53 protein-coding genes and 2 tRNA genes (1 of these 55 only partly in view) are annotated in these 55,299 nt (G+C 66.4%); 30 read left to right on the top strand and 25 right to left on the bottom strand.

The features are described 5' to 3' along the window. A protein-coding gene (locus E3T41_RS05535; protein ID WP_092448163.1) for an ABC transporter permease crosses the window boundary here: on the top strand, positions 1–195 show its final stretch. It extends 813 nt beyond the left edge of the window; 195 of the gene's 1,008 nt are visible here — the last part of the coding sequence; its start codon lies off the left edge, out of view; it ends in the stop codon at positions 193–195. A gap of 58 nt (positions 196–253) precedes the next feature. After that, positions 254–1,750, top strand: a complete 1,497-nt coding sequence (pepD, locus tag E3T41_RS05530) for a beta-Ala-His dipeptidase (protein ID WP_092448164.1) — start codon at positions 254–256, stop codon at positions 1,748–1,750. A gap of 30 nt (positions 1,751–1,780) precedes the next feature. Here the strand turns inward: pepD and E3T41_RS05525 are convergent, their stop codons facing one another. The 3 genes from E3T41_RS05525 to E3T41_RS05515 form a co-directional block, all read right to left on the bottom strand. Then, the gene (locus E3T41_RS05525) at positions 1,781–2,617 is read right to left on the bottom strand and encodes an ABC transporter permease (RefSeq protein ID WP_134477655.1); all 837 of its coding nucleotides are present in this window, start codon (positions 2,615–2,617) and stop codon (positions 1,781–1,783) included. Then, entirely contained in the window at positions 2,614–3,516 is a 903-nt protein-coding gene (locus E3T41_RS05520; protein WP_134477653.1) for an ATP-binding cassette domain-containing protein, read from the bottom strand. Before E3T41_RS05520 ends, E3T41_RS05525 begins: the two co-directional genes overlap by 4 nt. Positions 3,517–3,597: 81 nt before the next feature. Continuing rightward, a complete protein-coding gene (locus E3T41_RS05515) occupies positions 3,598–4,503 on the bottom strand; it encodes a rhodanese-related sulfurtransferase (protein ID WP_092448167.1) in 906 nt (301 codons plus the stop codon). A gap of 119 nt (positions 4,504–4,622) precedes the next feature. Here E3T41_RS05515 and E3T41_RS05510 point away from each other — a divergent pair, with 119 nt between their 5' ends. Together E3T41_RS05510 and E3T41_RS05505 are read left to right on the top strand one after the other, a co-directional pair. Continuing rightward, entirely contained in the window at positions 4,623–5,084 is a 462-nt protein-coding gene (locus E3T41_RS05510; RefSeq protein WP_092448208.1) for a YbhB/YbcL family Raf kinase inhibitor-like protein, read from the top strand. Positions 5,085–5,158: 74 nt separating this feature from the next. After that, positions 5,159–6,271 (top strand): alpha/beta hydrolase, encoded by a 1,113-nt coding sequence (locus tag E3T41_RS05505; protein ID WP_241991044.1) that lies wholly within the window; start codon positions 5,159–5,161, stop codon positions 6,269–6,271. Here E3T41_RS05505 and E3T41_RS05500 read toward each other — a convergent pair. Then, positions 6,268–6,906: a LysE family translocator gene (locus tag E3T41_RS05500; RefSeq protein WP_134477651.1), complete on the bottom strand. Its 639-nt coding sequence runs from the start codon at positions 6,904–6,906 to the stop codon at positions 6,268–6,270. The genes E3T41_RS05505 and E3T41_RS05500 overlap by 4 nt on opposite strands. On the opposite strand from E3T41_RS05500, the gene E3T41_RS05495 reads away from it, so the two are divergent. Then, entirely contained in the window at positions 6,905–7,573 is a 669-nt protein-coding gene (locus E3T41_RS05495) for a thioesterase family protein (RefSeq protein WP_174775282.1), read from the top strand. The genes E3T41_RS05500 and E3T41_RS05495 overlap by 2 nt on opposite strands. A gap of 583 nt (positions 7,574–8,156) precedes the next feature. On the opposite strand, the gene E3T41_RS05490 is transcribed toward E3T41_RS05495, so the two are convergent. The 4 genes from E3T41_RS05490 to E3T41_RS05475 form a co-directional block, all read right to left on the bottom strand. Further along, complete coding sequence (locus tag E3T41_RS05490; RefSeq protein WP_241991043.1) at positions 8,157–9,173, bottom strand: MetQ/NlpA family ABC transporter substrate-binding protein; 1,017 nt, start codon at positions 9,171–9,173, stop codon at positions 8,157–8,159. A 37-nt stretch (positions 9,174–9,210) separates the two neighbouring features. Further along, the gene (locus tag E3T41_RS05485; RefSeq protein ID WP_092448170.1) at positions 9,211–9,978 is read right to left on the bottom strand and encodes a methionine ABC transporter permease; all 768 of its coding nucleotides are present in this window, start codon (positions 9,976–9,978) and stop codon (positions 9,211–9,213) included. Further along, on the bottom strand, positions 9,975–11,123 hold the full coding sequence (locus E3T41_RS05480; protein WP_104131857.1) for a methionine ABC transporter ATP-binding protein: 1,149 nt from the start codon (positions 11,121–11,123) through the stop codon (positions 9,975–9,977). The genes E3T41_RS05485 and E3T41_RS05480 overlap by 4 nt, the downstream gene beginning before the upstream one ends. A gap of 318 nt (positions 11,124–11,441) precedes the next feature. After that, on the bottom strand, positions 11,442–12,332 hold the full coding sequence (locus tag E3T41_RS05475; RefSeq protein WP_166791496.1) for an HNH endonuclease signature motif containing protein: 891 nt from the start codon (positions 12,330–12,332) through the stop codon (positions 11,442–11,444). 290 nt (positions 12,333–12,622) lie between these two features. Here E3T41_RS05475 and E3T41_RS05470 point away from each other — a divergent pair, with 290 nt between their 5' ends. Then, positions 12,623–13,174: a GNAT family N-acetyltransferase gene (locus E3T41_RS05470; protein ID WP_134477647.1), complete on the top strand. Its 552-nt coding sequence runs from the start codon at positions 12,623–12,625 to the stop codon at positions 13,172–13,174. A gap of 101 nt (positions 13,175–13,275) precedes the next feature. Here the strand turns inward: E3T41_RS05470 and E3T41_RS05465 are convergent, their stop codons facing one another. The 3 genes from E3T41_RS05465 to E3T41_RS05455 form a co-directional block, all read right to left on the bottom strand. Continuing rightward, positions 13,276–13,782: an SRPBCC domain-containing protein gene (locus E3T41_RS05465; RefSeq protein ID WP_092452531.1), complete on the bottom strand. Its 507-nt coding sequence runs from the start codon at positions 13,780–13,782 to the stop codon at positions 13,276–13,278. A gap of 85 nt (positions 13,783–13,867) precedes the next feature. After that, positions 13,868–15,469 (bottom strand): NAD(P)/FAD-dependent oxidoreductase, encoded by a 1,602-nt coding sequence (locus E3T41_RS05460; protein WP_134477646.1) that lies wholly within the window; start codon positions 15,467–15,469, stop codon positions 13,868–13,870. Positions 15,470–15,610: 141 nt separating this feature from the next. Beyond that, positions 15,611–16,576, bottom strand: coding sequence for a LysR family transcriptional regulator (locus E3T41_RS05455; RefSeq protein WP_092452395.1), 966 nt, complete (start codon positions 16,574–16,576; stop codon positions 15,611–15,613). A 156-nt stretch (positions 16,577–16,732) separates the two neighbouring features. On the opposite strand from E3T41_RS05455, the gene E3T41_RS05450 reads away from it, so the two are divergent. The 4 genes from E3T41_RS05450 to E3T41_RS05435 all read left to right on the top strand — a co-directional run bounded on the left by E3T41_RS05450 (position 16,733) and on the right by E3T41_RS05435 (position 25,723). Beyond that, positions 16,733–20,314 (top strand): bifunctional proline dehydrogenase/L-glutamate gamma-semialdehyde dehydrogenase, encoded by a 3,582-nt coding sequence (locus E3T41_RS05450; protein WP_092452534.1) that lies wholly within the window; start codon positions 16,733–16,735, stop codon positions 20,312–20,314. Positions 20,315–20,436: 122 nt separating this feature from the next. Then, positions 20,437–21,459 (top strand): 3-oxoacyl-ACP synthase III, encoded by a 1,023-nt coding sequence (locus tag E3T41_RS05445; RefSeq protein WP_092452398.1) that lies wholly within the window; start codon positions 20,437–20,439, stop codon positions 21,457–21,459. Positions 21,460–21,684: 225 nt separating this feature from the next. Next, positions 21,685–24,723 (top strand): alpha/beta fold hydrolase, encoded by a 3,039-nt coding sequence (locus E3T41_RS05440; RefSeq protein WP_241991042.1) that lies wholly within the window; start codon positions 21,685–21,687, stop codon positions 24,721–24,723. 10 nt (positions 24,724–24,733) lie between these two features. Beyond that, positions 24,734–25,723, top strand: coding sequence for an NAD(P)-dependent oxidoreductase (locus tag E3T41_RS05435; protein ID WP_134477644.1), 990 nt, complete (start codon positions 24,734–24,736; stop codon positions 25,721–25,723). Between the two features lie 63 nt (positions 25,724–25,786). Here the strand turns inward: E3T41_RS05435 and E3T41_RS05430 are convergent, their stop codons facing one another. The 3 genes from E3T41_RS05430 to E3T41_RS05420 form a co-directional block, all read right to left on the bottom strand. Then, positions 25,787–26,149 (bottom strand): GntR family transcriptional regulator, encoded by a 363-nt coding sequence (locus E3T41_RS05430; RefSeq protein ID WP_369828635.1) that lies wholly within the window; start codon positions 26,147–26,149, stop codon positions 25,787–25,789. Next, positions 26,146–27,138 carry a hypothetical protein gene (locus E3T41_RS05425; protein WP_092452405.1) on the bottom strand — a complete coding sequence of 331 codons (993 nt, stop codon included), beginning with the start codon at positions 27,136–27,138 and terminating at the stop codon, positions 26,146–26,148. The genes E3T41_RS05430 and E3T41_RS05425 overlap by 4 nt, the downstream gene beginning before the upstream one ends. A gap of 141 nt (positions 27,139–27,279) precedes the next feature. Further along, positions 27,280–27,654, bottom strand: coding sequence for a GntR family transcriptional regulator (locus tag E3T41_RS05420; RefSeq protein ID WP_092452408.1), 375 nt, complete (start codon positions 27,652–27,654; stop codon positions 27,280–27,282). A gap of 169 nt (positions 27,655–27,823) precedes the next feature. On the opposite strand from E3T41_RS05420, the gene E3T41_RS05415 reads away from it, so the two are divergent. After that, a complete protein-coding gene (locus E3T41_RS05415) occupies positions 27,824–28,594 on the top strand; it encodes an ABC transporter permease (RefSeq protein WP_092452411.1) in 771 nt (256 codons plus the stop codon). 9 nt (positions 28,595–28,603) lie between these two features. On the opposite strand, the gene E3T41_RS05410 is transcribed toward E3T41_RS05415, so the two are convergent. Further along, positions 28,604–29,041 carry an Lrp/AsnC family transcriptional regulator gene (locus E3T41_RS05410; protein WP_092452413.1) on the bottom strand — a complete coding sequence of 146 codons (438 nt, stop codon included), beginning with the start codon at positions 29,039–29,041 and terminating at the stop codon, positions 28,604–28,606. A 226-nt stretch (positions 29,042–29,267) separates the two neighbouring features. On the opposite strand from E3T41_RS05410, the gene ddaH reads away from it, so the two are divergent. The 5 genes from ddaH (at position 29,268) to E3T41_RS05385 (ending at position 33,146) form a co-directional block, all read left to right on the top strand. Then, on the top strand, positions 29,268–30,122 hold the full coding sequence (gene ddaH, locus E3T41_RS05405) for a dimethylargininase (protein WP_092452416.1): 855 nt from the start codon (positions 29,268–29,270) through the stop codon (positions 30,120–30,122). Between the two features lie 26 nt (positions 30,123–30,148). Beyond that, positions 30,149–31,411 carry an ornithine--oxo-acid transaminase gene (rocD, locus tag E3T41_RS05400; protein ID WP_092452543.1) on the top strand — a complete coding sequence of 421 codons (1,263 nt, stop codon included), beginning with the start codon at positions 30,149–30,151 and terminating at the stop codon, positions 31,409–31,411. 152 nt (positions 31,412–31,563) lie between these two features. Then, a complete protein-coding gene (locus E3T41_RS05395) occupies positions 31,564–32,526 on the top strand; it encodes an acetylxylan esterase (RefSeq protein ID WP_092452419.1) in 963 nt (320 codons plus the stop codon). Positions 32,527–32,571: 45 nt separating this feature from the next. Then, a complete protein-coding gene (locus tag E3T41_RS05390; protein WP_170851596.1) occupies positions 32,572–32,778 on the top strand; it encodes a ribbon-helix-helix protein, CopG family in 207 nt (68 codons plus the stop codon). After that, a complete protein-coding gene (locus E3T41_RS05385) occupies positions 32,775–33,146 on the top strand; it encodes a type II toxin-antitoxin system death-on-curing family toxin (RefSeq protein ID WP_134477642.1) in 372 nt (123 codons plus the stop codon). The genes E3T41_RS05390 and E3T41_RS05385 overlap by 4 nt, the downstream gene beginning before the upstream one ends. Before the next feature lie 37 nt (positions 33,147–33,183). Here the strand turns inward: E3T41_RS05385 and E3T41_RS05380 are convergent, their stop codons facing one another. From E3T41_RS05380 to E3T41_RS05365, 4 genes are all read right to left on the bottom strand, one after another. Further along, positions 33,184–34,578, bottom strand: coding sequence for an alpha-hydroxy acid oxidase (locus E3T41_RS05380; protein WP_092452425.1), 1,395 nt, complete (start codon positions 34,576–34,578; stop codon positions 33,184–33,186). A gap of 12 nt (positions 34,579–34,590) precedes the next feature. Then, the gene (locus tag E3T41_RS05375) at positions 34,591–35,292 is read right to left on the bottom strand and encodes a FadR/GntR family transcriptional regulator (RefSeq protein WP_134477640.1); all 702 of its coding nucleotides are present in this window, start codon (positions 35,290–35,292) and stop codon (positions 34,591–34,593) included. Between the two features lie 245 nt (positions 35,293–35,537). Further along, on the bottom strand, positions 35,538–35,867 hold the full coding sequence (locus E3T41_RS05370; protein WP_092452431.1) for a metal-sulfur cluster assembly factor: 330 nt from the start codon (positions 35,865–35,867) through the stop codon (positions 35,538–35,540). 40 nt (positions 35,868–35,907) lie between these two features. Then, the gene (locus E3T41_RS05365; protein ID WP_134477638.1) at positions 35,908–36,834 is read right to left on the bottom strand and encodes a 2-hydroxyacid dehydrogenase; all 927 of its coding nucleotides are present in this window, start codon (positions 36,832–36,834) and stop codon (positions 35,908–35,910) included. A 166-nt stretch (positions 36,835–37,000) separates the two neighbouring features. Here E3T41_RS05365 and E3T41_RS05360 point away from each other — a divergent pair, with 166 nt between their 5' ends. Continuing rightward, entirely contained in the window at positions 37,001–38,281 is a 1,281-nt protein-coding gene (locus tag E3T41_RS05360) for a peptide MFS transporter (protein WP_134477636.1), read from the top strand. Between the two features lie 83 nt (positions 38,282–38,364). Here the strand turns inward: E3T41_RS05360 and E3T41_RS05355 are convergent, their stop codons facing one another. Continuing rightward, positions 38,365–39,774 (bottom strand): MFS transporter, encoded by a 1,410-nt coding sequence (locus tag E3T41_RS05355; protein ID WP_134477708.1) that lies wholly within the window; start codon positions 39,772–39,774, stop codon positions 38,365–38,367. Between the two features lie 5 nt (positions 39,775–39,779). Then, positions 39,780–40,271, bottom strand: a complete 492-nt coding sequence (locus E3T41_RS05350; RefSeq protein ID WP_104131843.1) for a MarR family winged helix-turn-helix transcriptional regulator — start codon at positions 40,269–40,271, stop codon at positions 39,780–39,782. Between the two features lie 84 nt (positions 40,272–40,355). Here E3T41_RS05350 and E3T41_RS05345 point away from each other — a divergent pair, with 84 nt between their 5' ends. Then, positions 40,356–41,198, top strand: coding sequence for an alpha/beta fold hydrolase (locus E3T41_RS05345; protein WP_134477634.1), 843 nt, complete (start codon positions 40,356–40,358; stop codon positions 41,196–41,198). 9 nt (positions 41,199–41,207) lie between these two features. Next, positions 41,208–42,260: a biotin/lipoate A/B protein ligase family protein gene (locus E3T41_RS05340; RefSeq protein ID WP_134477632.1), complete on the top strand. Its 1,053-nt coding sequence runs from the start codon at positions 41,208–41,210 to the stop codon at positions 42,258–42,260. A gap of 85 nt (positions 42,261–42,345) precedes the next feature. On the opposite strand, the gene E3T41_RS05335 is transcribed toward E3T41_RS05340, so the two are convergent. Beyond that, positions 42,346–42,684: a GNAT family N-acetyltransferase gene (locus E3T41_RS05335; protein WP_092452452.1), complete on the bottom strand. Its 339-nt coding sequence runs from the start codon at positions 42,682–42,684 to the stop codon at positions 42,346–42,348. A 49-nt stretch (positions 42,685–42,733) separates the two neighbouring features. On the opposite strand from E3T41_RS05335, the gene E3T41_RS05330 reads away from it, so the two are divergent. Both E3T41_RS05330 and E3T41_RS05325 read left to right on the top strand, forming a co-directional pair. After that, positions 42,734–43,630: a site-specific DNA-methyltransferase gene (locus tag E3T41_RS05330; protein ID WP_092452455.1), complete on the top strand. Its 897-nt coding sequence runs from the start codon at positions 42,734–42,736 to the stop codon at positions 43,628–43,630. Beyond that, entirely contained in the window at positions 43,627–44,550 is a 924-nt protein-coding gene (locus E3T41_RS05325; RefSeq protein WP_134477630.1) for an LLM class F420-dependent oxidoreductase, read from the top strand. The genes E3T41_RS05330 and E3T41_RS05325 overlap by 4 nt, the downstream gene beginning before the upstream one ends. 123 nt (positions 44,551–44,673) lie before the next feature. Here E3T41_RS05325 and E3T41_RS05320 read toward each other — a convergent pair whose 3' ends face one another. After that, positions 44,674–46,089: a GH1 family beta-glucosidase gene (locus tag E3T41_RS05320; protein WP_134477628.1), complete on the bottom strand. Its 1,416-nt coding sequence runs from the start codon at positions 46,087–46,089 to the stop codon at positions 44,674–44,676. Between the two features lie 180 nt (positions 46,090–46,269). Between E3T41_RS05320 and E3T41_RS17795 the strand changes: the two genes are divergently transcribed. Both E3T41_RS17795 and E3T41_RS05315 read left to right on the top strand, forming a co-directional pair. Further along, positions 46,270–46,407, top strand: a complete 138-nt coding sequence (locus tag E3T41_RS17795; RefSeq protein ID WP_158251572.1) for a hypothetical protein — start codon at positions 46,270–46,272, stop codon at positions 46,405–46,407. A gap of 27 nt (positions 46,408–46,434) precedes the next feature. Continuing rightward, positions 46,435–47,139: an amidase domain-containing protein gene (locus tag E3T41_RS05315; RefSeq protein WP_166791494.1), complete on the top strand. Its 705-nt coding sequence runs from the start codon at positions 46,435–46,437 to the stop codon at positions 47,137–47,139. Here the strand turns inward: E3T41_RS05315 and pgm are convergent. Continuing rightward, a complete protein-coding gene (pgm, locus tag E3T41_RS05310) occupies positions 47,136–48,752 on the bottom strand; it encodes a phosphoglucomutase (alpha-D-glucose-1,6-bisphosphate-dependent) (RefSeq protein WP_092452467.1) in 1,617 nt (538 codons plus the stop codon). The two genes, E3T41_RS05315 and pgm, sit on opposite strands and share 4 nt — an antisense overlap. A gap of 35 nt (positions 48,753–48,787) precedes the next feature. On the opposite strand from pgm, the gene pheA reads away from it, so the two are divergent. Both pheA and E3T41_RS05300 read left to right on the top strand, forming a co-directional pair. Then, the gene (pheA, locus tag E3T41_RS05305; RefSeq protein WP_104131837.1) at positions 48,788–49,744 is read left to right on the top strand and encodes a prephenate dehydratase; all 957 of its coding nucleotides are present in this window, start codon (positions 48,788–48,790) and stop codon (positions 49,742–49,744) included. Further along, the gene (locus E3T41_RS05300) at positions 49,741–50,232 is read left to right on the top strand and encodes a hypothetical protein (RefSeq protein ID WP_134477624.1); all 492 of its coding nucleotides are present in this window, start codon (positions 49,741–49,743) and stop codon (positions 50,230–50,232) included. The genes pheA and E3T41_RS05300 overlap by 4 nt, the downstream gene beginning before the upstream one ends. A gap of 32 nt (positions 50,233–50,264) precedes the next feature. Here the strand turns inward: E3T41_RS05300 and E3T41_RS05295 are convergent, their stop codons facing one another. After that, the gene (locus E3T41_RS05295; protein WP_134477622.1) at positions 50,265–51,248 is read right to left on the bottom strand and encodes a diacylglycerol kinase family protein; all 984 of its coding nucleotides are present in this window, start codon (positions 51,246–51,248) and stop codon (positions 50,265–50,267) included. A 63-nt stretch (positions 51,249–51,311) separates the two neighbouring features. On the opposite strand from E3T41_RS05295, the gene serS reads away from it, so the two are divergent. The 5 genes from serS (at position 51,312) to E3T41_RS05270 (ending at position 55,193) form a co-directional block, all read left to right on the top strand. Continuing rightward, positions 51,312–52,592 carry a serine--tRNA ligase gene (gene serS, locus E3T41_RS05290; RefSeq protein WP_092452479.1) on the top strand — a complete coding sequence of 427 codons (1,281 nt, stop codon included), beginning with the start codon at positions 51,312–51,314 and terminating at the stop codon, positions 52,590–52,592. Next, on the top strand, positions 52,589–53,404 hold the full coding sequence (locus tag E3T41_RS05285) for an HAD family hydrolase (RefSeq protein ID WP_092452482.1): 816 nt from the start codon (positions 52,589–52,591) through the stop codon (positions 53,402–53,404). The genes serS and E3T41_RS05285 overlap by 4 nt, the downstream gene beginning before the upstream one ends. 122 nt (positions 53,405–53,526) lie before the next feature. After that, a tRNA-Ser gene (locus tag E3T41_RS05280) sits at positions 53,527–53,611 on the top strand. Positions 53,612–53,697: 86 nt separating this feature from the next. After that, a complete protein-coding gene (locus E3T41_RS05275; RefSeq protein ID WP_092452485.1) occupies positions 53,698–55,002 on the top strand; it encodes an LCP family protein in 1,305 nt (434 codons plus the stop codon). 102 nt (positions 55,003–55,104) lie between these two features. Next, positions 55,105–55,193 (top strand) — tRNA-Ser (locus E3T41_RS05270). Positions 55,194–55,299: the final 106 nt, after the last annotated feature.

The raw sequence follows: 55,299 nt of genomic DNA, 5'->3' as shown, positions 1-55,299 counted from the left end.
GGAGGAACGTCGATCTCCGGAGGTGTAGTTAATCCGCTCACAGTGATTTTCGGAGCGCTGACCATTGCCCTTGTTCCCATCGCGACGACCGCGGTCGGCATCGAGGCCCAAGCGCAGAGCCTGGTCTACGGCGCGGTCATCATCGCGGTGGTTGCCCTCACCATGTCGCGCAACAAATCAAGCATTGTTAAGTAATTAACGTAACGAACAAACGCAAGTAACAAACGCAAGTAACAAACGAGAGGGAACACACATGCCCACTGTGGACATCATGGAAGCGACCAACTCTGGCGTGCTTAAAGACCTCGAGCCCCGCGAGGTTTTCCGATTCTTCGAGGTGCTCACGAGCATCCCGCGAGGCTCGGGTAACGAAGAGCAGGTCGCCAACTGGGTTGTGGATTTCGCGCGCTCGTGTGGACTCGAGGCGACGAAGGATGACCTGCACTGCGTACTCGTGCGCAAGCCCGGTCAGGGCGGCCTTGAGAATGCAGCACCGCTAATCCTGCACGGCCACTTGGATATGGTCTGCGAAAAGGCAGAGGGGGTCGAGTTCGACTTCGTGAAACAACCGCTGAGCCTCCTCGTCGACGGCGAGTACATCTCGGCGGCTGGAACCTCTCTGGGCGCGGACAACGGAATCGGAGTGTCCTACATACTTGCGTTGCTTGAATCAAAGGACATCCCTCATCCGCCGCTGGAGGCAGTCCTCACCGCCATGGAGGAAAAGGGCAAGGTGGGGGCCGGACAATTCAACGTCGGGCAACTTGTTGGGCGCCGCATGATCGATTTTAACTGGATCACGGACGAGGAGATCCTCGCGGGGTGCAGCGGCGACGTGACGTTCACCGTTGATGTCCCCGGTGAGTTTGAGCCAGTGCCTGTTGACTTGACCAGTGCGCGCTCGCTTGAGGTGCGCGGGCTCAACGGCGGTCACTGCGAATTCGACATTCAGCTGGAGCGGGCGAACGCTCTGCAGGTGCTGGCTCGTGCGGTCCACAAATTGGCGGGTGCGCACGAATTGCGCATTAGCAACCCGTTCGGAGGTGCCCAGAACAGTGCGATCCCGGCCGACGCATCCGCTGTCATCGTCTTCGGAGACGCAGACACTGATTCGATCGAGGCGCTCATTGCCCAGCTAGACGGCGAGCTCAAGAGAGAGTACGAGCTTTCTGACCCTGCTATTCGCGTCGAGCTCAAGAGTGCAATACGCCCCGATAGTGCATTTTCACGCGGCGCAGGGCTGCGGCTCATGTCCATTTTGCGCCTCATTCCTCATGGGGTGATCAGTTGGAACCTTCACGTTCCCGGTCGCGTAGAGACGTCGAACAACCTCGGAACGGTGCGGCCGACTCCTGAAGGTGCGCGCGTGATGTCGACGGTCACGTCTGCCCTCACCTCCCGGAAGCACGAGTTGGTCGAGCGAATACAGGCGCTCGTCGCGCTCGCCGCCGGTGGGGTCGTGTTCGAACTCTACGGCCTCGACGCTGCAGAGTTCCCGTATCGTCCTGACTCGGAGCTGCTCGCAGCGGCATCCGAGGCCTATCGTGACGTGCTCGGCAAAGAACCCAACATTGAGGTGTCACAGTGCTCACTCGAGCTGGGCATGTTCAGCAAGCGGGTGCCGGTAGCCGACATCATCTCGATCGGCACTGAGCTTCAAGCCCTGCATTCGTCAGCGGAGCGGGTGAACCACAAGTCCGTGGAGCGCGTCTGGCCGTTGATTAAGAGTGTCGTGTCGCGACTGGGATAGGCACGCGCCGGTAGCGCCGTGGGGCTGCAGCTAGCTGACGTCCTTCTTCCAGCTCACGGCGTACCCGATGACGGTGGCCACGAGCGCGTAGCCGAGCAGCACGAGGCCGCCCTGCCACCAGTCCAGGGGGGCTGCGCCGGCCGGGTTCATAACCGTGAAGATGCTCGCGCCGACCAGGGCGTCGGAGGCGGCACCGGGTAGAAAGTTGCCGATCTTCGCGGTGACCTCGAGAAAAGAGGCCGCGAGCCGCAGCAGAGGTTCGACGAACTGGGTGAAGGCGAGCACGATCACGATCGAGGCGACCTGATTGGGCACGAGCACGCCGAGACCGACGCCGATCGCGGCCCACAGGGCCATGGCGAGCACCGAACGAGCTACCAGGAGCCAGGTCTCCGAATCGAGTAGCAGCGCATCCACACCGAAAGCACTCATGACGCCGCCGCCGATACCAACGGATGCCGCCAGCGCGATGAGACCGAATGCCGCGCCGACCAAGAGGAGTGTGACCGTCTTGGCGCCGAGCACGACCCCGCGGCGTGGTGTCGCCAGAAACGTCGGGGTCAGCGTCTGGTGGCGAAACTCGCCGGTCGTCGCGAGGGCACCGATCAGCACCGGAAAGACGTAGCCGACCGACGATGCGAAGCTATAGATGATGGGTGGGAGACTCCCGAAACCGCTCAGCGCGCCGCCGCCGGTATTTACAGTATCGGGGCTGATCACACCGGACTGAAGCCCGGAGAACAGAGCGGCGAGGCCGCCGGCCAGCAGCCCGATGTAGCCAAACAGTACGAGGGCGAGTATCCACCAGAGGCGAGTGGTGAAAATCTTGGCGAATTCGGCCGCAATGGACCGCAGGAACGAAGTCATAGTGAGTGGCCTCCGCCGACGAGGGCGAGAAACGAGTCTTCCAGGCCGGCTTTCTGCCGATGCAGCACGCTCAGTTCGACCCCGGCTTCGAAGGCGAGGTGGCCGAGCAGGGCCGGGTCGCTGGTTGCCGCGATGAGTCCGGTGCGGCCGGTCGTGAAGGTGATGCCGGCCGCCGTGAGTGCGGTGGCGAGGTTCTCGCGGTCGGGAGAATCCACGATCGTCTGGGCCGCGGCATCCGTGTCGAGGCTCGACAAGGGCCCGAGGTGCACGAGCTCGCCGCGGGCGATGATGACGACATCGTCGACGCTCTGCTGCACCTCGGAGAGCAGGTGCGAACTGACCAGAACGGTGCGTCCTTCGGCGGCCATGTCGCGCAAAAACCCCCGAATCCAGCGGATGCCCTCCGGGTCGAGCCCGTTGATCGGCTCGTCGAGAACCAGTACGCCCGGGTCGCCGAGCAGGGCATAGGCGAGGCCGAGGCGCTGACGCATGCCGAGCGAGTAACCGCCGACGCGTTGGGCGGCATGGGCGGCGAGGCCCACCTGGGTGAGCACCTCCAGCACCCGGGTGCGCGGCAGTCCGGCGGCGATGGCGTAGACGCCGAGGTGGTCGCGAGCAGAACGACCCGGGTGAAAACTCGCCGCTTCGAGGGCGGCCCCGACCGTTTTAAGCGGATGCGGCAGGTCGCGATAGCGCACGCCGCCGAAGGTGGCCGTTCCGCTGCTCGCGGCGACCAGCCCGAGCAGAATACGCAGGGAAGTGGTCTTTCCGGCGCCGTTCGGTCCGAGAAAGCCGGTGACCCGGCCGGGTTCGACTGTGAAGGACAGATCGTTGACCGCGGTGACACCGCCAAAGCGTTTGCTGATGTTCGTGAACTCGATGAGCGCGCCGGTAGGCATCCGACTCCCCTCTGTGCTGCTTCAAGAAATAGTGCTCCCAGCCTATTCCCCGTTTGGGTGTTTTCGGCTGCCGACCGGGGATTATTTGGTGAGGGCATGCTGTTCGCAGGTCGGAGCAGCCAGCGCAACGCACTCGGGGCAGACCACGAGTTGCTCCCGGCAGGAGGCGTCCCGGCAGTTGCGCATGTTCGTGGTCGGTGCCGCGCAGACCTGGCAGCTGCCGAGTACGGCAGCCTCTGGGGCGAAGTCGATGGACATCCGCTGGTCGAAGACGTAGAGCGAACCCGACCACAGGCCTTCGTTGCCGAAGGTCTCGCCGTAGCGCACGATGCCACCGTCGAGCTGGTACACCTCGCCGAATCCGCGCGATTTCATGAGGCCGCTCAGCACCTCACAACGGATGCCGCCGGTGCAGTAGGTCACGACCGGCTTGCCCTTGAGATGGTCGTATTTACCGCTGTCGAGCTCGGCCACGAACTCGCGGGTATTGGCCACATCCGGCACGACCGCGTCCCGAAAATGGCCGATCTCGGCCTCGAACTTATTGCGCCCGTCGAAGAAGACGACTTCATCGCCCCGCTCGGCGACGAGCATATTGAGCTCGGCCGGTTGCAGCTTGGTTCCGCCGCCGATGACGCCGTTCGCGTCGACGCGCAGTTCGCCGGGGGCTCCGAAGCTCACGATTTCGTCGCGCACCTTGACCACAAGCTTGGGAAAGTCGAGGCTGTGGCCGTGCGAGTCGAGCCCGGTGCCCTCGCTGAACTTGAAATCGATGTTCTTGAACGCCGGGTAGTCGCGGGTCCTGCGAATGTACTTCTTGATCGCCGGCAGGTCGCCGCCGACCGTGCCGTTCAGGCCGTCCTTGGAGATCAGGATGCGCCCGCGCAGGCCGAGCCCGGCGCACAGGTCGCGTTGCCAGAGCCGCACAGCGTCTGGATCGGCCAGGGGAGTGAAGATGTAATAGAGCAGAATCTTCGGAATGGCCATGAGCCCATTTTATTAGGGGCGCGTAGGCTGGCCGCACAACAAATAGGAGGCCCCTCGTGACCGTAGATCCGCTCGCCCGCTTCGGCGAAGTGCCCCAGTTCTCTCTCACGAGCGCCGACATGACCGACGGCGGCCCCCTCGCCGCGCCCCAATACGGTGCCGGTGCCGGGGGAGCGGATGTCTCCCCCCAGCTGGCCTGGACAGGCTTCCCGCCCGAGACCCGGAGTTTCGCCCTGACTGTGTACGACCCCGATGCCCCGACCGGCTCCGGGTTTTGGCACTGGGCGGTAGCGAACCTGCCGGTATCGGTGACCGAGCTGCCCGCCGGAGTCGATGCCCTGCCGTCCGGCTCGCTCGTGTTGCCGAACGAGCAGCGCCTGACCTCCTTCTCCGGTGCCGGACCGCCGCCGGGAACAGGCACCCACCGCTACCAATTCATCGTGCACGCCGTCGACGTTCCCATGCTTGATCTCGACGCGCAGTCGACGCCGGCCGTTCTCGGCTTCAACCTGCACTTTCACACGCTCGCGCGTGCGGTGCTGGAGGCGACCGGGGTCGCGGGCGGGGCATCCGCTGCCTGAGTTGAAACCGGGAGTTCACCCCATATGGGGTAGCTCTCAGCGGGGATTCGGGGGATTCGACATAACCTCAGGTAATGAGTTACACCAGTACCGCGTTCGACATCGTTCGTCCCACTCCCTTCGCAGCACACCCCTCGACTTCGGCGGGCACCGCCCGCGCTGACCGCCGCGCACCGGCCTGGCTGCACGGTATCCGTTTGCACGCGGACGGTGTCACCGTTGATCGGTCTACGCATCGGGAGACGGGCATCCGTCGGTTGCCGGTCTGGGCTTGGCGCGCACTCATGTTGCGCCCCGCGACACCCGTGCACAAGTTCAATCTGCACCCGATCGACTCCGTGGAGTACGACCTCGATATCGACTACATCGGCGACGGGCAGCAGATTCACCGGCTCGACGTCCTCGTGCCCAAGCGCACGGATGCCGTAGCGGCGCCCCTGCCGGTCTACGTGTACTTTCACGGTGGCGGCTGGACCTCGGGCGACAAGGATCCGCTGACCAAATATTGCGCGAGCCAGGCCGCTGAGGGCATGATCGTCATCAACGCCAACTACCGCATGGCGACGCGGTTTCAGCTGGGCCACATGATGCAGGACGGCAACGCGGTTCTCGACTGGGTCGCCCGCAATGTCGCGGCCTATGGCGGCGACCCGACGCGCATCGTGCTCGGTGGCGATTCCGCGGGCGGCCATATCGCCGCGCTGCTCACGGCCGCCGCCTATGCGCCCGAACTCGCCGAGCACTACGGCATTCGTCCCCCGGTCACTGCCCGCCATCTGCGCGGTCTGGTGCAGCACTGCAGCATTGCCGACTTTTCGGTGCTGTTCGACCGCGGATTCGTCCTGAGCCTCAATTTCGTGCGGATGCTGCTGCCCGAGCGGGGCCGCGGGCTGCACCTGCGCACGGCTGCCCGGTTCATGTCGCCGATCGAGTGGCTCGACCGGGGCTTTCCGCCGGTGTTCGTCACGACCTCGGAGCGGGACTATTTCTATCGTGCCAACCTCAACTTCATCGAGGCGCTGCGGGCGCGCAAGATCTGGGTGGACACCCTGATTTACGGACGTCGCAGCGTCAACACCAAGCACACCTGGCAGCAGGACGACTCGCATCCGGAATCCCAGGAGGTCTACCGCCGCCTCGGCGCCTTCGTGCGTGCGGTCGCGCCGCGCCCGGTGGTCGCTGTTTAGGACCGTGCGCCGGTCGCGGCGAGCACCCCGCCGAGCCCGATCATGATCACGCCGCCGGCCGAGGAGAGATGCTCGACGCGTTTCGGTGATTTCGCGAACCAGGTCCGCGCCGTGCCGGCCGCGAGAGCCCAGGTGCTGTCGCCGAGCAGGGCAAGCACCACGAAGACCAGCCCAAGCACTGCCAGCTGCAGCGGCACATCGCCAGCCCGATAGTTCACGAACTGCGGCAGTACCGCGATGAAGAACACGAGCGACTTCGGATTGCTGAGCCCCACCACGAACCCCTCGAACACGAGCCGCCACTTGGTTTTACGCGCCACGCGGGCCTCGCTCATCCGGGCCGCCTTGTGCCGGTTTCGAATAGCCTGCACCCCGAGATAGATGATGTACGCGGCACCGGCGAACTTCACGATCGTGAACAGCAGCACGGACTGGGTCACGATTGCGCCGAGTCCGAGCGAAACCGCGATGATCACCGGAATCAGACCGAGAGCGTTGCCGAGAACGCTGAGAAAGCCACCGAGGCGTCCGAGAGCGAGCGAACGCCCGATCACAAACAGCACGGTCGGGCCCGGAATGACGATGAGCGCGATCGACGCGAGGGCGAACGTCAGCAGGGTGGGCAGGGAAACCATGTTTGAGCATATCGTGCAGGCAAGCTGGTCTGGAGAGACGGATGCTGGCGCTCACCCACAACGGATTGCTCGCCGCAGCCGCGGCCTCGCTAGCATCGGGGTCGTGCATATGTTCTTCAGAACCCTCCTCCATGCCCTGCTGTCGCAGTTCGGCCCCCGGCTCGGTCACTTCGACGTGGCGCGCACCAACTTCGTGACGCTGCCCACCGACCAGGACATTTTGCGGCACATGAACAACGGCGTCTACCTGTCGATCATGGACGTGGCCCGCTTCGACATGCTGCACCGCACCGGCGTCTGGGCGATCTTCAAACGGCAAGGCTGGTATCCGGTCGTCGTGTCGGAAACGATCAGTTTTCGCAAGTCGCTCAAGCTCGGCCAGAAGTTCACGGTCGAGTCGCGCATCATCGGGTTCGATGAGAAAGCCGTGTACGTCGAGCAGCGCTTCGTACGACCGGATGCCGATGGCACGCCCGAAATCTACGCCCACGGTCACATTCGTGGTCGCTTTCTCAAGCGCACCGGTGGAATCGTCACGATCGACGAACTGCTCGAGGCCATCGGCGTCGCCCCCGACAACGTGAGCGTGCCCGACTGGCTGCTGGAGTGGGCAGCCACCGCGGCGGTCCCGCCCACGCGCGCTCCCGCCCCCAGCATTTGGAACTAACCGCGCGGATACGGTGACGTCGGGGGAATCCATGCTCGCAACGCTAGGGCGACTTGACTGCGGGGCGCTTGGTCTTTCCATGAAAATCGACCTCTTCGGCTCACGTGCGCCAGGGTGGTTCCGGGCTGGGCGTATTGGCCCGGTGGGTTTGGGCTGGTCGCCAGGTCTGAGACGGGTCCCACAGGACGGGGCCGAGTAGTTGGGGTCGGCCGTGGATCATGCGGATTGTCCAGCCGCTGATATCGATCATGTGGTGGTGGTACCAGCACAATAGGATCCCGTTGTCGATACGTTGCTTATTCAAGCGCAGGCGGGCTTTCTGAGCAAATGTGATCCCTTTTCGCTCGCCCATAGCGAACGCTCTTTGTCATTATTCAGGAGGTGGCGAAACGGGTGGCCATCATCATTCAGGATTTGGTGTGGCCCACGAGGCGGATGTTGCTGGTGGGACAGCGCCCCGGCCCTCGAAGGTCATGCTGGCCAGATACTCCTAAATTCTGACGGTCGCACCGCCCAGGAACTCCCGAATGGTGAAAGGGAAAGGGGCCGGGATGCTGGCGGCATCCGATCCCCGCCAGTCGCGCTACTGCTTGTTGAGTGGCAGCAGGATTCCCTTCACCGACGGATCGGTCGCGAGGAACTTCTGCACGGCCGGGTCCTGGAAGGCCGCGACGAGCTTCTTGATGTTGTCGGTGTCGGCGTAGTCGCTGCCGATCGTGAGCTGGCCGGCGAAGTCGTCCGGTGCGGCGGGGGCGAAGATTTGCTGCTCGAGCGGGATCTTTGCGGCGAGGTAGTACTCGGTGTACCCGGCGGCGGCATCGATGTCGGGCAGCGCGCGCGACTGGGCGGCGAAGTCGAGCAGCACGAACTTCAGGTTCTTCGGATTCGACGCGATGTCGTCCTGGGTCGCGGTGCCGGCGGTTGCGCCGTCTTTGAGGGTGATGAGCCCGGCGTTCTCGAGCAGCCATAGCCCCTGTGCCTCGTTGGCGGGGTCGGAGTAGAGCGAGATAGTGGCGCCATCCGGGATATCCTCGACGCTGCCCCACTTCTCGGACCATAGCCCGAAGCCCCACCGGAAGACCGGTGTCGCCGCCGTCTCCCGGAAGTCGGGGTTGGCCTCGAGCACCTGGCTCAGCCAGAGCTTGTGCTGGTAGATCGTGCCAGCGACCTCGCCCTCGCTCACCGCACGGTTGATCGTGTTGCTGTCGGAGAGTCCCCTGAAGGCGACCGTGATCCCATAGTCGGCGGCCACGTTCTTGGCGACGAACTCGACGAGGGCCTGCTCGGCCGCGTTGCCCTCCGCCGTCGCGATGACGAGCGTGGCGCCCGCGACCTCGTTCGGCGAGACGCTCGGATTGAGCAGCGGGATGCCGATCGCGGCGGCGACCGCGACGACGGCCACCGAGGCGCCGGCGATCCAGGGCCAGCGGCGGCGCGTCTTGAGCTCGAAGCCGTGCGGCTCGTCGGGGTCCTGCGAGGTGGGTTTGGTGATCGTGCCTTGGGACATGGTGTTTCCTTTCGAGGTGCTGGAGTCGTGGTGACGCAGTGGCGTGAACGGGCGGGTGGCAGGGTCGAGCGGATGCCGGGTGGGGAGGCTCATGCCAGGCAAGGGTGGTTCGACGGAAGCGTCCCCGCGCTCAGCGTGGGACGGGCATCGACTTCGCGCGCCTCGGCTGGCGCTCGCGGGCGTGCGGCGTCGCCAGTCGCACGAGCCGGTCTCCGAGCAGCTGCACCGTGGCGACCGTCGCGACGAGGATGATGATCGTCGCGAGCATGACGGTGTTGTCGAAGCGCTGGTAGCCGTAGGTCACCGCCACGTATCCGATGCCGCCGGCGCCGATCGTGCCGGCGATCGCCGAGTACTCGATCATCGCGATCGTGTTGATCGTGAGCCCGCCAATGATCGCGGGCAGCGCCTCGCTCAACTGCGCGGTGCGGACGATCTGCAGAGGCGACGCACCGGACGCCCTCGCGACCCGCACGAGCGTGGGCGGTACGCCACGCAGCGAGTTCTCGACAATGCGGGTGAAGAACGCGATCCCGGCGATCGCCATCGGCACGACGGCCGCGGCGATGCCGATGTTGGTTCCGGTGATGAAGCGCGTGAACGGAACGATCGACGCCATCAGGATGAGGAACGGCAGCGACCGGCCGATGCTGACGATCCAGCTGATCGACTGGTGTAGCGCGGGGTTCTCGACTAGGCCGCCAGGCGCGAGGTTGTGCACGAGCGCGCCAAGCGGCACCCCGACCAGCACGACGATGACCATGACGATGCCGACCATGATGAGGGTGTCGATCAGCGCCGGGAACACGAGCGCCGGGATCTCGGCGATCGGCACGTTGTTGTTCGTCGGAAGGGCCGTGCGGATGCCGGTGGCGAGCACGCTCAGGGCAGCGCTCATGCAACACGCTCCAGTGCGGGCACTGTGGACGAGATCGAGGCCGCCGGGGTTGTGTCGCCTGCCGCAGCCGGGGCGGACGCATCCGCGGACGTCGAACGCCCGCCATCCGAGGACCTCGAAGACTCCTCCGCCGACCGGTCGGCCAGAGCCGCAGCCTCCGGATCCTCGGGCACGGGCCGGGCATCCAGCCCCAGGCGGCGGGCAGTCTCAACAAGCAGGGCCGGTTCGACCGCGCGCACGCCGATGTTCGCGTGCCCGACCGTCTGGCCGGCGACGGTCTCGATCGACGCGCCGAGCACGGAGACCGGGGCGTCGAGCTCGCTGGCCAGCCGTAGCACCCAGTCGGCCGGCACCGCGCCGGAGGTGTAGCTCACGAACCAGTGCGTCTCGCCCAGCTGCGGTGTGGCGTGCGGGCGGGCCGGGCGGAGGGCGCGGCCGAGGGCGGATGCCGGGTCGCGCAGCAAGTCGACGATGCGCCCGGACTCGACGATGTGGCCGTGGTCGAGACGGGCGACGGCGTCCGCAACTTGGAGCACGGTGTCCATCTCGTGGGTGATGAACAGGATGGAGAGGTCGAGGTCGTCACGAAGCTCCTTGAGCAGGGAGACGATGGATGCCGTCGACTCGGGGTCGAGGCCGGATGTCGCCTCGTCGGAGAGCAGCACCTGCGGGCGCAACGCGAGCGCGCGGGCGATACCGACGCGCTGGCGCTGGCCGCCGGAGAGCTGGTGCGGGTAGTGTCCGGCGCGGTCGGAGAGCCCGACGCGGTCGAGCAATTCGGCGACGCGGCGCTTCGCCTCGGCGGTGGTGACGCCGAGGTATTCGAGCGGTAACGCGACATTCTGGGCGGCCGTGCGACGGCTGTAGAGGCCGTCGGACTGGAAGATCGTTCCGATGCGGCGGCGGGCCGCGCGCAGCTGGCGCTCGCCGAGCTGGGAGAGGTTTTCGCCGTTGACAAGCACCGAACCGGACGTGGGCCGCTCGAGCAGGTTGACGCACTGCGCGAGGGTCGACTTGCCGGCGCCGCTCGGTCCGACGACGGCGAAGATCTCGGCGGCGTCGACGCGGAAGTCGAGCCGGTCGAGGACGACCGTCGCTTTGGCGCCGTGACCGTAGACCTTGGTCAGTTGTTCGATGCTGATCATGGCCGTGAGCCTATTGTCGGCGCGGCGCGGCGCCTAACCGCGGCGAAACAATGTTGCGTCGCGTGACGATGTGTGACGCGAACGACTTCCGCTGGTTGAGCAGGTCTCGGAGCGATCGTCTCGAAATCAGAAGATGCGGCGGGGTTTCGACTCGTGCCAGAGCGCGTTGCTCAACCAGCAGAAAACAGCCCGGGGGTCGTGGTGGTCTCGGTACGAAAAGTTTCCAGCGGCGCTTGGGTTTGCGGCTGGGGTCGATGCTCGCTGGTGGGGCGAACCAGCGCACGTTGTCGACGACCTGCACCCTTCAGCCTCTATGGATCACGTGGTGGTGGCTGGGGCCGGGCAGCGCACGTTGTCGATGTTGGTTAGTCCTCCTTCGTGCCAGGGGAGGACGTGGTGGACTTCGGTCCAGCGGGCGGGGATGGTGCAGCCGGGGATGATGCAGCCGCCGTCGCGGGCGGCGATCGCGGCGCGTTGTTTGGCGGTGAAGCAGCGGATTTTGTCGCCGAGGTAGAGCACGTCGCCGTTCTCGCCGAAGAGGGCTTGCTGGTAGCCGCCTGCGCAGATGAGTTCTTGCACCCGGCGAAACGACACGGGTGCTTCGATGCCGTCGATCCAGCCGACGCCGCGGCCCTGGTCGAGGTCGACGGCGTTGATGTGCACCATGACGGTGGGGGCGGCTCCGCCCATGGTTGGGGTTTTCGGGTCTCGTGCGGCCGCTTCGAGGATGGCGCGGAGGATGTCGGCGCGTTTCTCACCGGCGGTGCGGCGGTCGCCGTCGAATCGGGGGTCGCCGGTGAATGGGTCGGCGCTGAATGGTTCCGTGCCGAAAGTGGCCGAGCCGGGGATGCTCTCCACCCCGTCGATACCGTCGATGCCGTCCAGCTCGGGCTTATTGCGGCTCTCGAGCAGTTCGGTGGGTAGGAAGATGGGGGTGCGGGATCGCGCCGACAGGTAGGTGTCGAAGAGGGTGTCCATAACACCGCGGAGTTCGGGGGTGACGTCGGCGCGCAGCGGGTAGAGCCCGTTGCGGAGCACGCCAAACGTCAGTGTGCTCTTTGCCTCCACGACATCGTCGCCCGGGGCGGCGCCGTCGGGGTCGAGCCGCCCCTGCCATTCCATCGCTTGCGCCCGCAGGTAGTCGGGTGCGAAGCGGATGCCCGCTCCCGGCAGTCCCGCGGTCTCCGGAGTGATCGCGCCGGCACCCATAATTATAGCTGAAAGAGCACCTGAAGACGATATATCCTCAGTAATGTGTTGAAGATTTTTCAGAGTTGTATACGATATTCGGGAGCGGGGTGCCTCCTCGCGGTGAGTGCCAGCCCGCTCGGCGTCGGGGGCGTGGGCAGTTGGGGCTAGGTCTGCATAAACCTGACATCGCCAGTACCATCCGTTGGCCATAAGTGGGCAATCTCCGTGGCCAACAGCGCGCCGTTCTCCTGTCCGCCCGCGCCCACTTCGAACTGGCCGGTAGCCTGGCTGGCTGCAATAGTCGGGAGATGATCCAATGCACCCTCCAGACCAGCCGGTTGGTTCTCATTCCACTGGCACACGAGCATCTCGAATACGAGGTCACCCTTGACGCAAGCCCCGGCGTCATGCGTTATCTGGGGGCCGGCTCACCTCGGGATCGTTCGGTAGTGGAAAAGCACCATCAAGAACGGCTCGACGTAGCGCGAGACGGTCTTGGCTTCTGGGCTGGTTTTCTTGAAGCAGAGTTCGTTGGCTGGTGGCTCCTTGCGCCGGCGGACGACGATGCGCGAGGGCAAGCAGAACTGGGGTATCGCCTGAAGCCAGACTTCTGGCGCCAGGGATTGGCGGCTGAAGGTGCCGCCGCCCTGCTCGCTTACGGCTTCGACGACGTGGGGCTGACCCAAATCTTCGCCGAAACGATGACCGTCAATGCAGGATCTCGTGCAGTGATGAGTCGCCTCGGCCTGACCTATCTAGGCACTCGCGACGAAGGGATCGCCGGTCCTATCCCCGGCTCCGACCAAGGCAATGTCGATTATGCAATCACGAGAGACCACTGGGCTGCGGGCGCGCGCTGAGGAAGCCGCCGAGCCAGCAGTGCCAGGCACCGGACGTCGTCGCAACCCCGGGTCTGCGCCGTGAGGCCGCAGACCCAGAGCAATTCGCCGAACGTTAGCGTTCAGGCGGTGCGAGCAGGAACGATCAGGTCCTTGTAGAACTGGGCGTGCGCGGGGTAGTAGTGCTCCCACTGCGGTAGCGGCAGACCGGCGCGCGAGGCCACCAGGCGATCGAGGTAGTAGTCCCATCCGGGGCCAACCGTGGAAGCTTCCGACGGGCTCCGCAGGCGCTGCCCGAAGGTCAGGTTGGTCATGCCGTCGCCCTCGACCAGGTGGAACATGGCCCGCCAGGAATCCTCACCCTTGCCGAAATCACCGTTGAACCGGTGCGGAGCCTGGCATTCGCGAACGCTCACGTACTCCCACTTAGCATCGGGTTCGGCGGTCATCTTGAACTTGACCGCTCCGGTGGCCGGCGAACCGGTAAAGGTGCCGATCCACTTCTCCAGCTCGGCCGGGCGGGTCAGGCTCGCCCAGACTTGTTCGATCGGCGCATTGAAGAGCCGATTGAGCATGAGGTACAGGCCGTCCTCGCGGTGAACGAGACGACCGGTGGGCTTGGCTGACATGGTGACCTCCACTTTGAGTGAAACGCGAGTCTTCTCTCAGGCTAGGCCACTTTCAACCCGTCGGCTACAAGCGTTGATCCGTCTACTACGCACCCTCGAGCACGGCCATCGCGGCGTTGTGGCCGCCGAGCCCGCTGACCCCGCCGCCGCGCCTCGCACCGGCCCCGCAGATCAATATGCGCGGATGCGAGGTGGCTACTCCCCAGCGCTCGGCTGGCGTGCCGCGCGGCTCGTCATCCTCGAGGAACGGCCAGGACAGCCCGCCGTGAAAAATATTGCCGCCGGGCAGATTCAGCGCCTGCTCGAGGTCGAGCGTGGTCTTGGTTTCGATGCAGGGACGACCGGCAGCATCCGTCATTAAGAGGGGTTCGATCGGCTCGGCCAGCACCGAATTGAGCGAACGCAGCACTGCGGCCTGCAACTGCGCCCGCATCTCGTCGTTGTTGGTCTCGGTGAGCGCGCGATGGGGCGTGTGCAGGGCGAAAACGGTGAGCGTGTGCGCCCCGGCCTGGGCGAGTTCGGGCGAAAGAATGCTCGGATCGGTCAGCGAATGACAGTAGATCTCGCACGGCAAAACGGAGGGAATCTCTCCGGCCAGCGCCTGCTCATACGCGGCCTGCAATTGCTCGTACGACTCGTTGATATGAAAAGTGCCGCCGAACGCGGCCTCGGGCGCGACGCTCGCGTCCAACAGTTGCGGCAACCGGGTCAGCAGCAGGTTGACCTTCACCTGCGCGCCCTCCGGCTTTTCTATTACAGCGGATGCCGTTTCTCCAGCGCCCAGTAGCTCCCGCAGCGACCAGGGCGCGACGTTCGCCAAAATCACCCCGCCGTGCGCCCTCTTGACGCGACCCTCTTGGAAGTACTCCACGGCTCCATCGGCGCTGACCGATGTGACTTCAGCCCCGACTTCAAGTCGCGCGCCGGCAGCGCGGGCCGCCCGCTCGAGCGCCCCGGTCACGGCGCCCATGCCGCCGATCGGCACGTCCCAGTCCCCGGTTCCATTGCCGATCACGTGGAACAGGAAGCAGCGGTTCGCGTCGAGACTGTGGTCGGCGAGGCTCGTGAACGTTCCGATCAGCCCGTCGGTGGCCACGACGCCGCGCACGAGGTCGTTCTCGAAGCGGTCGCTGATGGTCAGGCCGAGCGGCTGCTCGATCAGCGCGGTCCAGAGCTCGTCGTCGTCGACCAGCCGCTTGGCCTCCGAGCGGGTGAGCAGCGGTTCGCAGACCGTGGGGAACACGGCGCGCGCCAGTCGAGCGGTGTCCTCGTAGAACGCGTTCCACGCGTCGAAATCGGCCGCAGCCCCGATGCGCGCGAACGAGTCCCTGGTCGCCGCGGCGTCGCCGTGATCGACCAGCAGCCCGGCTGCGCTGTCAGCCGACGCGCTGCCAGTAGACGCGACGCCCGGCATCGGCGTATATGACGAATACCGCCGTCGGGCGAGTTCAATGTCGAGCCCCAGCTCGCGAATGATTCTGGCCGGCAGCAGGCTCACCAGGTAGGAGTAGCGCGACAGGCGCGCATCGACGCCGGCAAAGGCATCCGTTGAAATGGCAGCGCCACCGACCTGCGGCTCCCGCTCGAGCACGAGTACGCTGCGTCCGGCTTGGGCGAGGTAGGTGGCGGCGACGAGGCCGTTGTGGCCGCCTCCGATGATCACGACGTCGTGTGTGGGTTCGCTCATGCGCCGAGCCTACCCACCGGCTCCGTGTCACCCCGCGCCCACGTCTGCACGCGAAAGCGGATAAACGGTTGCTTCGGGGGTGCTGAAGCAGCACTTGACCCGCTCTCGCAGGAGGAGGAGGAGGAGGAGGAGGGCGGCCCGCTACACCGGCGCGAGGGGCTCGAACGGGCGCGGCGGCTCCAGCGGGTCGGATTCGGTGGGCTTTGCCACCTTGCTCACCGCCCGGTCGAGGGCGCCGCGCACCGCGACCACCCCCGGCCGCTGCGCGCTCGACCGGCGCGCGGCCGAAAACAGGGTGCGATGCGGGGTGCCCGGCAGATCGTGCAGCTGCACGGCCGGCATCCGCCCCGCCCAAACCAGGTCGGGCAGAATGCCCACCGCATTGCCCGATTCAATCAAGCGGATGTGCGCGATCAGGTCGGCGGTCTCAAACCGAACGTCCGGTTCGAACCCGGCGGAGCGGCAGAGCTGCGTGGCCCATTGCCGCGATGCTGTGCCGACAGGTTCCATCACCCAGGGCAGCCCGGCGGTCTCCTCCAGCGTCGCCGCACGCACGCGGCCCGAGCTGGCATCTTCGGGCGGCACCGCGAGCCGCAGCGCATCCGTGGCCAGATTGACCCGGTCGAGGTCGGGCCAGTGCGCGCGAGTATGGCCGGGGTACTGCTCGGCGAGTACGAGGTCGAAGTCGCGCGCGGCGACCTCGAACAGACCACGTTCTGGCTCGCGCTCGGTCACTTCGACGCGCAGCGCCGGATAGTCTTCCGCCAGAAAGGTGAGCGCCCGGGGAATCACCGCAAGGGCCGCCGACTGGAACACGGCCACCCGCACGGTGCCCGACACGGTCGTGGTGCTCGCGCGCAGGTCCGCTTCGGCGAGTTCGAGTCGCTCCAGCAGGTAGGTGGTGTGCTCGACAAGAATCTCGGCCTGCGGCGTGAGCTGCACCCGGCGGCCGACCTTCTTCAACAGCACGACGCCGGCCTCCTTTTCGAGCAGCGCGAGCTGTTGCGACACCGCCGAAGGGCTGTAGGCGAGGGCCTCGGCGACCCCGGCGAGGGTGCCGCGAATCTTCAATTCACGCAGCAGTCGCAGCCGCCTGACGTCCAGCATCCACTGCCCCTTACACCCATCAACCCACCGAAAACCAAATCATTAGAAATTGTAACGAATATCATGCATAAACAATTGCTTTTGCTAAATATAGGCTGGCCTCAGACTTGAAGCATCAGAGCCACCCACCGCGAACGAAAGACTAGTCTCGTGACCATGACCAACGCCTCCACCCGTCCCGCCAACGAGGATTTCAGTTCGGAGGTCGTCAAGCTCGTTAAGAAATGGCTTGACGAAAGTGCCACCATCCCAGCGGATGCCGCGGCCGAGCGGCTCGCCGGCGTGCTGAAGGACCCCAACGGCCTCGACTTCACGGTGGGATTCGTCGACGGCGTCATGCGTCCCGAAGACAAGATGGTCGCCGGCTACAGCCTGCAAAAGGTCGCCAAGAAGGCGCCCGGTTTTCTGCCCGCACCGATGCGCGCGGCGATCGGTCTCGGTGGAATGCTCGGACCGGTGCTGCCCTGGGTCGTCATCCCGGCCGCCCGCACCGTGTTGCGCCAGATGGTCGGCCACCTCGTCGTCGACGCCACCCCCGACAAGCTCGGCCCCGCGCTCGTTCACCTGAAAGAAGGCGGCAACCGCCTCAATATCAATCTGCTCGGCGAATCCGTGCTCGGTGAGAAAGAAGCGCTCGAACGCCTCGAAGGCACCAAGCGCATCCTCGAACGCACCGACGTGGACTACGTCTCGATCAAGGTGTCCTCGATCGCCAGCCAGCTCTCGATGTGGGCGTTCGACGAGACCGTCGCCCGCGTGATCGAGCGCCTGACACCGCTGTTTGAGTTCGCAGCACAATCCGCTACCCCGAAATTCATCAACCTGGACATGGAGGAATACCGCGACCTCGACCTCACCATTGCGGTGTTCGAGGGCCTGCTCGACCAGCCGCAGCTCGCCCAGCTTGAGGCCGGTATCGTGCTGCAGGCCTACCTGCCCGACGCCCTCAGCGCCATTCAGGGCCTCACCCACTGGGCCCAGAACCGCCGCGCGGCCGGCGGGGCCCCAATCAAGGTGCGCCTGGTCAAGGGCGCCAACCTCGCCATGGAGCACGTCGATGCCGCCGTGCACGACTGGCCGCTCGCAACCTTCGGCACCAAGCAAGACAGCGACACCAACTACAAGCGGGTGCTCAACTGGGCGCTCACCCCGCAGAACACGGATGCCGTCAAGCTCGGCATCGCCGGCCACAACCTGTTCGACGTGGCCTGGGCGCACCTGCTCAGCGTCGCCCGCGGCGTCGACGACAAGGTCGAGTTCGAGATGCTGCTCGGCATGGCGACCGGCCAGGCCCAGGCCGTGCGCAAGGACGTCGGCCAGCTGCTGCTCTACACACCGGTCGTCGACCCTTCAGAGTTCGACGTGGCCATCAGCTACCTCATTCGCCGGCTCGAAGAGAACGCGAGCTCGGAGAACTTCATGTCGGCCGTGTTCGAGCTGACCAGCAACCCCGAGCTGTTCGACCGCGAAAAGGCCCGTTTCCAGGCCTCGCTCGACGCGCTCGATGACCGGGTCCCCACCCCCAACCGCGTGCAGGATCGTTCGAGCAGCTACGACCTTGATCGCCTGGCCGCCGCCGCAACGGATGCCCGCAGCCACGACGCCGAGACCGCCGCCGACGACGACCCGCAACTGACCGGCGTACTGCTCGGTATCACCCGCGGCTCGGTGCCCACCCACTCGACGTTCCACAACGAGCCGGACACCGACCCGTCGCTGCCCGCGAACCGCGCCTGGGGCCGTCGGATTTTGGCCCGCGCCGACGCATCCGTTCTCGGTACCGAGACGGTCGAGGCCGCCGCCGTTGCCGATGAGGCAGCGCTGAATACGATCATCGACGGTGTGCTCGAAGCCGGAAACGCCTGGGGCCAGAAGACCGGCGCCGAACGTGCCGCCGTGCTGCACCGCGCCGCCCTGGCGCTCGCCGCGAACCGTGACCGCCTGATCGAGGTCATGGCGAGCGAGTGCGGCAAGACCATTGCCGAGGGTGACGCCGAGGTGAGCGAGGCCATCGACTTCGCCAACTACTACGCCGAACGAGCCAAAGACCTCGACCGGGTGCAGGGCGCCATCTTCGTGCCGTCCAAGCTCATCGTGGTCACCCCGCCGTGGAACTTCCCGACCGCCATTCCGGCCGGCGGTGTCCTCGCCGCCCTCGCCTCGGGTGCCGGCGTCGTGATCAAGCCCGCCGCAGTAGCCCAGCGCACCGGCGCCATCGTCGTCGAAGCGCTCTGGGAAGCCGGCATCCCGCGCGAGCTGCTCGCGCTGGTGAACCTGCCCGACCGCGATCTCGGCGCCAAGCTCATCGCGCACCCCGCGGTGAACCGGGTCATCCTCACCGGCGGCTATGAGACGGCCGAGCTGTTCCGTTCATTCCGTCATGACCTGCCCCTGCTCGCCGAAACAAGCGGCAAGAACGCCATCATTGTGACGCCGTCGGCCGACTTCGACCTGGCCGCCGCCGACGTGGTGAAGAGCGCCTTCGGCCACGCCGGACAGAAATGCTCGGCCGCGAGCCTGGTGATTCTGGTCGGATCGGTCGCGAAGTCGGAGCGGTTCCTCGGCCAGTTGGTCGACGCCGCGACCTCGATCAAGGTCGGCCCGGCGAGTGACCCGGTCACCCAGATGGGCCCGATCATGATGCCGGCCGACGGCAAACTGCTGCACGCGCTCACCACCCTCGGCGCCGAAGAACAGTGGCTGGTAGAGCCCCGGCAGCTCGATGAGACCGGCAAGCTGTGGTCGCCGGGCATCCGCACCGGCGTCACGCCCGGATCGTATTTCCACCTGACCGAGTTCTTCGGACCGGTACTCGGCGTGATGCACGCACGCAATCTGGAAGAAGCCATCCGCTTTCAGAATGCCGTCGACTTCGGCCTGACCACCGGACTGCACTCGCTCGACGCCGACGAGCTGGCCCTCTGGGTCGACACGATCGAAGCCGGCAACCTCTACGTCAACCGCGGCATCACCGGCGCCATTGTGCAGCGTCAGCCGTTCGGCGGCTGGAAGCGCTCGGCCGTGGGCGCCGGCACCAAGGCCGGCGGACCGAACTACCTGCTCGGCCTCGGCAGCTGGGTCAACGAACCCGGCCGCAACAGCTCGACGCTGCACCTGCGTGGCCTGGAGCAGCGAGTCACCGACATCATCGAAGCCAGCCAGCCGTTCCTCGACTACGCCGACTTCGACGTGCTGCGCCGCTCGGCCGTGAGCGACGCCCTGGCCTGGCGCGAGGAATTCAACGTCGTGCGCGACGCCACCGGGCTCGGAGTGGAGCGCAACCTGTTCCGCTACCGCGCGCTGCCGGTCACCGTGCGCCTGACCGAGTCGGGAACGCTCGCCCAGCTGCTGCGCGTGATCGCCGCCGCAACGCTGTCCACGTCGCGCTTCGACGTCTCGAGCACCATTCCGGTTCCGCCAGCCGTGCGCAATATCCTGGCCGACCGCGAGATTCCGGTGTTCATCGAAAGCGACGAGGAGTGGCTCGCACGGGCCCGCACCGGCGGCATCACCGCCAGCCGGGTGCGTCTGATCGGCAGTGACCCGGTGCTCGGGGCGAGGGAGGCGGCATCCGCTCTCGCCGAGGCGCTGGCCGGCAGCCCGGACATCGCGGTGTATTCGAACGCTGTCACCCAGGCCGGCCGCATCGAGGTGCTGCCGTTCCTGCGCGAACAGGCCATCTCGATCACCGCGCACCGGTTCGGTAACCCGAGCACGCTCTCGGACGGTGTGATCTAGCCCGTCTGCCTGTGTGCCCCGAGCGGGCACACAGGCCACGTGCGGTTTACATACAGTTTCGTGGGTCAAACTGTTAGGGGACGTATGATTACCGCTGTCCACAATTCGACAGGGGTTCACGCTTGAACGGAAACGCGACGACGACGCATCGAAACGTCGCCTTGTTGTCGGTCGCGAGTCTGATGGCGCCGCTGATCACGACGTCGGAAGAAATCGACCGACGGTTGAAGCCCGTATTGACGCGCCTCAAACTGCCGACCGGGCTGCTGCAGCGCGTCGCCGGTGTCTACGAGCGACGCAATTGGGGCCCGGACGAGACCTTCGATGACGCCGCGGTCAAGGCCGGCAAAATCGCGCTAAAAGAGGCTGGCATCAAGCCGAGCGACGTGGGCCTGCTCATCAATACCTCGGTCACCCGCAAGCACCTCGAACCCTCTGTTGCCGTGCGTATTCACCACGGCCTCGGCCTGCCGTCGTCGGCGATCAACTTCGACATTGCCAACGCCTGCCTCGGCTTCGTCAACGGCATGACCCTCGCCGCCCAGCTCATCGACAGCGGGCAGATCAAGTACGCCGTGATCATCGACGGTGAAGACGCCGACGAGATCCAGACCAACACGATTGACCGCCTCGGTCGCCCGGGCATCAAGCGCAAAGACTTCATGAGTGAGTTCGCCAGCCTCACCCTCGGCTCCGGCGCTGCCGCCGCCGTGCTCGGTCCAGCGGATGCCCACCCCGCCGGCCACCGCATCCTCGGCGGAGTCACCCGCGCGGCCACTCAGTTCAACGGACTCTGCGTCGGCAGCGTCGATGGCATGTTCACCGACGCGAAAGCGCTGCTCAAGGGCGGCATGGAACTGGTCGTGTCGGCCTGGACCGAGGCGAAGCGCGACTGGAGCTGGTCCAACATGGACCGCTACATCGTGCACCAGGTCTCGGACGTGCACACCAACGCCATCGTCAAGGCGACTGGCATGGACAAAACCAAGGTTCCGCTGACCTATCCGAAGCTTGGCAATGTCGGCCCGGCATCGATTCCGATCACCCTCTCCCAGGAGGCGTCGAAGCTGCAACCGGGCAACCGGGTGCTGCTGATGGGCGTCGGTTCCGGCCTCAACACCGCCATGATGGAACTCGTCTGGTGATCGTGTTGGCCTCCAGCCACTTCGTCCGGATGCCTCTGGGCACCGGAGCCTACGTTGCCGCAGGAGGTAGCCATTCGGTTGGCTGGGCTGGACGAGGCACCTCGCGAGGTGCCACCTTTGGCCCCATTAAATGACTGGACGAGCATCCGCTGCACTGTCACGGCCAAGCAACCAGCAGCAGGATTTCGGTAGTCAGGTGCATGACCCAATCGGAGAAGAAACACTGTGACCACTTCCCGCGCAACCGCAGCTAACCGCCTTCCGCGCCTGGTGCCAGCCCCGGCGACACTCCCGCCGGCCGGACTGACGGGGCTCGACCCAGAGTGGTCGCGCCTGATCGAGGTTCCGGAAGGCAGCGCTGCAGGCGGCCTAGGGGGTGGGTTGGGCAGCGATTTGGGTGCCGCGGCAACCGGCAGCACGGCGAGTGGCGTGGCGCACGGCTGGCACCTGCTCGACAATGGCCCGCAGCTCGACGCGCTCGGCGTGATTCCGGTCGGAACGATTCTGTGCGTGCACGGCAACCCGACCTGGTCCTACCTCTGGCGCGGCCTGCTGTCGTCGGCAACGGATGCAGCGGCGTCGGGTGCGCTCGCCTGGCGCGTGATCGCCGTCGACCAGCTTGACATGGGTTTCTCCGAGCGCACCGGAGGTTTTCGCCCACTGGCCCGCCGGGTGCAGGACCTCGGCGACCTCACCGACGCCCTCGACCTGGCCGGCCCGGTCGTCACCCTCGGCCATGACTGGGGAGGAGTCGTCTCGCTCGGCTGGGCCGTCGACCACCCCGAACTGCTGGCCGGAGTCATGCTGCTCAATACGGCGGTGCATCAGAGCGCTGGCGATCCGATTCCGGCGCCACTGCGGCTCGCCCTCGGTCGTGGAATTCTCGGCCCGGCGACCGTGGCGACGCCGGCGTTTCTGGCCACGACGCTGGCGCTGGCGCATCCGTCGCTATCGACCGAGGTCAAGCGAGGCTACCGAGCTCCGTATTTGACGAGCGCTCGACGCGGGGGAATCGGCGGGTTCGTCGCCGACATTCCGGTCGCACTGAGCCACGAAAGTCGGCCTGAACTCGACCGCATAGCGGAGGGCGCGCGCGCGCTCGCGGTGCCGACGCTGCTGCTTTGGGGTCCCCGCGATCCAATCTTCAGCGACCGCTACCTCGACGACCTGGCCCGGCGGATGCCGCACGCCCGCGTGCACCGGTTCGAGGGCGCTGGGCATCTGCTGGCCGAGGATGCGGACTACAGTGCTGCCGCGCTGCTCTGGCTCGGCGACGCTGTCGCGGTCACTCCCGACGATGCGGCTAATGCGGTCACGTCCCCCTCCCGGACTGGCGATCTCGGCAAGCTCGATCAGCGGATGGGAGCGTCCAGCACGCTGCTCACCGCCACTTCGGGCGCCGAGGCGGTCGCACCATCTCCGTTGGCCGAGACCGCCGTAGGGGGACCGCAAGCCGCGTGGGAAGCCGCGGGGACGCATCCACTTTGGTATTACCTCGACGAATTGCAAAACTCCGACGAGACCGCCCTCGTCGATATGCAGCCGGCCTCGCGCACCGTCAGCTGGCGCTTACTGTCGCGGCGCGTACGCCAGATCGCGGCCGGTCTCGTCTTCATTGGCGTCAAGCCCGGCGACCGCGTCTCGCTGCTGGTTCCGCCGAGCGCCGACCTCACCGCGGTGCTCTACGCCTGCGTGCGCATCGGCGCGATCGTCGTCGTAGCGGATGCCGGCCTCGGCCTGGCCGGCCTCACTCGCGCCGTGCGCGGCGCTCGTCCCGACTTCGTCATCGGCGCAGCTCCCGGCCTCATGGCCGCCCGCGCCCTCGGCTGGCCCGGACGCAAAATCTCCACGGCGCGCTTCCCGGCTCCGATGGCCGCGCTCCTGAGCATCGAGCAGACTCTCGCCGAGCTCGTGCAGTTGGGCCAGGCGCGCCTGGACGCCGACGACGCACTCCCGCCCGGCCCCGCACCGACCGACCCGGCCGCCGTACTGTTCACCTCCGGATCGACCGGCCCGGCCAAGGGCGTCGTCTACACGCACGGCCAGCTCTCTGCTGTGAGCAATGCCCTCTTTCTGCAGTACGGAGTGGGCGTCGGAACCGGTCTCGTCGCCGGATTCGCCCCGTTCGCCCTGCTCGGCCCGGCCCTCGGCGCCCGCTCGGTCACCCCCGATATGGACGTCACGGCCCCCAAAACCCTCACCGCCACCGCCGTCGCGGCCGCCGTGGCCGCCATCGACGCGACGGTCGTCTTTCTCTCGCCCGCCGCGCTCGTGAACGTCGTCGCGACCGCCGGCGCGCTCACCCCCGCCGATCACGCGGCCCTCGCCGGGGTTCAGCGTTTTCTCTCGGCCGGCGCGCCAATCTCCGAGAGCCTGCTCGCCCAGGCCGCGACGCTCATGCCGCAAGCGACCGCGCACACCCCGTACGGCATGACCGAGGGCCTGCTCATGGCCGACATCACGCTCGAGGGCATCCGGGCTGCCACTGCGAGTGTTTCCATGCCTCGCAGAGCGGATGCCGCAGCGCACGACGGCGAGTCGGCCCCGTCCACTGCCTCACTGCCCGACACTGCGGTCTCGGCAAGCTCGACCGGCGGAGATGGTGAGGCCGCGCTCATTGCAACGTCGGCTGAAGTGAACCCGGCCGGGGGAGTCTGCGTCGGGGGGTCGACGCAGACCACGCGCATCCGGATCAGCGCGCTCGACGCGAGTGGGGCATCCGTTGGTGAGTTGTCGGAGCAGCCCAACGTGACCGGCGAGATCGTCGTGTCGGCGCCGCACGTCAAGGACCACTACGACCGGCTCTGGCTCACCGAACGGGCCTCGCGTCGCGGCGGGGTGCCCGGCGAACGCTGGCATCGAACCGGCGACGTCGGTCACCTCGACAGCGCTGGCCGCCTCTGGGTCGAGGGCCGCATGCCGCATGTCATCGTGACCGCTGGTGGCGTCGTCACCCCGGTCGGTCCGGAGCAGCGCATCGAAACGCTGCCCGACGTTGCTCGTGCGGCCTTCGTCGGGGTCGGCCCGGTCGGTACCCAGCAGCAGGTCGCCGTGATCGAAACCGTGCCGCCGGCCCGCAGCGTGCACCGGGCATCCGCTCCGCTCGCCGCCGCCGTGCGCGCCGCTGTCGGCTCGCCGGTCGCCGCGGTGCTCGTCGTGCCCGGACTGCCCACCGATATTCGGCACAACTCCAAGATCGACCGCAGCCGGCTGTCGCGCTGGGCCACCGGCATCCTCTCTGGCGGTCGCTGGACTAAGCCATGAGGGGCGCGCCATGAGAGTGCTGGTGACCGGAGCCAGCGGCTTTCTCGGTCGCGCCGTCGCTGAGCGCATCAGCGCGGCCGGGCACGAGGTGCGCACCTTTCAGCGGCGGCCATCCGGCGTGGCCGGCGTCGAGGACGTGCACGGCTCCATCACGACGCCGGCCGACACCCCGTACGCCGGTCTCGCCTATGCCGTCAGCGGCATGGACGCGGTCGTGCACCTCGCCGCGAAGGTCTCGCTCACCGGGGATCCGGACGAGTTTGCGGCGGTGAATGTCGGCGGCACCCGCACGGTGCTGCAGGCTGCGCAGCAGGCCGGCGTCTCCCGGTTCGTCTACGTGTCCTCACCGTCGGTCGCTCATGCCGGCAGTTCGATCATGGGTTCGGACGCGCTGCCGGCCGCGCCGGAACACGCTCGCGGCGACTACGCCCGCACCAAGGCTCACGCCGAACTGCTCGCGCTGGCCGCCGATGCTCCCGGATTCAGCGTGGTCGCCGTGCGCCCGCACCTGGTCTGGGGTCCCGGCGATACCCAGCTGATCGAGCGCATCGTCGACCGTGCGCGCTCCGGTCGGCTGCCGCTGCTCGGCCACGGCGCTGCACTGATCGACACGACCTACGTCGATAACGCGGCTTCGGCCATTCATGCCGCGCTCGACGCAGCTGTCACCGTGCATGGCCAGAGCTACGTGATCACCAACGGGGAACCGCGCCCAGTTGCGGACATCCTCGCCGGAATCTGCGGCGCGGCCAACGTGCCGGCGCCGACCTGGCGGGTGCCGGCATCCGCTGCCCGCGGTGTCGGCTCGCTCATCGAGGCCATCTGGCGGCGTCGCCCGGGTGTCGACGAGCCGCCAATGACCCGGTTTCTGGCCGAACAGCTCTCGACCGCGCACTGGTTCGACCAGCGCCGCACCCGCGCCGACCTTCACTGGACCCCCGCGGTCTCACTTGACGAGGGCTTCGGGCGTCTCGCCGCGCACTATCGCGCTCGCTCCTAGCTGCGACCCGCTCCGCCCACCACTGTGCTCGGGCCCAGACCGCTTTGGTGTGGGCGGCAGGCGCTACGCGCGAAACCCGAGGGCCGCGCGCGCGAACGTGAGCGCCTCCTCGGGGGCCACGCCGAGCTTGCGCGCCCGGGCGGCGAACGCGGCGGCGGCGGCCTGCACGTGCTGCTGGGCGGCATCCCCACTGGCGGCGATGAAGGAACCGTTGCGGCCGCGCGTCTCGATTACTTCGTCGCGCTCGAGCTCACGGTAGGCGCGGGCCACGGTGTTGGCGGCGAGCCCCAGATCGTCCGCGAGTTTGCGCACGGTCGGCAGCTTGTCGCCGGGGGCCAGTGAACCCGCACGAACGGCGGCGAGTACCTGCACCCGCAACTGTTCGTAGGGCGGTGTGGCGGAGCGCGGATCGACCAGCAGCATCATGCCGAGGTCTTCTCTCGGCTGTCTTCGTCGGGCCAGTTGTCGGCGGTTGGGCCGCGCCGGCGCCGGTCGAGTTCCCTGGCTGTCTCGGGCCACAGTCGACGCAGGTAGTGCGTGGTGCTGCGATTGCGCAGGCTCGTCACGCTCCAACCGATTAGGGCGAAGACCAGCACCGGTCCCATTATCGTGAACGATTCGACCAGAATCTCCCCGACCGAGCCGGGCTCCGGCAGATAGATCGAGTCGCTGAGTGACAGGAACAACACGCAGGTACTGACGGCCGCAATGATGCCCGGGATCCCGACCAGGCTGCGCAGGGTGGTGCTGCGAAAGGCATCGCTCCAGGCCAGTTCGATGGATGTGCTGGCCGGCTGGCCGCGATCGAGCAGCGCCCCGGCTGCCGCCCAGGTGAGCAGGCTCGCTGCAGCCGCGAGGGCCAGGAGCAGTCCGGCCGGCCAGAGAATAGTTCGCACCGAAACGTCATCGAACACCCGCTCAGGGTTGATCGCGATGACTCCGAGCACGGCAATGTAGCCGAGGGTGGCCAGCGCCAGGAATCCCAGCGAAAACGTGCGGTCGAGCGGCGTGACATAGTCGGCCAGCCGGGGCGACAGGCTGCGCGCGAGTCGCGGCGCCTCGGGAACCGGGGCGAAGGCCGCATGCGAATCGTTGAGGATCACGGCGCTTGTCGACGCAACCGTCATCGTGACCCCGACCAGAAGTCCGTTCCACGGGCTCTCGCTCCCGCCCATCGAGACGAGCGCCGCCGCTCCGACGACGAGTCCGATCATCGCTCCGACGACCCCGGCACGTTCCCGGCGATAGAGTCGGCGCGACAGCTCGGGAACGATCCCGGGCACCAACGCGAGCCCGACCTGCTGAGAGTAGGCGTGCAGCATCCGTCTGCGCGGTTCGGCTCTTGAGATATAGGCCAAACGGATGCCGAGACCCGCCATCACCAGCGCTGCCAAAATCACCAAGACCGGATTCACAAAACCCTCCCTTTGTGTGCGTTTTGTACCAGAGTAGCAATACAAACAACTGTGGCAATAGGTGCTCGGCAGGAAAAGCTGTCCTGGCCGTGCCTGACCGCGAAAACTCAATGCACCCAGAAAGAGCACAGCACCAGCGGTTCAGGCGCTGGGACGCTCCAGAGCTTCGGTGACGAGAGCGAGCGCCTCCTCCCGGCTCACCCCGAGCTGCTGAATGCGAGCGGCGAACGACGCGGCGGCCGCCTGGGCCTGCCGCGCCGCCGCATCGCCATTGGGAGCGATGAATGACCCGAATCGGCCGCGGGTTTCAATGACGGCGTCACGCTCCAGCTCACGATAGGCGCGGGCGACCGTGTTCGTGGCGAGGCCGAGTTCAGCGGCGAGGGCACGCACGGTCGGCAGGCGAGTGTCGTGGGCGAGCTCGCCGGAGCGCACGGCCGCAATCACCTGGCTGCGCAACTGTTCGAACGGCGGCGTACTCGACTGGGAATCAATGGCAACAAAGGAAGCGGGCACGGGACCCTCCGTTCAACGTTATGGACAATTTTGCCCCGCTACAACGGATGCTGCAACAGCATACCGTTGGTACGTTCCTCCAGAATGTCCGAGAGCGCGGGTGCCTGCCTGCCTCAACGCCCACGAAGCACCGTTCGTGAGGCCGCGGCGGCTCGGTAGGCTCGAACCCATGACTTTCCCGGCCGATCTGCCCGCCCAGCTGGCCGGGCTGCTGCCCACCCTGGTCGGTGTCATGCTGCTTCTGGCGGTGGTCGTGACGGTGCTGCGCGGCTATCGCACGCAGCATCCGTTCGCGCCGGCGTTGGCCCTGCTGCGCGGTACCCTGCAGCTGGCCGCGATCAGCCTGATCCTCAGCGGAATCATCAACGATCCGCTCTGGGTCGGTGTCGGACTGCTCGTCATGTTTGCGGCGGCCGTTGGCACGGTGGCCCGGAGGATCGGCTTCAACCGGCGCCACCTGGTACGGGTTGCTGCGGCGATGGGGCTCGGTGTTGTCGTCACGCTGACGATCGTGTTCACGACCGGAGCGATTGAATTTTCGCCGCGCTACGTGCTCGCCATCGGCGGCATCGTCATCGGCAATGCCATGTCGATCGCGACGCTGAGCGGTCGGCGCTTCACCGAAGCGGTCGGCGACCACTGGGACGAGGTCGAGGGCTGGCTCGCGCTCGGCGCCACACCGAGCCAGTCCACCCGGGAACTCGCCCGGCAAGCGGTCTATTTCGCCATCATCCCGTCCACGGATCAGACCAAAACCACCGGCCTCGTGACGTTGCCCGGGGCGTTCGTCGGCGCGCTCTTTGGCGGAGCATCGCCGCTGGAGGCCGGCCGGTTTCAGATCGTCGTGCTCGCCGGCATCCTCTGCGCCGGGTCGATCGCCGCGGTGACCCTGCTGCACTTGGTCGGCCCGGTGCGCCAAAAGCCCGTCCCCACGGTCTAGCCCTCGAAATTACTCGACCGAACGGTGAATCAGGCGGGACAAGACGATCGCGCTCCGGGTGTGGTCGACGTTGGGCGCGAGGCGCACCTTTTCGAGGGCCGCCTCGAGGCCGGGAATGTCCCGGGCGCGAATGTGCACCATGGCATCGGCGCTGCCGGTGATCGTTCCGGCATCGACCACCTCCGGCACGCCGGAGAGAATGCGCAGCAGTTCGTCGGGCGCCACCGTGCCGCGGCAGAACAGCTCGACATAGGCTTCCGTGCTCATGCCGTCGACGGCCGGGTCGACCTGAATGGTGAAGCTGCGAATGACCTTGTCGGCCACCAGCCGATCAACGCGACGTTTCACAGCGGATGCCGACAGCCCCACGACGGATCCGATATCGCCGTAGCCGGCACGCGCATTCTGGCGCAGCAGGTCGAGAATGCTGTGGTCTAGGTTGTCCATGGGCCGAGTCTAGGCGATCGCTGTGCGCAAACGTGCGTCCCGACGGTCATTCTCGAAGATTTGTTGCGCAGATCAGCGTGAAACGTTGAATCGTGCTGTGTGAGACTAAGACTGGCGTCCCGGAACGATCGTGGTTCGATCGCGCCGGGCTCTCGTGAGCGACCTGGTCCGCCATTCACCCTACGTTTCGTGGGTTTTCAGGTCCGCGAAACGACGAAGGAGCCTCATGTCGATCAACTCAGCCACCCCCGTCCTCTCCGAAGAATCGGCCGTTCCGGTGCGCACCGCCACCAAGCGCACCATTCTCATGTGCAAGCCGCAGTTCTTCACCGTGGTCTACCGCATCAACCCCTGGATGGACCCGGCCCTGCCCACCGACACCTCGCTCGCCGTCGAGCAGTGGCAGACCCTGTACGACACCTACGTCGGCCTCGGTTACGACGTGCAGCTGATCGAGCCGATCGACGGCCTGCCCGACATGGTCTACGCGGCCAACGGCGGATTCGTCATCGACAACCAGGCCTACGGCGCCAAGTTCACCCACGTACAGCGCCAGCCCGAAGGTCCCGCCTACATGGACTGGTTCGGCGCCAACGGCTTCGACGTGCGCGTGCCGATCGAAACCAACGAGGGCGAGGGCGACTTTTTGCTGGTCGGCGACGTTATTCTGGCCGGCACCGGCTTTCGTAGCGATTCGAACAGCCATGCAGAGCTCTCGATTATCGCCGGCCGCCCGGTCATCACCCTGCGCCTGATCAACCCGAGCTTTTACCACCTCGACACCGCCGTTGCCGTGCTCGATGACAGCAATATCGCGTACCTGCCGAGCGCGTTCGATGCTCCGAGCCTCGCGATTCTGCAGGAACGTTATCCCGACGCCATTATCGTCACCGAAGAGGATGCCTCCATCCTCGGACTCAACTCCTACTCCGACGGCTACAACGTCGTCATCGCCGCCCGCGCCAAGGACTTCGAACAGCAGCTGCGCGCCCGCGGCTACAACCCGATCGGCGTCGACCTGTCCGAGTTGCTGCTCGGCGGCGGCGGCGTCAAGTGCTGCACGCTCGAGCTGCGCCGATGACCGCGCCCAACCTGAAGGAGCACGATATGACCACGAACCTGACCGCCGAGACCGTGCCCGTAGCATCCGTTTCGCCTGAAGCCACCGCACTGATCGCCCAGGAAAGCGCGCACGCCGCGCACAATTACCACCCGCTCGAGGTCGTTGTCGCGACCGGTGACGGCGCCTGGGTAACGGATGTCGCCGGTCACCGCTATCTGGACTGTCTCGCCGCGTATTCCGCCGTGAACTTCGGGCACTCCAACCCGGTTCTGCTTGACGCCGCCCGTGCGCAGCTCGGCCGCATCACGCTGACCAGCCGCGCCTTCTACAACGACCAGCTCGGCCCGTTCGTCACCGCGCTCTCCGAACTCGCCGGCAAAGACATGGTGCTGCCCATGAACACCGGCGCTGAGGCCGTCGAATCCGGCATCAAAGTCGCCCGCGCCTGGGGCTACCGAGTCAAGGGCGTCGCGCCCGATCTGGCCAACATCATCGTCGCCGCCGGCAACTTTCACGGCCGCACCACCACCATCATCAGCTTCTCCGACGACGAATCGGCCCGCGCCGGTTTCGGACCGTTCACACCCGGTTTTCGCACCGTGCCCTACGGCGACGCCGCGGCGCTCGAGGCTGCCATCGACGAGAACACCGTCGCCGTGCTGCTCGAACCGATCCAGGGCGAGGCCGGCATCGTCGTGCCGCCGGCGGCCTATCTGCCGGCCGTGCGCGAGATTACGACGCGTCTGAACGTGCTGTTCATCGCCGATGAAATCCAGTCGGGGCTCGGCCGCACCGGCTCGACCTTCGCCTGCGACCTGGTCGGCGTCGTGCCCGACCTTTACCTGCTCGGCAAGGCCCTCGGTGGCGGCATCGTGCCGGTGTCGGCGGTCGTCGGCAACACCGACGTACTCGGAGTGCTGCACCCCGGCGAGCACGGCTCCACCTTCGGTGGCAACCCGCTCGCCGCCGCCGTGGGCCTGGCCGTCGTGAAAATGCTGGCCACGGGCGAATACCAGAAGCGAGCGACCGAACTCGGTGCACGCCTTCATGCCGGGCTCTCGGCGCTGATCGGCCACGGCGTGGTCGAGGTGCGCGGCGTCGGTCTCTGGGCCGGCATCGACATCGACCCCGCGCTGGCCCCGGGCCGCGTCGTCTGCGAGGCTCTGCTCGCCCGCGGCGTGCTCGCCAAGGACACCCACGGCTCGACCATTCGGCTCGCCCCGCCGATCGTCGTCTCGGCTGACGACGTGGACTGGGCTGTCGAGCAGTTGCGCCTGGTGCTGGCCGACCTCACCGCCGCGAAGTAGGCCTCCGGTCGGTTCGCGGCACCGGCCCGGCCCGCCCCGTTCCGCGGGGATCGCGGCTCGGCGAACGCGCGTTTCCTGAATCAGCCACCGCAAGAGCGGATGCCCCCGCGTGACGCCTACGGCGCCAGGCGGGCGGCTCTAGGCTGAAGGGCATGTACACCGACCTGCCCGAAGCCGAACTCCGTGCCTATCGCAGCGGCCAGGCCGACCCGGGCGACTTCGACGCGTTCTGGGCCGACACCCTCGCCGAGGCCGAGGGCCATCCGCTTAATGTCACAGCCTTGAAGGTCGACGCCGGGCTCAGCACGCTGGACGTGTTCGACCTGACCTTCGCCGGCTTCGGCGGGCAGCCGATCAAGGCCTGGCTGCGGGTGCCCGTCGGCGCGAGCGGTCCGCTGCCGACCATCATGCAGTTTCACGGCTACGGCCGGGGACGCGGGCAGGCTTTCGAGAATCTGCTGTGGGCATCCGCCGGTTTCGCCCACTTCGAGATGGACCTGCGCGGGCAGGGCTACGGCGGCAGCGCCGGCGACACTGCCGATGACGCCGGGAGCGGCCCACAGGTCCCAGGGTTCATGACTCGCGGCATTGACTCCCGCGAGACCTACTATTACCGCCGCCTCTTCACCGACGCCGTGCGCGCCGTCGCGGCGGCCCGCAGCCTGGCGCTCGTCGACGAAGCCCGCGTCGGCGTGATGGGCACCAGTCAGGGCGGTGGAATCGCACTCGCCGTGGCCGGACTGGTTCCGGACCTTTCCGCCGTGGTCGCTCGGGTGCCGTTTCTGTGCGACTTTCCGCGGGCATCCGTTATCACCGACGCGCAGCCGTACCGCGAGCTGGGCCAATATCTGGCGACCCACCGGCTCAAGGTGGCTCGTGTGCACGACGTGCTGTCCTACTTCGACGGCGTCAATTTCGCCAAGCGGGCCACCGCGCCGGTGACCATGACGGCGGCACTGATGGATCCGATTTGCCCGCCATCGACCGTCTTCGCGGCCTACAACAACTATGCCGGCCCGAAGCAGATCACGGTCTGGCCATACAACGGGCATGAGGGCGGCGCCTGGGAAGACGACGCGCTCGCACTGCGGGCGTTCCGCGAGAACCTGGCCTGACGTTCGGCTCTTGCCGCCAAAAACCAATGGCGGTACCATTTTGGTATGGCTATCAATGTGCGCATCCCGGAGGAGCTCGATCGTCAACTGGAAGAGCTCGCGGCGGCACAACACGTGTCGAAGCACGCTCTGCTGCTGCAGGGGGCAACGCTGATTGTCGACCGCTACTCGCGTCGAGATGAAATCGAGTCGGGCCTACAGTTCGTACTGACCCATGACGCCGAGTTGCTGCAGCGGCTCGAAGACGCATGACCCGATACCTGGAGGTCGCCGACGCGCTTCAGGTGACCGAGCGCTACGGATTCCACGTACGGGACGCCGGCCTCCTCGCATCTGCGCTGGCCCGGCCGTCGGCGTCCATGTTTGGAAGGGATGCCTACCCGACGTTTGATCGCAAGGCCGCAGCCTTGCTCGAATCGCTCGTGCGTAATCATCCGCTCGTGGACGGAAACAAGCGCACCGGTTGGACCCTGATGGTTCTCTTTTTGTGGATCAACGGATTTACTCACGATTTCACCGCCAACGAGGGGTTCGACTTCGTGATCGGCGTCGCCGAAGGAATTATCGACCTCGACGAATCTGAACGCCGCATCGCGGCGCATCGGGTCCAACGGCCATAAGCCGCGGCGCAACCCGGACCGGGCTGCGCCGCGGGGGCTATTTCGGCGGTGCCGTCTTCCTCGGCGCCCGCTTGACCGGCGTGACCGTCACGGCAGCGGATGCACCGACGCTCTGTTTCGGCGCAGCGGCTGTGCCTACCGGAGCCTTGCGTACCGGAGCCTTCCGCGCGGGAACAGCCTCGGCCGCGGCGACCATGGGAGCGGCGACCGGCATCAGCCGGGACAGCTGCGTCACGTGCCCGGGGTTCAGCTCCTCGAGCGAGTTCACTCCGAGCAGCCGCATCGTGCGGCTGACCTGCTCCGACAGAATCTGGATCGTGCGGTCGACCCCGGCCTCACCGCCGGCCATCAGGCCGTAGAGGTAGGCGCGGCCGATCATGGTGAAGCGCGCGCCGAGCGCGATCGAAGCCACGATGTCGGCGCCCGACATGATGCCCGTGTCGAGGTGCACCTCGGTGTGCGCACCGACCTCGCGCGCGACCTGCGGCAGCAGGCGGAACGGAATTGGCGCCCGGTCGAGCTGGCGACCGCCATGGTTCGAGAGGGTGATGCCGTCGACGCCGAGATCGACGAGGCGCTTGGCGTCCTCGAGGTTCTGCACGCCCTTGACGACGACCTTGCCGGGCCACTGCGCCTTGATCCAGGCCAGGTCCTCGAAGTCGACCGTGGGGTCGAACATCGTGTCGAGCAGGTCAGCGACCGTGCCGCTCCAGCGGTCAAGACTCGCGAAGGCGAGCGGTTCGGTGGTCAGAAAGTTGATCCACCACTCCGGCCGGGGCAGCGCGTTGAGGACCGTGCCGAGGGTGAGCGCCGGCGGAATCGAGAAGCCATTGCGCTTGTCGCGCAGCCGGGCGCCCGCCACGGGCACGTCCACGGTCACCAGCAGCGTGTCGAAACCGGCCTTCGCGGCCCGGTCCACGAGGGCCATCGACCGGTCGCGGTCCTTCCACATGTACAGCTGGAACCAGTTGCGGCCGTTCGGGTTGGCGGCCTTGACGTCTTCGATCGAGGTGGTACCCATGGTCGACAGCGCGAAGGGGATTCCGGCCCGAGCCGCCGCGTGCGCCCCGGCGGTCTCGCCCTCGGTCTGCATCATGCGGGTGAATCCGGTGGGCGCGATACCGAACGGCTGCGAAACCTGCGCCCCGAGCACATCCCAGCCGGTCGTCACGGTCGACACGTCGCGCAGGATCGACGGGTGGAACTCGATGTCCTCAAAGGCCTGGCGGGCCCGGCCGAGCGATATTTCGGCCTCGGCCGCGCCCTCGGTGTAGTCGAAGGCGGCCTTCGGCGTGCGCTTCTGGGCGATGGCGCGCAGGTCCGCGATCGTGAGCGCGGCGGCCAGCCGGCGCTTCTTCGCGTTGAGCTCCGGGCTCTTGAATTTCATCAGCGGGGCGAGATCTTTGATTTTGGGGATGCGTCGTTGAACCATGGTCGTCCTTCTCTAGTGATCGCGCGGGTGGGTTTCGGCGTAGTAGCCGGAGATGTGGGCGTGCATCGCGAGGCGGGCGGCATCCGCTTCACCGGACAGAATGGCGGCCAGAATGCCGCGATGCTCCAGCATCAGGCGAGCGGATGTTGCCGGCCAGTTCGCGAGGCCCGCCGCGCCGGCCCGCGCGTACCCCTCGATCGCGCTGCGGAGGCCGGCCATCGTCGCCGTGACGACCTGGTTGCCGCTCGTTTCGGCGAGGGAGAGGTGGAACGCCGCGTCGAGGGCGAGAAATTCGGCTTCGGTGAGGGTCTGGTTTTCCATCGCGGTGAGGATCTGCGCGGAGGCGGCTAGGTCGGGGGAGCCTGCGGCCGCGAGGTCGGTGACGATCGAGCCCTCAAGCACGAGTCGGGTTTTGACCACGTCGGCCACCGCAAAGCCCTGGGCCGCGACCTGCAGGCGCATGAGCGCGGACATGCCACCGCCGGGGCGGGCGACGATAATCGCGCCCGCCGAGGGACCGGAACCGACCGCGGTGCGGATCAGACCGACCACTTCGAGCACGCGTAGGGCCTCGCGCACACTGGATCGGCCGACGCCCAGGTCGGCGGCAAGGGTGCGCTCGGGCGGCAGGTGGTCTCCCGGGCTGAGCCGGCCGTCGAGCAGGTCGCGTTCAACAGCGTCGAGCACGACCTGCCAGGCGCGTGGAGCGGTCATGGGATCTCCTCTCGATCAGTGTGGTCTGACCACAGGTTACAGGAGGATCACCCGGTCGCGCGATAGGCAAATCGTCATAACTTGGGAGCGCCCGTTTGGTGCGCACGCGTCTGCACCAAGCGACAGCGCGACGCGCGTCGCCCGGGCGCACCAGGGCGGAGGGAAGCAACTCGCGCGGGACTCAGGCATCCGTTCGAGGCAGGAGCACGTGGCCGGGTTGCCCCAGCCGCAGAGACAGTGGGTGGTTACAGCCTCAGACCGAGGGCGCTGATCATGTCGCGACCGTCGTCGGTGATCTTGTCGGGCGTCCACGGCGGCATCCAGACCCAGTTGATCCGATGGCGTTCGACCACGCCGACGAGGGCCTGCTCGGTTTGCTCCGTCAATACCTCCTGCTCGGGGCAGCCGGCCGAGGTGAGGGTCATTTGGATGACGAGCGTGTCGGTGTCGTCGTCCCAGGCCAGGCCGTAGATCAGGCCGAGGTCGAAGACGTTGATGCCGATCTCGATGTCCATCACGTTTTTGAGTGCTTCTTCGATGTCATCCTGGCGTGCCGGAGTGAGTGCTGAGACCATGGTCCCAGCCTACGGTCGCGGCGGGGCGCGCAGTGCCCGACTAACTCGTCAACACGACGTTGATCGGGGTCTCGCCGCGCAGCATCCGTTCTATTTGCTGGCGAACGAGCAGGGCCATGCGTGGCAGCATCGCGCTCGAGGCGCCGCCCACGTGGGGGGAGATGATCACGTTGGGCAGCGCGAAAAGTGGATGCCCCGCCGGCAGCGGTTCCGGATCGGTCACGTCGAGCGCGAGCCGGATTCGGCCGCTGGTGGCGTGAGCGAGCAGCGCCTCCGTGTCGGCGACCGGGCCGCGGGCGATGTTCACCAGCAGGGCGCCGCCCGGCATGAGCGACAGGAACGCGTCATCGACCATGCCGGTGGTTTCCGGCGTGAGCGGCACGCCGACCACGACGATATCGGCCCTCGAAAGCAGTTCGGGCAGGGACTCGAAGCCGTAGATCGTGCCGCGTTCGTCGGTGCGGGCGGTGCGGGCGACGCGAATGACCGTGGTTTCGAAGGCAAGCAGCCGAGTTTCGATGGCGTGGCCGACGCCGCCGTAACCGAGCAGCAGCACGGTGCGGTCGGCCAGGCTCGCGTGCTGCGCTGGCGCCCACTCGCCCCGCTCGGCGGCGCGTACGAAGTCGTCGATGCCGCGCTGGGAGGCCAGAATCAGAGCGAGGGTGAGCTCGGCGGTCGAGGTCTCGTGCACGGAGGCGGCGTTGGCGAACACGTGCCCGGCGGGCAGCAGCGTGTCGATGCCGTCGTAGCCGATGGACTGGCTCTGCACGAGCCGGGTGCGCACGCCCGCGAGGTGGGCCACCCGGTTGGCGGCGCCCATGTACGGTGTCACGACAAGGTCGATCTCGGGAATAGGTGCCGGGCCTTCCATCGCCCACTCGATGACCTCGACGCCATCGGGCAGCTCGCCGAGGGCGGCGCGCAGGTCGGGGTCGGGCAGGCTGACGCGCAGGGTTTCGGAGCTCATCGGTCAAGCCTAGACGGACACCGGTGCTCGGAGCCGAGGGTGGCGTGTAGAGCGGCGAGGTCGCCTGGACCATCCCGCGCCCGTGTCGGGGGTTCCGGCGGTGTGCCTCCTGCTTCGGCAGGAGCCGGTCGATGTTTTCTCCCGGGGCGATTGATAATCATGGCGCATGAGCAAAGTCGTCGACCACGCCGCTGCCCGCGATGACCGCTCCTTCTTTGGACAGCCGCGTTCACTCGCCAACATCTTCGGCGTCGAGATGTGGGAGCGGTTTTCCTTTTACGGCATGCAGGGCATCCTGTTGTTGTATTTATACTTCTCGGCGGCCGACGGCGGCCTGGAAATCCCGCAGACCACTGCGGCCGGCATCGTCGGTGCATACGGCGGTGGCGTCTACCTCGCAACGATCCTCGGCGCCTGGATCGCCGATCGTCTCCTCGGCTCGGAGCGGGTGCTGTTCTGCAGCGCCATCGCCATTATGCTCGGCCACATCGCCCTGGCCGTCGTGCCCGGAATCGGTGGGCTCGTCGCTGGCCTCATCCTGGTGGCTATCGGCAGCGGTGGACTGAAGGCGAACGCAACATCCGTTGTCGGCACGCTCTACGCGCCGGATGCCGCCCGGCGGGTTTCCGATCCTCTGCCGCGTTCACGCTGGCCCCGCTACACCGTCATTGCGATCGCGACGCTCGGCGTTATTGTCGTGCTCGGGCTCACCGGGATGATTACCGCGAGCAATCTGGTCACCATCGTGATCGGGCTGACGATCGTCGGGACAATTGCCTACTTCGTGGTGATCCTGACGAACTGCCAGATCACCACGGTCGAGCGCAAACGGGTCTACGCCTTCATTCCGCTATTTATCGCTAGTGCGGCGTTCTGGTCGCTCTACCAACAGCAATTCACGGTCGTCACGATCTACTCGGACGAGCGACTCGACCGCGCGCTGTTCGGCTGGGAGATGCCGGTGTCCTGTGTGCAGTCCATCAATCCCGTGCTCATCATCGTGCTCTCCGGCATCTTCGCCGCCCTGTGGACCAGGTTGGGAACGCGGCAGCCCTCCACGCAGATCAAGTTCGTGGTGGGAACCGCGGTGATGGGCGGCGCCTTCCTGCTGTTCCTGCCGTTCGCCGGCGGTGCCGCGAACTCGACGCCACTCCTGGCGATGATCGGAATTCTGCTGGTCTTTACGATTGCGGAGCTGCTGCTCTCACCGGTCGGACTCTCGGTCGCCACCAAGCTCGCGCCGGAGGTCTTCAAGACACAGATGGTGGCTCTGTTCTTTCTCTCGGTCGCGCTCGGCTCCGCCGTGTCGGGTGTGCTCGCCACCTGGTACGCCACTGCGCCAGGGCGGGTCTACTTCAGCGTGCTCGGCAGCATCGCGATTGTGCTCGGGCTCCTGCTCGTTCTGATCTCCCGCCCGGTGCTGCGCCTGATGGGTGGGGTTCGCTAGGCCGTCCTTCAGCGGACAACTTTGTCGGGTGCTGCGGGGTCGTAACCCATCGAAGTTGTCTACTCAGCGGCAACCGCCCGAAGTTAGCGCGGAACCGTCGCCTCGACGATCGCGATCTCCCGGGTCGCGGTCTCTCGATCGAGGTCGGGCTCCGATCCCTCGGGCGCGGCCGGCGCCTGCTCCCGCTCCAGCACGGCGGACCGGCCTCGGCGCCTCGGCCGCACCGACGGCGCCTCGCGCCCGTCGCCGGCGTGCAGAACGCGCACCCGGGGCGCCGAGAACGGATGCACCTGCACCCGAAGCCGGCGATACCGCACCATCCAAAACAGCACGACCAGTGCGGCCAACAGGCCGGAGACCCCGGCGAGGCCGAGCGCCCAGCGCGGGCCGAATGCATCCGCTACCCAGCCGACCAGCGGGGCGCCGAGGGGAGTGCCGCCGACGAAGATGGCCATGTAGAGCGCCATGACGCGGCCGCGCATCTCGGGGCGGGTCGTCGTTTGCACGTAGGCGTTCGCGGTGGTCATCAGGGTGAGCGACGACAGGCCGACCAGGGTGAGAGATATGGCGAAAGTGGCATATGTCGGCATAATGGCCGACAGGGCGCAGGCCAGGCCGAACAGGGCCGCGCCGAGCACGATCAGGCGCAGCCTGGCGCGGCTGCGCCGGGCGGCGAGGAGCGCGCCGATGACAGCGCCGATTGCCATGATCGAGCTGAGCAGGCCGAACTCTGCAGCTCCCTGGCCGAACTCGATTGTGGCCATGGTCGAGGTGAAGATGGCGAAGTTGAGGCCGAAGGTGCCGATCAGAAAGACCGCGATCATGACGACGATGATGTCTGAACGGCCGCGCACATAGCGAAAACCGGCCAGGAGCTGCCCGCGCTCGCGGGAGATCTTCGGTTGGCGACGTAGCTGGTGGGTGCGCAGCAGCGTCATGGCGAAGACGGTCGCGGCGAAGGTGACCGCGTTGATCATGAAGACCCAGCCGGCGCCGACGGCGACCGTGAGCAGACCGGCGGCGGCCGGCCCGATCAGGCGTGCACCGTGGAATGACGCTGAGTTCAGCGCGACCGCGTTCGACAGCTGGTCTTCGGCGACGAGCTCGGAGACGAAGGTCTGACGGGCGGGCGCGTCGATGGCGGCGACGACGCCGAGGCCGAGGGCGAACAGGTAGACGTGCCAGAGCTGGGCCACCTCGAGCACGGTCAGAATGCCGAGGCCGAGCGCGAGCAGGCCCATCAGGGTCTGGGTGAGAATGAGCAGCTTGCGCCGGTTGAAGCGGTCGGCGATGAGGCCGGACCACGGCATGAGCACGAGCTGCGGGCCGAGCTGCAGCGCCATGGTGATGCCGACCGCTGTCGCGTCGTAGTTGGTGAGCTGGGTGAGAACGATCCAGTCCTGGGCGGTGCGCTGCATCCAGGTGCCGATGTTCGACACCAAAGCCCCCGCGAACCAGATGCGGTAATTGACGACGCTCAGCGAGCGAAACATGGCACTCAACTGTCGGCGAGCTCCTTCATGATGATGGTCGCGTCGGCGAGGGTGCTGCGCTGGGCGGGACTGAGCTGGGCGACGCGTTGCACCAGCCAGGCATCTCGACGCTTGCGGGTCTCGGTCATCATCTCGCTCGCGGCATCCGTTGTGCGCAGCACAATCTTGCGGCCGTCGAGGGTGGAATCGGTGCGGGCGACGAGGCCGGCATCGACGAGGCATTTGACCGTGCGGGTCATTGACGGCGGGGTGACGCGCTCGAACTCGCTGAGTTCGGTGAGCGTTAACGGGCCGTGCACGTAGAGCACGCCGAGGGCTGAGAACTGGCCGCTGCCGAGTTCGTTCTCGGCCTTCTCCTGGCGCAGGCGGCGGGCGAGGCGGCCGTTGGCCAGACGAAATTCGTGGCTGAGCTCGGCGGTGTTGTTCGCCGCGACGGGCTCGCTGTTCAGGGGCGGCTGCGCCTTGATGACGCCGAGGGCCGCGGTCTTGGGGTGCATTCGTGATTCCATATATCCTTAGCATAGCAAATTAGCTATGCTAAGTATATTGGCAGCAGGCCCGGAACAGGGCAGAATATCCTCGTGCCCACATATACGGATGCCTCTGGCCTGGTCGTCACCTACTACGTCTGGCCGATCGACGCCCCCAAAGCCGTGATCCAGCTCGCCCACGGCGTCGGCGAACACGCCCAGCGCTACGCGGCGCTCGCCGCGGACCTTAATCGAGCCGGCTACAGCGTCTACGCCGACGACCACCTCGGCCACGGTCAGACCGGGCTAGCCCAGCATGGCGGTGACCTCACGAAACTTGGTCGGCTGGGCGCCGGCGGGCTGCGCGCGGCCGTGGCCGGCGTGCATAAGCTGAGTGGAATCATCCGCTCAGAAAACCCGACACTGCCCCTCGTGCTGCTCGGACACAGCTGGGGATCGTTCATGGCCCAAATGATCGTGAACGCGCACGCCGCCGAGTACGACGCGATCGTGCTCTCCGGCAGCGCCTACCGCTGGCCGGGCTATCTCGACGGCGGCGACCTCAATCGCAAACACAAAACACTCGGCACGACCGGAGTCGAGTGGCTCAGCCGGGACCCGGCCTTAGCGCAGGCGTTCGTGGCCGACCCGCTGACCACGGCGACGCCGCTCGCCAAGCTGTTCGGCCTGCGTGAGGCTGCCCGCCTGTTCGGCCGGCCAGCGAAAAATCTGCCCAGCGAACTGCCCATGCTCGTGCTAGTCGGCGGCGACGACACCGTCGGCGGCGAACGCAGCGCGCTCAAACTGGTGACCTCTTATATCAAGCGGTCGGGGTTGCGCGATGTGCGCCTGATCGTGTACCCGGGTGCGCGCCACGAGGTCTTCAACGAGATCAACCGCGACGAGGTCATCGGCGACCTCGTCTCCTGGCTCGACGAACGATTCACGCCGTAGGCTGAAACCATGCATGGTGAATATAAGGTTCCGGGCGGCAAACTGGTCGTCGTTGATCTCGATGTCGTCGACGATGTCATCGCCAATTTTCGTCTGGCCGGGGATTTCTTTCTCGAACCCGACGATGCCCTCGAGGACATCAACGCGGCGGTGACCGGCCTGCCCGCCGGCAGTACTGCCGCTGCGATCGCGGACGCCGTGCGTGGCGCGCTGCCGACCGGCGCGATTCTGCTCGGCTTCTCGCCGGAGGCCGTCGCGGTCGCCATTCGTCGGTCGCTCGCGCAGGCGAGCACCTGGCGCGACTACGACTGGCAGATCATCCACTCCCAGACGCCGGTCGCGCCCGTGCTGCAGATGGCCCTCGACGAGGTGCTCGCCACCGAGGTCGGCGAGGGACGACGCCAACCCACCCTACGCATCTGGGAGTGGAACGAACCGGCCGTCGTCATCGGCAGTTTTCAGTCGCTCAAAAACGAGGTCGACCCCGAGAACGCCGCGAAGTACGGCTTCACCGTGGTTCGGCGCATCAGCGGCGGCGGCGCCATGTTCATGGAGGCCGGCTCGGTCATCACCTATTCGATCTACGCGCCGACCGACCTCGTGCAGGGCATGAGCTTCGCCGACTCCTACGCCTTTCTGGACGAGTGGGTCATCACCGCGCTCAAATCGCTCGGCATCGACGCGCACTACCAGCCGCTCAATGACATCACGAGCCCGACCGGCAAGATCGGCGGGGCCGCCCAGAAACGTCTCGGAAGCGGCGCCGTACTGCATCACGTCACCATGAGCTACGACATGGACGGCGAAAAAATGGTGCAGGTGCTGCGCATTGGCCGCGAAAAACTCAGCGACAAGGGCATTACGAGTGCCGCCAAGCGCGTCGATCCGTTGCGCAGCCAGACCGGCCTGAGCCGTGCCGAGATCATCGAACGCATGAAGGAGACCTTCACCGGCCTCTACGGTGCCTCCGAGGGCGACGTCACCGCCGAGGAATACGCCAAGGCCACCGAGCTCGTCGCGAACAAGTTCAGCACCGAGGAATGGCTGACCCGGGTTCCCTAGATGAGCGGATGCCGACATCCGCTCACCCAGAATCGGCTACCGGCTACCGGCTACCGGCTGCCGGCTACCGGCTGCCGGCTACCGGCTACCGGCCGCGGGTCAGCAGGTCCTGGTACTCCGCGTGCGTGTCGATCCAATGCGCCACATACGAACAATCGGCCACCACGGCCAGGTCGGTGCGCACGCGCACGTCGTCGAGCGCCTGCTCGACCAGGATGCTCGCCAAACCGTGGGCGCGCCGGGTCGGGTCGACCTCGGTGTGAGTGAAATGCACCGCCGATTGCGTGGTGACGTAGTCGGCCAGGCCGACGCAGTCGTCGCCGAGCCAGACCGTGTACCGGTTCTGCTCGGGGGTGTGGCGCACCTGCAGAGTGCCGGCTTCAGCCAGATCCTGCGAGTGGATGGTAGCCGATTCAGCAGTCATCCAGACAGACTAAGCCGATAGACGGCGCGGAGGCTGAAAGAATAGACAAATGCCTTTCTCGTGGACACCGACCAGTCCGAGCCGTGTCATCCACGCCAACAACCTCAAGGTGTTGCCGAGCCTGCCGGACGGTGCCTTCACCCTGATCTATCTCGACCCGCCGTTCAACACCGGCCGGTCACAGAAACGCCAGACCACCACGTCGGTGCGTTCGGTCGCCACCGATGGATCCCACGCGACCGGAACGATCACCGGATTCAAGGGCCAGCGCTACGAGCGCATCAAGGGCGACCTGCTCGGCTACGACGACCAGTTTGAGGACTATTGGGCTTTTCTGGAGCCGCGCCTGATCGAGGCCTGGCGGCTGCTGGCCGACGACGGCACGCTCTACCTGCACCTCGATTACCGCGAAGCGCACTACGCCAAGGTGCTTCTCGACGCCCTGTTCGGCCGGGAATGCTTTCTCAACGAGCTCATCTGGGCTTACGATTACGGTGCCAAATCGAAGAACAAGTGGCCGACCAAACACGACACGATTCTGGTCTACGTGAAGAATCCGGCCAGCTACTACTTCGACTCCACGACCGTAGACCGGGAGCCGTATATGGCCCCTGGTCTGGTCACGCCCGAAAAAGTCGCCAAGGGCAAACTGCCGACGGATGTCTGGTGGCACACCATCGTCTCGCCCACCGGCAAGGAGAAAACCGGCTACCCCACCCAGAAACCGGTCGGAATCCTGCGGCGCATCATCCAGGCGTCCAGTCGCGAGGGCGACTGGGTGCTCGACTTCTTCGCTGGCAGCGGCACCACCGGAGCCGTCGCGGCCGCCCTCGGCCGTCGCTTCGTACTGATCGACCAGAACCCCGAAGCACTCGTCGTGATGCGTGCCCGGTTCGAGCTGGTGCCAGGCGTCGAATTTCTAGAACTAACTCAGGAGAACCCATGAAATTTCGCATTTTCACCGAGCCCCAGCAGGGTGCCAGCTACGATGACGTCCTGGCCGTCGCGCAGGCCACCGAGCGGCTCGGCTTCGACGCATTCTTTCGCAGCGACCATTACCAGGTCATGGGTGACGGTGATGGCCTGCCCGGCCCGACGGATGCCTGGACCACCCTCGCCGGGTTGGCGCGGGAGACAAAACGCATCCGTTTGGGTACCCTGGTCTCCTCGGTGACCTACCGGCCGCCGGGAATTCTGGCCATCCAGGTCGCGCAGGTCGACCAGATGTCGGGTGGGCGCGTCGAGCTCGGCCTCGGCACCGGCTGGTTCGAGCAGGAGCACCTCGCCTACGGCATCCCGTTTCCGGACAAACGGTTCGGCCTGCTCGAGGAACAGCTCGAGATCATCACCGGGCTGTGGAACACCCCGGTCGGGGCCCGCTACGACTTCGCCGGCGAGCACTACACCCTCGTCGATTCGCCGGCGCTGCCGAAGCCCACACAGGCGCGAGTGCCGGTGATCGTGGGTGGCGGCGGTGCCAAGCGCACCCCGAAACTCGCGGCTCGCTTCGCGACCGAGTTCAACCTGCCGTTTCCCGACTTCGCCGACATTGCGGGCAAGTTCGACGGCGTGCGGGTGGCCTGTGAGGCCATCGACCGAGACCCGGCCGAGCTCACCTACTCGGCGGCGCTGATCGCCGTCGGCGGCTCGGATGAGACGGAGTTCGCCCGCCGGGCGGCCTCGGTCGGTCGCGAGCCGGCCGAGCTGCGTGAGCACGGCCTTGCAGGCACCGCCTCCGAGATCGTCGACCGACTCGGCGCTCTCGCCGATTCCGGCGTCGAGTGCGTCTACCTGCAGATCATGGATCTGTCCGACCTCGAGCACCTGGAGTTTTTGGCCGCCGAGGTGGTTCCGCAGCTGCGCTGAGGCGCGCCGAGCGGATGCCGCGGCGCCGGCATCCGTCGGTGGCAAGCGTTTGGGGAGCTCGCACGTGTTCAAACCAGTGCCAACCTCCTAAACACGTGCCGCGAGGCCCGGGCGGCGCCCGGCTCAGCCCCCGTGTGCCGCCCGAAGGTGCGCCGCGTACATGCGCCCACTGTCCTTCACCGTGCGTTCGAGCGTCTTGTAGTCGACCCGCACGATGCCAAACCGTTTCTCGTAGCCGTACGACCACTCAAAGTTGTCGAGCAGCGACCAGACGAAGTACCCGCGCACGTCGGCGCCGGCCGCGATAGCCTCGCCCACCTTGTTGATGTGCGCCACGATGTACTCCGTGCGTTCCACGTCGTGCACGGCGCCGTCGGCGCTCACCGTGTCGTCGTAGGCGGCGCCGTTCTCGGTGACGTAGAGCGGCGGCAGCCGGTCGTACTCCTGGCCGAGCCGCACCAGCAGCAGGCGCAGGCCGTCGGGGTTGACCTCCCAGTCCATCGCGGTGCGGGGCAGTCCGCGGCTGGGGAAGGTGATGTACTCCGATCCGATCCACGGCGAACCGACGGGCCGGTCGGCGCCACCGGCGTGACCATCGGTCGCCGAGGCATCCGCATGGCCGCTCACGAGGTCATCGTGATAGTGGTTGACCCCCAGAAAATCCAGCGGGGAGCTGATGATGGAAAGGTCATCGGAGTGGATGACCTCGGCGAGTCCGAACGGCTCGAGGTCGTGCAGGGTGTCGTCGGGATAGGTGCCGCGCAGCAGTGGGTCGAGGAAGATGCGGTTGGCGAGCGAGTCGAGTCGACGGGCCGCTTCAATGTCGATCGGGTCGGCCGCATCGCGCGGTACTGCATTTGTGAGATTCAGGGTGATCCCGAGGTTCTGCGCCCCGGCCGAGCGCAGCGCGTTCACCGCGAGCCCGTGCGCGAGGTGCTGGTGATGCACCGCAGCGACCGCAGCCCGGCCATCTTGCCGGCCCGGCGCATGGGCGCCCGATCCGTAGCCGAGCAGTGAGGAGCAGAACGGCTCGTTGAAGGTGGTCCAGTGGGTGACCCGGTCGCCCAGCGCGGAGTAGACATCCCTTGCGTAGTCGACGAACCGGTAGGCGGTGTCGCGGTTCGCCCAGCCGCCTTCCTCCTCGAGGGCCTGCGGCAGGTCCCAGTGGTACAGGGTGAGCCAGGGCAGAATGCCGGCGCCGAGCAGCTCGTCGACCAGGCGGGAGTAGAAGTCCAGCCCCTCGGGGTTCATCGCTCGATCGCCCGGGCGCACGCGGGCCCAGCTGGTCGAGAACCGGTAGGCGTCGAGGCCGAGCGAGGACATGAGCCGCACATCGGCGGGCATCCGGTGGTAGTGATCGACCGCTGTCTCAAGGTCGTCGTCGCCCGCGATGGCGCCCTTCACCCGCGCGAACGCATCCCAGATCGAATCTTCCTTGCCACCGGCGTGGCCGGCGCCCTCGATCTGCGCGGCGGCCGTCGCCGACCCCCAGAGAAATCCGTGCGGCCAGGTGAACGGTGTGGGTGTGATCTGCGACATGACGAAACGGTACCCCGCGGCGAGACATTGGACCAGTGCTTTGACGATGGCTCGCGTAACTGCGGATATCAAGTCGAACCCTCCCCGCAATCGCCCAGAACGGGTCGTCGCGGCTGAGATCTCGGCAGGGATGCACGCGGCATTCGGGGCTCTCAGATTCGGCGCAGCTAAGCTCGAAACATGTTGCAGAACAACGAACCCACCGAGGCCGATCAGCGGCGCACCCGGCGCCGGTTTTTGATCGGGGTTCTCATCGTTGGAGTGGTCGTCGCGCTCGCGGCGATCGGCCTTTATCTGAGCGCCGCGCTCAGCGTTTAAACAATCAGAAGTGAGTACAACGTGCAGTTGACAAGGTGGCAGCGACTCGGCCTGACGACGGCCGTGGGTGCCGTGCTCGCGGTCGGCGCGACGGCGCTCGTCGTGCAGGCCCTCGAAGGACCGGCCGACCCCACCAAGACGGCGCAGACACCGGATTCCGCAACCCCAGCCACAACGCAGGAACCGGTTCGCGCCACCCCCGCCGACACGGCCGCTGCGGCCCCGGTCGAGGCGGAGCCTGGCCTCAGCGCCCCCGTCGCCGCGCAGATCGATTACCTCCTCGCGCACTGGAGCCTGGAAAACTACAACACAGCCGAGTGGGGCGTGCTCGGCGAGAACGACTGCGTCAACTTCGCCAGCCAGGCCATGATCGCCCGCGGCTGGACCATGGACAGCGTCTGGTCGAGCCCGAAGAATGGCAACGCCTACGACGCCTCGGCCGCCTGGCGCAGTTCCACAGCATTCATGAACTACATCGCGCAGACCGGCAAGGCCGCCGCCCTGACCGATCAGCAGCGTGATCAGGTCAAGGTCGGCGACATCGTGCAGTTCGACTGGGACAATTCCGGCGACCGCGACCACACCGCCATTGTCACCAGGGTGGAGAAGGTCGGCGACACGATCGAGATCTCGTTCGCCGGGCACACCCTCGATTCCGACTTCCGCTCGGTCGACACGGCAATCACCGTGGATCACCCGGGCGGCACGGCGTACTACTGGAGTGTTCCTTAGGCGATCGCGGCGTCGACGATGGCCTTGGCCTCGAGCTGAACCTGCGCCAGGTGGTCGTCACCCAGAAACGACTCGGCGTAGATCTTGTAGACGTCTTCGGTGCCGCTCGGCCGCGCCGCGAACCAGGCGTTCTCGGTGGTGACCTTCACTCCGCCGATCGCAGCGCCGTTGCCGGGCGCAACGCTGAATTTGCCGGTGATCTTCTCGCCGGCTAACTCCGTAGCCGTGATCATCGAGCCGTCGAGCTTGGCCAGGGCGGCCTTCTGCGCGGGCGTGGCCGCGGCATCCACTCGCGCATAGGACGGTGCGCCGAAATGCTCGGTCAGTTCCGCATACCGCTGCGAGGGCGTCTTGCCGGTGACCGCGAGAATCTCGGCGGCCAGCAGGGCCAACAGAATGCCGTCCTTGTCGGTGGTCCAGACGGTGCCGTCGAAGCGCACGAAGCTCGCGCCGGCGCTCTCCTCGCCGCCGAACGCCACCGAGCCGTCGATGAGGCCGGGCACGAACCATTTGAAGCCGACCGGCACCTCCCACAGGTCGCGGCCGAGAAAGCCGGTGACCCGGTCGATCATGGTCGACGAGACGAGAGTCTTGCCGACTGCGGCGTCGATCTTCCAGCCTTCGCGGTGGCTGTACAGGTAGTCGATCGCGACGGCCAGAAAGTGGTTCGGGTTCATCAGGCCAGCGTCGGGCGTGACGATGCCGTGCCGGTCGGCGTCGGCGTCGTTGCCGGTCAGAATGTCGTACTCGTCTTTGTGCGCGACAACGGATGCCATCACCGACGCGCTCGACGGATCCATCCGGATCTTCTCGTCCCAGTCCAGCGTCATGAATCGCCAGGTCGGGTCGACCTTCGGGTTGACCACGACGAGGTCGATTTCGTAGCGGTCGCGGATGGCGCCCCAGTAGCCGACGCTCGCGCCGCCGAGCGGGTCGGCGCCGATGCGGATTCCGCTGGTGCGGATGGCCTGCATGTCGATGATGTTTTCGAGGTCGTTGACGTAGTTGCCGCGAAAGTCGTAGGTTTCCACGGCGCTCGGCTCGCTCCGTAGCACGCCGTCGAGGCCGCCCGCGATGAGCTCGTTGGCGCGGCCCGCGATCCAGGAAGTGGCGTCGCTGTCGGCCGGACCGCCGTGCGGCGGGTTGTACTTGAAGCCGCCGTCCATTGGCGGGTTGTGGCTCGGGGTGACGACGATGCCGTCGGCCAGGTCGCCGTGCTCGCCGCGGTTGTAGGCCAAAATGGCGTGCGACAACGACGGGGTGGGCACGTAGTCGTCGAACTCGTCGACCAGCACACGCACGCCGTTGGCGACGAGCACCTCGAGGGCGGTCGTGTAGGCCGGACCGCTCAGGGCGTGCGGATCGGTGCCGATGAACAGGGGCCCTGTAATGCCCTGGCCCGCGCGATATTCCACGATGGCCTGGGTGGTGGCGCTGATGTGGTCCTCGTTGAACGCGGTGTTCAGCGAACTCCCGCGATGCCCGGAGGTGCCGAAAACGACCCTCTGGGCTGGGACCCGGGCATCCGGTTTCAAATCGTAATAGGCCTTGACCAGCCCATCGACGTCGATCAGGTCAGATTCCAGGGCTCGGGTGCCCGCGCGTTCGCTCATGAGCACAGTCTGGCACCACCGGTAGGCTGTCAGCCATGCCCGACGCGCCGAATCCAGCCCAGACCCGCACCTACAGCTATCTGGGCCCGGCCGGAACCTTTACCGAAGCGGCCCTCGCGCAGGTGCCCGAGGCGCGCGGCCAGATCTGGCGCCCGGTCAACAACGTGGGCGAGGCCTTCGCTGATGTCGTCTCCGGCCGCAGTTTCGCGGCCATGATCGCCATCGAGAATTCCGTCGACGGCGGCGTCACCGCCACGCAGGACGCCCTGGCCAGCGTGCCAAACCTGCGCATTATCGGCGAATATCTGGTGCCGGTGAATTTCGTGCTCGTCGCCCGCCCAGGCGCGACTCTGGCCGACGTGCGGGTCGTTAATGCGCACCCGGTCGCCTACGGGCAGTGCCGCATCTGGCTCGAACAGACCCTGCCGAGCCACGGCCACATCCCCGCATCGAGCAACGTCGCCGCTGCCTCCGCCCTCTTAAGCACCGATCAAGCGGATGCCGCGATCGCCCCGCCCGGAATCGACAAACACCACGACCTCGTCGTTCTCGCCTCGAATATCGGGGACAACCCCAACGCCGTCACTCGGTTCGTGCTGGTCGGCCGCACCGCCGAACTCACCGCACCGACCGGCGCCGACAAGACCAGCCTCATCATCGAGCTGCCAAGTGACCGCTCCGGTGCCCTGCTCGAAATGCTCGAGCAGTTCGCCACCCGCGGCGTGAACCTCAGCCTTATTCAATCCCGGCCGATCGGCGATTCCCTCGGTCGCTACCGCTTCGTTGTCGATGCCGAGGGGCACATCCTCGATGAACGGGTCGCCGACGCGTTGCTGGGCCTGCGCCGGTTCAGCCCCAAGGTGATCTTTCTCGGGTCGTATCCGCGGGCCGACAAGCGCCCGATCGAGTTCACCTCGCGCTACGACGACGGCATCTTCATCGAGGCCCGCGACTGGTTGCGTGGGCTGATCGCGGGGGAGCCCACTCAATGACCGACCCGCGCTTTGACCCGAATCACGATGCCCGGTATCAGCGTGGCTATGAGCCCGGTGACTCGGCGGATTCCGGTGGCTCGGCGATGACCGAACTGTTCGCGCCCACCTCTCCCAACCAGCCAGAAGTATTCGTCGGCACAGCCGGGCGCGACTCGGGCGCGCTTCCCGTGCCTGCAGACGGTACAGCTGACGACGACGAGCCTCTCGACCAATACGAGCCGCGTAATCCGTTCATCATCGCCTTGTGGATTCTTGGGCCAGCCCTCATCATCGGCGGGATGATCCTGCAGGTGCGCACGATTACTGCCACCTATTTCAGCTCGGGCTTCGCTGGATCCTCGAGTGCGGAGGTACCCATCGAGATGGTGATGCAGCAGTTGATCTACGCTCTCGCGCCCGCAATGATCTCCACCGGTCTACTCACCGTTGTGGGCCTGCTGTTCGCCCACGCCCTGCGGTGGCGTTCCCGATCGTCGCGCCGATAGCTAGCTCAGCCATCTCACTCAGGCCATCTCACTCAGGCCGGCACACGCACGATCAGCGCGCCAGCATCGGCGTGTAGCCGCACCTTCTGCACCAGCCCGAACTCGTCGCCGTCGAGCTCGAAATCCTGGGGGTGCTCAAGAGCGATGCGAATATCGGGCCCGCGCAGGGTCGTCATCACGCGCTCATTCGATGACTCCGTAGCCGCAATCATGCGTCGCCCCACCGCCGAGCGACGCAGCACGCCGTTCTCCCAGGTCACCCGTCGCCAGATGGTCAGCCAGCCGAGCATGCCCTTGGGCTGCAGCACGGCAATGTCGAGAATGCCGTCGTCGAGGCGAGCGTGAGGCAGAAACTGCAGGTTGCCCGGCAGTAGCCCGCAGTTGGCGACGAGAATGGCGCTCACCTGCGCCGGGCGGGCGGTGCGCCCAGCAACGCTGTAGCGGATGCGAAATGGCCGCGCCTTCGGCAGCGCCCGCGCCACCCCGTCAACGTAGGCGAGCCAGCCCACTTGCTTCTTGAGGTCGTCCCGGGTGTGGGCGATCATCTGCGCGTCGAGTCCGAGCCCGGCCATGACCAGAAAAACGTGTTCTTCGACCGCGCCGGCCTCGGTGGTGACGCTGGCGACGCCGAGGTCGATGGACTTGTCCGCGCCGCCGAATGCGATCACGGTGGCAGCGTCGACGCTGCCGAGGGGCAGATCGAGGTTGCGCGCGAGCAGGTTGCCGGTGCCCGACGGCACGATCGCCATGCGCACGCCGGAATCACGCAGCGCCTCGGCCACGGCGCGAACGGTGCCGTCGCCGCCGGCCGAGACGACCATCGAGGCTCCGCCGTCGAGTGCCTGTTTGGTGGCGGCCTGACCGACGTCATCCTTGCTCGTTTCAAACCACTGCGTTTCGCCCCAGCCGGCAGACTGCTCGGCCGCGGCCACGCTGGCCCGCAGCTTGGCGAGGTCAACTTTCACCGGGTTGTAGACGACGGCGGCGTGCTGGTTGCGGCGTTCGGAGGCGGTCACGAGGCCTAGGCTACTGGGTTGACTCCGCGTTTGCCCGTCAGCGCGCACTTGTAGACTGGCCGGGTGATTGATCCGGTGCTGTTACGCGAAAACCCTGACCTCTTCAAGCGTTCGCAGGGGGCCCGTGGTGACTCCGTCGAAGCGGTAGAAGCCGCGCTCGCCGCCGACGCCGAACGGCGTTCTGCGATCACAGCCTTCGAAGACCTGCGGGCAGCCCAGAACCTGTTCGGGAAGCGTGTCGCGGCCGCGCCCAGTGCGCAGAAGAAGGCCCTCGTCGCCGAAGCGCAGAGTCTTGCCGCCGAGGTGAAGGCAGCCGGGGTCATCGCCGGCGAGGCCGATGCCCGCTTCACGGCAATCGTGAAAACCATCGCCAACCCCATCATCGACGGCGTTCCGGCCGGTGACGAGGCCAACTTCGTGACCCTGCGCACCCACGGCGAGGCCCCCGTGTTCGACTTCGAACCGCGCGACCATCTAGAACTCGGCGAATTGCTCGGTGCCATCGACATGCCCCGCGGCGCCAAGGTTTCCGGCACCCGCTTCTACTTTCTCAAAGGTATCGGCGCCCGCCTCGAAATCGCGCTCATGAACATGGCGCTCGACCGGGCACTCGAAGCGGGCTTCGTGCCGCTCATCACCCCCACCCTCGTGCGCCCCGAAATCATGGACGGTACCGGTTTTCTCGGCGAGCACAACGACGAGGTCTACTACCTGCCCGCCGACGACCTGTACCTCACCGGCACGAGCGAGGTCGCTCTTGCCGGCTACCACAAAGACGAGATCCTCGACCTGTCCGAGGAGCCGCTGCGCTACGCCGGCTGGAGCACCTGCTACCGCCGCGAGGCCGGTTCGGGCGGAAAAGACACCCGCGGCATCATTCGCGTGCACCAGTTCAACAAGCTCGAAATGTTCACCTACGTGCTGCCCGAAAATGCCGAAGCCGAGCACGATCGCCTCGTGGCCCTGCAGGAGGGCATGTTGCAGTCCCTCAGCCTGAGCTACCGGGTGATCGATGTGGCCGCCGGCGACCTCGGGTCGAGCGCCGCCCGCAAGTTCGACATCGAGGCTTGGGTGCCCAGCCAGAACGCGTTCCGCGAGCTGACCAGCACGAGCAACTGCACCACCTACCAGGCGCGCCGCCTGGACATCCGTTATCGCACCGAATCGGGCAAGACTGCGCCGGTCGCGACCCTCAACGGCACGCTCGCCACCACCCGCTGGCTCGTCGCCATGCTCGAAACGCATCAGCAAGCGGATGGCTCGGTGAGCGTCCCCGAGGCGCTGCGGCCTTACCTCGGCGGCCTCGAGGTGCTCACGCCCCTCCAGGTGAAGGGCGCGAAGTGACGTCGATCGTCAGCGAAGAGCCGTGGCTGGTCGCCCTCGACATCGACGGCACCACGATGCACGAGGACGGCTCGATCAGCCAGTCCGTGATCGACGAGGTCGCCCGGCTCGCCTTGCAGGGCCACGAGGTTATGCTCGCCACCGGGCGCTCGGCCGCCGCTGCCCTGCCGGTTCTCGACCGACTCGGAATTTCGCCGCGCTACGTGGTCTGCTCCAACGGGGCCATCACGATGCACCGCGACGCCACCGCCCCGCTCGGCTACCGCCGTGAATGGGTGGAAACCTTCGACCCGAGCGATGTGCTCACCTCGATTCGGGCGCACCTCGGCTCGGCCCGCTTTGCGGTCGAAGACGAGCATGGCTTTTACCGCTACACCGAACCGATTCCCGATGCCACGATCGGCATGGACAGTGAACGGGTCGACTTTGACGAGCTGCTGAAACACCAGGCGACCCGCGTGGTCGTCATCTCGCCCGACCACGACATGGAGGATTTTCTCCAGGTGGTCGAGCGCATGGGGCTGAACCGGGTGAGCTATGCGATCGGGTGGACCGCCTGGCTCGATATCGCCCCCGACGGCGTCAACAAGTCAACCGCGATGGAGCGGGTGCGCGTGGCCATGGGTGTGCCGCGTGAGCGCGTGATGGCCGTCGGCGACGGACGCAACGACATTGACATGCTGCAATGGGCCGCCGAATTCGGTCGTGGCGTGGCCATGGGCGAGTCGCCCGACGACGTTCTCGCCGCTGGGTCGGAGATCACCGGCAACGTGACCAGCGATGGCCTGGCCACGGTGTTGCGCACGCTCTGACTCGCATCCAGCCGTTTTTCAGGCACCTCTGTCAGCCTGAGCAGTCTGCCATCCGCTAGAATCGGGCCAGTTCGCCCAATTCTTCCCGGCAGGGCATTTTCGTGCTGGGAATGGGCAAACCGGGAGGGCTGTCCGAGCGGCCGATGGAGCCAGTCTTGAAAACTGGTGGGCAGAAATGTCTCGTGGGTTCGAATCCCACGCCCTCCGCAGCACCAGTGAAACGCACCACCACCGGCGCACAATGATTGTCGCCTCAGGCTGACCCAAGCCCACAACCCGATGAGAGGACATGAGTGAGCGACCAACTTCGCCCCCGCAGTGCCGGTTCCAAGAACCTCAAAACTGTTGCCCGTCACGGCCGGCTCAAAAAGTCGAACGCTGCGGTTGCCGTTGCGAAATTCATTGCGGGCAGCGTGGCGGTCGTTCTGGTCAGTGGATTCTCCGTGGCCGCCATTGCCACCTACGACGTCGTTCAGAGCGCGCCACCGAGCGTGCACCTGGCCAATGAGGGCAACGGTCCGGTTCCGTCGATCGGCGCCATCGACGGGGGCGTGAACATGCTCGTCGTCGGCAGCGACAGTCGCGTCGGCCAGGAGGCCAGGTTCGGCCCGGAGGATTCCACCGGCGACCTCAACGACGTGACCATGCTGCTGCACATCTCCGAAGACCACAGCAACGCCTCGGTCATCAGCTTTCCCCGCGACATGTTCGTCGCCATCCCCTCCTGCCCAAAGGAAGACGGCAGCGGGTCGCACAGCGCAATGAGCAGCCAGAAGATCAACACGACGCTCACCTACGGCGGACTCGCCTGCACCGTGCTGACCGTCGAGAAACTCACCGGCCTCTCCATCCCGTTTGCGGCTGAGGTGCAGTTCAGCGGCGTCATGGCCATGTCCTCCGCCGTTGGCGGCGTTCCGGTCTGCGTGGCCACCCGCATCGAAGACGAGTACACCGGGACCTTCCTCGACCCGGGAGAGCACACGCTCGAGGGCTACGAGGCTCTGCAGTTTCTGCGCACCCGCCACGGCCTCGGCGATGGTGGCGACCTCACCCGCATCAACAACCAGCAGTTGTTCATGTCGTCGCTCGTGCGCACGATCAAGAGCGCTGACACGCTCTCTGACCCGACCAAGGTGTACGCCCTGGCCAAGGCGGTCACGGCCAACATGCGCCTCTCCGACAGCCTGAGCAGTGTGACGACCCTCGCGTCCATTGCTATCGCGCTCAAGGACATCGACCTCGACCAGGTTGTCTTCGCGCAGGTGCCGACCGGCAGTACGACCGGCGGGGTGAAAGCCGTGCAGCCGGCCTTCGACAACCTGTTCGAGGCGGTTGCCGCCGACCAGCCGCTGACCCTGAGCGGAACCACCGGGCGCGGCACCGAGGCCGATCCGAACGCTCCCGTTGAAGCCGAGCCGGAACCGTCCGCGACCACCGATCCCGCGGCAACGGCCGATCCTTCGGCGACCGCCGATCCGACTGCGACCGAGGCTCCCGTCGCCACCGAAGACCCGGGCGTGGTGCTGTCGGAGTCTGTGACCGGCCAAACCGCTGGCGACTACACCTGCACCAGGGGCCGTACGCTCGAAAACCAGTAGCCGGGCCTGGCATCCGTTTTCGGGCCGTGATTTTTCATGGTCAGAACGGATGCCCGGGGTGCGGCTAAGATAGGAGAGTGTGTTTGCGCAAGCGGACACCAAGGAGACGTCGCATAGTTCGGCTTAGTGCACCACCCTGCTAAGGTGGAGTACCCGCAAGGGTACCGAGGGTTCAAATCCCTCCGTCTCCGCATCGAGGAATTCACGTAATTCCGGCGTTTAGTTTACGAAATTCTTGCGGCAACAAAAAACCGGCGATCGCATCGCCGGTTTTTTTGCATAAAAGCGCCGATTCTG

This window comes from Cryobacterium sp. Hh38, from assembly GCF_004403235.1.
In the GTDB taxonomy this organism is placed as follows: Bacteria; Actinomycetota; Actinomycetes; order Actinomycetales; family Microbacteriaceae; genus Cryobacterium; species Cryobacterium levicorallinum.
This window is presented reverse-complemented; position numbering and strand designations above follow the sequence as displayed.

What these genes read in the sequence shown, in the direction of transcription:
- pepD (WP_092448164.1), top strand. Translation starts at nt 254, where the DNA reads ATGCCCACTGTGGACATCATGGAAGCGACCAACTCTGGCGTGCTTAAA.
- E3T41_RS05525 (WP_134477655.1), bottom strand. Translation starts at nt 2,617, where the DNA reads ATGACTTCGTTCCTGCGGTCCATTGCGGCCGAATTCGCCAAGATTTTC.
- E3T41_RS05520 (WP_134477653.1), bottom strand. Translation starts at nt 3,516, where the DNA reads ATGCCTACCGGCGCGCTCATCGAGTTCACGAACATCAGCAAACGCTTT.
- E3T41_RS05515 (WP_092448167.1), bottom strand. Translation starts at nt 4,503, where the DNA reads ATGGCCATTCCGAAGATTCTGCTCTATTACATCTTCACTCCCCTGGCC.
- E3T41_RS05510 (WP_092448208.1), top strand. Translation starts at nt 4,623, where the DNA reads ATGACCGACGGCGGCCCCCTCGCCGCGCCCCAATACGGTGCCGGTGCC.
- E3T41_RS05505 (WP_241991044.1), top strand. Translation starts at nt 5,159, where the DNA reads ATGAGTTACACCAGTACCGCGTTCGACATCGTTCGTCCCACTCCCTTC.
- E3T41_RS05495 (WP_174775282.1), top strand. Translation starts at nt 6,905, where the DNA reads ATGTTTGAGCATATCGTGCAGGCAAGCTGGTCTGGAGAGACGGATGCT.
- E3T41_RS05500 (WP_134477651.1), bottom strand. Translation starts at nt 6,906, where the DNA reads ATGGTTTCCCTGCCCACCCTGCTGACGTTCGCCCTCGCGTCGATCGCG.
- E3T41_RS05490 (WP_241991043.1), bottom strand. Translation starts at nt 9,173, where the DNA reads ATGAGCCTCCCCACCCGGCATCCGCTCGACCCTGCCACCCGCCCGTTC.
- E3T41_RS05485 (WP_092448170.1), bottom strand. Translation starts at nt 9,978, where the DNA reads ATGAGCGCTGCCCTGAGCGTGCTCGCCACCGGCATCCGCACGGCCCTT.
- E3T41_RS05480 (WP_104131857.1), bottom strand. Translation starts at nt 11,123, where the DNA reads ATGATCAGCATCGAACAACTGACCAAGGTCTACGGTCACGGCGCCAAA.
- E3T41_RS05475 (WP_166791496.1), bottom strand. Translation starts at nt 12,332, where the DNA reads ATGGGTGCCGGCGCGATCACTCCGGAGACCGCGGGACTGCCGGGAGCG.
- E3T41_RS05470 (WP_134477647.1), top strand. Translation starts at nt 12,623, where the DNA reads ATGATCCAATGCACCCTCCAGACCAGCCGGTTGGTTCTCATTCCACTG.
- E3T41_RS05465 (WP_092452531.1), bottom strand. Translation starts at nt 13,782, where the DNA reads ATGTCAGCCAAGCCCACCGGTCGTCTCGTTCACCGCGAGGACGGCCTG.
- E3T41_RS05460 (WP_134477646.1), bottom strand. Translation starts at nt 15,469, where the DNA reads ATGAGCGAACCCACACACGACGTCGTGATCATCGGAGGCGGCCACAAC.
- E3T41_RS05455 (WP_092452395.1), bottom strand. Translation starts at nt 16,576, where the DNA reads ATGCTGGACGTCAGGCGGCTGCGACTGCTGCGTGAATTGAAGATTCGC.
- E3T41_RS05450 (WP_092452534.1), top strand. Translation starts at nt 16,733, where the DNA reads ATGACCAACGCCTCCACCCGTCCCGCCAACGAGGATTTCAGTTCGGAG.
- E3T41_RS05435 (WP_134477644.1), top strand. Translation starts at nt 24,734, where the DNA reads ATGAGAGTGCTGGTGACCGGAGCCAGCGGCTTTCTCGGTCGCGCCGTC.
- E3T41_RS05430 (WP_369828635.1), bottom strand. Translation starts at nt 26,149, where the DNA reads ATGATGCTGCTGGTCGATCCGCGCTCCGCCACACCGCCCTACGAACAG.
- E3T41_RS05415 (WP_092452411.1), top strand. Translation starts at nt 27,824, where the DNA reads ATGACTTTCCCGGCCGATCTGCCCGCCCAGCTGGCCGGGCTGCTGCCC.
- E3T41_RS05410 (WP_092452413.1), bottom strand. Translation starts at nt 29,041, where the DNA reads ATGGACAACCTAGACCACAGCATTCTCGACCTGCTGCGCCAGAATGCG.
- ddaH (WP_092452416.1), top strand. Translation starts at nt 29,268, where the DNA reads ATGTCGATCAACTCAGCCACCCCCGTCCTCTCCGAAGAATCGGCCGTT.
- rocD (WP_092452543.1), top strand. Translation starts at nt 30,149, where the DNA reads ATGACCACGAACCTGACCGCCGAGACCGTGCCCGTAGCATCCGTTTCG.
- E3T41_RS05395 (WP_092452419.1), top strand. Translation starts at nt 31,564, where the DNA reads ATGTACACCGACCTGCCCGAAGCCGAACTCCGTGCCTATCGCAGCGGC.
- E3T41_RS05390 (WP_170851596.1), top strand. Translation starts at nt 32,572, where the DNA reads ATGGCTATCAATGTGCGCATCCCGGAGGAGCTCGATCGTCAACTGGAA.
- E3T41_RS05385 (WP_134477642.1), top strand. Translation starts at nt 32,775, where the DNA reads ATGACCCGATACCTGGAGGTCGCCGACGCGCTTCAGGTGACCGAGCGC.
- E3T41_RS05380 (WP_092452425.1), bottom strand. Translation starts at nt 34,578, where the DNA reads ATGGTTCAACGACGCATCCCCAAAATCAAAGATCTCGCCCCGCTGATG.
- E3T41_RS05375 (WP_134477640.1), bottom strand. Translation starts at nt 35,292, where the DNA reads ATGACCGCTCCACGCGCCTGGCAGGTCGTGCTCGACGCTGTTGAACGC.
- E3T41_RS05370 (WP_092452431.1), bottom strand. Translation starts at nt 35,867, where the DNA reads ATGGTCTCAGCACTCACTCCGGCACGCCAGGATGACATCGAAGAAGCA.
- E3T41_RS05365 (WP_134477638.1), bottom strand. Translation starts at nt 36,834, where the DNA reads ATGAGCTCCGAAACCCTGCGCGTCAGCCTGCCCGACCCCGACCTGCGC.
- E3T41_RS05360 (WP_134477636.1), top strand. Translation starts at nt 37,001, where the DNA reads ATGAGCAAAGTCGTCGACCACGCCGCTGCCCGCGATGACCGCTCCTTC.
- E3T41_RS05355 (WP_134477708.1), bottom strand. Translation starts at nt 39,774, where the DNA reads ATGTTTCGCTCGCTGAGCGTCGTCAATTACCGCATCTGGTTCGCGGGG.
- E3T41_RS05350 (WP_104131843.1), bottom strand. Translation starts at nt 40,271, where the DNA reads ATGCACCCCAAGACCGCGGCCCTCGGCGTCATCAAGGCGCAGCCGCCC.
- E3T41_RS05340 (WP_134477632.1), top strand. Translation starts at nt 41,208, where the DNA reads ATGCATGGTGAATATAAGGTTCCGGGCGGCAAACTGGTCGTCGTTGAT.
- E3T41_RS05335 (WP_092452452.1), bottom strand. Translation starts at nt 42,684, where the DNA reads ATGACTGCTGAATCGGCTACCATCCACTCGCAGGATCTGGCTGAAGCC.
- E3T41_RS05330 (WP_092452455.1), top strand. Translation starts at nt 42,734, where the DNA reads ATGCCTTTCTCGTGGACACCGACCAGTCCGAGCCGTGTCATCCACGCC.
- E3T41_RS05325 (WP_134477630.1), top strand. Translation starts at nt 43,627, where the DNA reads ATGAAATTTCGCATTTTCACCGAGCCCCAGCAGGGTGCCAGCTACGAT.
- E3T41_RS05320 (WP_134477628.1), bottom strand. Translation starts at nt 46,089, where the DNA reads ATGTCGCAGATCACACCCACACCGTTCACCTGGCCGCACGGATTTCTC.
- E3T41_RS17795 (WP_158251572.1), top strand. Translation starts at nt 46,270, where the DNA reads ATGTTGCAGAACAACGAACCCACCGAGGCCGATCAGCGGCGCACCCGG.
- pgm (WP_092452467.1), bottom strand. Translation starts at nt 48,752, where the DNA reads ATGAGCGAACGCGCGGGCACCCGAGCCCTGGAATCTGACCTGATCGAC.
- pheA (WP_104131837.1), top strand. Translation starts at nt 48,788, where the DNA reads ATGCCCGACGCGCCGAATCCAGCCCAGACCCGCACCTACAGCTATCTG.
- E3T41_RS05300 (WP_134477624.1), top strand. Translation starts at nt 49,741, where the DNA reads ATGACCGACCCGCGCTTTGACCCGAATCACGATGCCCGGTATCAGCGT.